This window comes from Candidatus Binatia bacterium, from assembly GCA_036504975.1.
Classification (GTDB): Bacteria; Desulfobacterota; Binatia; order UBA9968; family UBA9968; genus JAJPJQ01.
This window is the reverse complement of the sequence record DASXUF010000196.1, coordinates 1-54647: the sequence shown is the minus strand read 5'-3', so window position 1 is coordinate 54647 and position 54647 is coordinate 1. Positions and strand designations below refer to the sequence as shown.

Sequence of the window (54647 nt, the reverse complement as noted above, 5' to 3'; positions counted from 1 at the left end):
CTTGCTCGTAGATGGCAGCTTCGTTACGACGATAGAAGAACCGCACGATGTTGACGCGGTTATTCTGCTCCCGAAGGATTTCACGCAGCAGCTTGAGCACGAATATCCGCCTGCGCTAGAATTGGAAGAGATGTTGTTGACGCGTCGCCCGGAGGAAATCTTTGCTGCCGAAGATGAGACTGATTGGGAGGAGTGGGTGGCGTTTTTTAGTCTAACGCGTGAACTGGATAGCCGTCGTAAGGGACTCGTGGAGGTGCCATTATGATTACCAACACCGAGCAATACGGAAAGGCCCAGGAGGAGTTGCACCTTTTAGAGGACAGACTCCGCCTCTTACAGCAGAGCCACCCCCTGGGCGCTAAAGGATTCACCAAAGCGGGGATTCGGAAGATGATTGCGCGGCTGCACGAAGAACTTGCGCTATATGAAGGCAACCAGGAGATTCACGAATCCGATCCAGCATAACCGACGATCCTTCTCACCCGATCCCCAGCTTCTGCTTGGCTTCTTCGCTCATCCTGCTCGGTTCCCAGGGCGGGTCCCAGACGAGATCGACGGTCGCTTCCTCGACGCCGTCGATATTGTCTAAAATTTTCTGGCGCGCCTGGCCGGCGATCATGCCGCCCATGCCGCATCCCGGCGCGGTCAAGGTCATCTTGACGTTGACTTTAGTTCCTTCAATCTGAACGTCATAAATGAGGCCGAGATCGACGATGTTGACGGGAATTTCCGGGTCGTAGCACTGCTGCAAAATTTCGTAGACTTCTTCTTTCGTCGCCATAAAAATACTCCCTATCTTTCCGCCTCTCCCGCCTGGCTCTTGCACTCGGCGCACGGGCAGAGGGCTCTTAGAAATTGGTACGTATAGATGCCGGTGTCGTGTCCGTCCTGCCAGTGAAACATGATCGCGTAATTCCCGACCGCGCTGATCTCCGCGAGGACGGCGTCGGGAGAAGGATTGAATTTCAATTCGCCGCCGTGCCCCTGGCAGCCGGCGCAAGGGCAAAATCCGCGGAGATAATCCTGGCCGTATTCCCCGACGTGGCCGTCGTCCCAGGTGATGCGCACCACGCCTTTGGCTTTGATGTGGTTGATCTCGACGGGAGATTGCGCTGCCATGATGTCCTCAGGTTGTGACGATCTTCAGCGCTTGCGCCTTCCGGGCGGCCTCCGAGACCACGGAGAGCTGGCCCGCCAGCTTGGCGGCGATGTCCATGAAGATCTTGCTGACCTCGGAGTTCGGCTCCTGTATCAGAATCGGCACGCCCATGTCGCCTCCCTCGCGCAGCGTCGGCGTGATCGGGATCTCCCCCAAGAACGGGATGTTGAACCGCCCCGCCGCGCGCTCGGCCCCGCCGCGGGAAAAGATCTCGTGCTTCTTGCCGCAGCCGTCGCAGATAAAATAGCTCATGTTCTCGACGATGCCGACGATGGGAATCATGACCTTATCGAACATCGACTTGGCCCGGATCACGTCGGCGAGCGCAACCTCCTGAGGCGTCGCCACCAGCAGCGCGGCGCTGACTTTGAGCTGCTGGGAGAACGTGATCTGCACGTCGCCGGTTCCGGGGGGCATATCGACGATGAGATAATCGAGCGCGCCCCATAGGACGTCGGCCATCAATTGCTGCAGTGCCTTTCCCAGCATCGGACCGCGCCAGATCACCGCCTGATCGCGCTCGAGAAAAAATCCGATCGACATCACCGGCAGGCCGTGCGCGAGAGGGGGCTTGAGCTTGAAGCCGCCGTTGACGGGAATCTGCTCGGGATGGTCCTTAACGCCCATGATGATCGGCACGGAGGGGCCGTAGATGTCCGCGTCGAGCAGACCCACGGTGGCGCCGTGCTTCTTCAGCGCGACGGCGAGGTTTGCCGCGACGGTGGACTTTCCCACGCCGCCTTTTCCCGCCGCCACCAGAACAACGTTCTTCACCGTCGGCAACAGATCGGTCTGCCCCGCGCCCGACTTACTGCCGCGCACCTGGGCGCCGAAGGAGATTTCCAGGTCCTGGATCCCCACCGCCGCCAGCGCTTTCTTGCAATCGGCGTCGATTGTCTCTCTCAGCGGGCAGGCCGGGGTCGTGAGCTCGACGGTGAATTTGACTTTTCCGTCGGCCACGTCGAGGTTTTTCACCATGCCGAGGCTTACGATGTCGCGATGGAGCTCGGGGTCCTGGACTTTCTTAAGCGCGTCGAGCACGGTTTCTTTGCTGATTGTTTCCATCATTCTCCCTTCGTCTCGCCCAAATTTAACTTTAGACTTCGGCCGTCGGCGAAGTCAATAGACGCATTCCATGAGTGTGACGATTGCGTTTCGTCCGGCTCGGCGATCGATGACGAGATAATCCGGCGAAAAAACTTGAACACGCCATTTCGGTTTGGTATTATTGCCCAATTCCATCAGTCAAGCGCGCGTAAGGAGGAACCATGAAACACAAGTTGTGCGCTATTGCAGTGATTTTCCTTTTGGCCGGAACCCTCGGCTGCTCTGCACCCATGACAACCCGGGAAAAGGGCGCGGTCATCGGGGCCGTCGGCGGCGCCGCCGCAGGAGGCATCATTGGAAGCACCGTAGGCGCGCCGGGAACCGGAGCGGCGGTCGGCGCAGTGCTCGGCACGGCCGCGGGCGCTCTGATCGGCGACCAAATGCAGGGCCAGGAACAAAAACAGGCGGAGCAGCAACGCCAGATCGACCAGAACCGGGCCGAGACGGAACGCCTCAAAAGAGAGCAAGAGAGACAGAAACAGCAGCAACAGCAGCGCGAGTATTAGCTGTCCGGGCAAAACCCTCACCGACTAGAGACTGAATCTCGGCTCGGCGCCGGCGCGCAGGCGCTGAATGTTGTCGCGATGGCGCCACAGGATCCAGAGCGCCATAAGCAGGGTTATGCCTATCAACGGATCCGGGTAGCCCAGAAGCCAGATCGCCACCGGCGCTGTCCCAGCCGCGACTATAGAAGCCAGCGAAACGATTCGAGTCGCCAGCAGAACGAGCAAAAATACCGGCGCCAGGACTCCGATGGCCGCAGGAGCGACGGCCAGCAAGGCTCCCAAAGCCGTCGCCACGCCCTTTCCGCCACGAAATTTCAGAAAAACCGGATAGAGATGACCCAGGAAAGCGGCGAGCGCCGCCCAGCCGGCGACCGCCGCGTCGAATCCCATTTGCAGCGCAATAAAAACCGGCACGAAGCCTTTGGCCGTATCGCCCAATAAGGTTAGAAGCCCGAGCCATTTGCCCGCGACCCGGGCGACGTTCGTGGCGCCGACGTTGCCACTGCCGGAGATCCGCACATCGACGCCGGCGAGATATCCCAGCAAGAAACCCGTCGGCACGGAACCCAGGAGATAGGCGAACGCGACGATTAGAGCGGCCATCAATTGAGCCCGTATCTATGGAAGGGCCGAACGGGCGGACCGAAAAGGTTCAGCCGGAAGGAAAATGACGGGATCACGTTTTTTGGGAACGTGAAAATGTTTCGCGCTTACTTTTTCTTGTAAAAATCCGGATTCATCCGCGACGTGGTGCCGGACTTCGCCAACTCTTCTTCGAACATCTTCCGGATCGACGGGTCCTCGTCGTAATATTCGATCTGGTTGCCGCCGGCTTTGACGTCCTTATCGACTTTGGTGACGTCGCCGAACTGTTCGCCGAGGCTATATTTGATTCCGCCGAGGCGCGGCGGAAGATAGCGCGCCGGAGTGGCTCCGGTGTTGAAGTGCTGGTGCCACATCATCGGCGGTGGCGTGAAAACGCTGCCGTCCTGCCAATCATAGCGCTTAATCGGCTCGCCTTGGCGCCAGAAAAGCGAGAAACCTTTTCCCTTGATGATGATGACGTTGAAGCCCGGACCGTGGCGGTGGGCTTTCTTGTAGGTGCCGATCGGGAATTCCGAGATGTGGGCGGCCATCGAGCCGTTGGCCATCTCGAGCATGACGTTGGTCCCGCCGCCGCCGCGCTCCTTCCACTCTTCCAGTTTAAAGTTACGCGCGTCGGCGATGAAGTTGGTGTCCCAGATGCGGCCGGGATGGGCTTTCCCCTTGCCGCTGAAGTATTCCGGCTCGCCGTCGAAGCGGTCGGTGAAGTCGTAGGGCACGTTGAAGATAAAGTCCGCGTTGTGGAACAGGTTGAAAACGATCGGCATGCTGTTGACGGAGAAAAATCGCGCCGTTTCGTTTCCCTGTCCGTTGAAATGCTGGTGCCAGGCGTTCAGCGGCAAGGCGAAGAGGCTGCCCTCCTGCCACTCGAAGGTTTGCTTCGCGCCTTTGTCGTTCCAGATCGCCGTCGCGCCGCGGCCCTTGAGAACGTAAATCATCTCTTCGTAGATTTGCCGCTGCGGCTTCAGGCTTTTTCCCGCGGGAATCTCGCAGACGTAAGCGCCGGTCGCGCCTTCCGCCCCTTCCATGTTGATGAACGCGCCCTCTCCTCCAATTCTTTCCCAGTGCGCTACCGGGACCTTCCTCAAATCCTGGGCAAAAAAAGTTTTGCTGATGGGGATACCTTCTCCCTGCTGCCATTTGTCGTAATAGGGGATGTTGTCCATCACGTTTTCAACCTGAGCTGCGGCCTTCGCCATCGAGTTTACCTCCGGTTTCTTGTATCCGCTCTTATAGCATAAGCCCGCTAAAATCAACCGAACAAAACCGGCTCATATTGACAACGGGCGAGAAACTCTACTAAATGGCATCTAAAAATCCGTTTCTTGTTTCGGGTTTCGAGTCTCGGGTTTAAAATCTCGAAACTCCAAAACTTGAAACTCGAAACTATTTTTTAAGGAGGCGAAACTTGGCGACATCCGTCACCGCGCCCATGGTGGGCAAGGTTCTCAAGATCGAAAAAAAAGTCGGCGAGCGCGTCGAAGAGGACGAGGTGGTCGTCGTTCTCGAAGCGATGAAGATGGAGATCCCGGTGGTGGCGCCGGCGGCCGGTACGGTGAAGGAAATCAAGGTATCCCCCGGCCAAGCCGTTGAAGCCGAGCAAGATCTCGCCGTCATCGAATAAATTAGTTTTTATGGACACGTGGACGTTCGGTTGGACCTTGGCGCTGATCGGCATGGCCGGGACCATGCTGGTGTTGTGGATTTTAAGTCTGCTCATCCTTTTGCTTAAAAAAATCTTCCCCTATCAACCCGAAGATTCGACTGCCAAGAAAGGTTAATTGATTGCAAATGGAATCCGCGCTTCTTTCCGGCCTGCAAGGCCTCTTCCTTGGCGTCGCCAATCTCGGTCTGGGCCATGTCGTCATGGTCCTGATTGCTCTGCTGCTCCTCTATCTCGGCATCAAAAAAGGCTACGAGCCGCTCCTTCTGGTTCCCATCGGTTTCGGCGCCATCCTGGTCAACATACCGCTCGCCGACATGATGGGGAAGGAAGGATTCCTCCGCTTCTTTTACGACGCCGGAGTGCTGACCGAAGTTTTCCCTCTGCTGATCTTCGTCGGCATCGGCGCCATGACGGACTTCCAGCCGCTTCTGGAGAATCCCAAGATCATCCTGCTCGGCGCGGCCGGGCAGTTCGGGATTTTTCTCACTTTACTCCTCGCCCTTGCCCTTGGATTCGACAAGCTCGACGCCGTCGCCGTCGCGATCATCGGCGCCTGCGACGGGCCGACGGCCATTTATGTGAGTTCGAAGTTCGCGCCGCATATGCTCGGCGCGGTTTCCGTGGCGGCCTATTCTTACATGTCGTTGGTGCCGTTAATTCAGCCGCCGATCATGCGCGCGCTCACGACCGACAAGGAACGCAAGATCGTCATGGGCGTCGTCAAGCAACCGGTGTCGAAAACGACCAAGATCCTCTTCCCGATCGTCGTGACGATTTTCGCTTCGCTGCTCGCCCCCAAAGGCACGCCGTTGATCGGCACCGTTATGCTGGGAAACCTGATGAAGGAAAGCGGCGTCGTCGAGCGGCTGAAACACGCCGCGGAAAACGAGATCGCCAATATCGTTACGCTGCTTTTGGGACTGTGCATCGGCGCGACGATGGAGGCCGATAAATTCCTGCGCGCTCAGACTCTTCTGGTCCTGGCCCTCGGTTTTGTCGCCATCAGTCTGGACACCGCCGTCGGCGTGCTCTTTGGAAAGCTCATGTGCGTCCTTTCCGGCGGCAAGATCAATCCATTGATCGGCGCCGCCGGCATCTCGGCGTTCCCGATGTCGGCCCGCGTCGTGCAGGTGGAAGGGCAAAAATACAACAAGAAAAACTATCTCCTCATGCACGCCATGAGCGCCAACGCGGGCGGACAGATCGGCTCCGTGATCGCAGCGGCGGTCATGCTCTCCGTGCTCCAAGGCATGGGCATCGTAGGGGGATAGAAACTTTTTACGCTATGCCAACCAAAGAGGAACTAGAAAAGAAGCTCGCCGCTTTGGAGCAGAAGGCGCGCGACGCCGATCCCAAAGCCGCCGCCAAGCAACACGCGGAGGGGAAGCTGACCGCCCGCGAGCGCATCGACAAGCTTCTGGACCCGGAGAGCTTCGTCGAAGAATTCATGCTGGCGGAGACGCCATGCGCGGACTTCGGCATGGCGGAGAAAAAGACTCCATCCGACGGCGTCGTCATGGGTTTCGGCAAAGTGGACGGGCGGTCGGTCTACGTTTATTCCCAGGACCGAGCGATCCTCGCCGGCTCCGTCGGCAGCGCCCATGCGGAAAAAATCGCCTATGCGATCCAGACGGCTCGGAAGCTCGGCGTGCCGGTGATCGGCCTCAACGACTCGGCCGGCGCGCGCATTCAAGAAGGGCTTTCCGTCACCGCGTCGATCGGAAAAATTTTCTTCGAGAACAGCATCTCATCCGGCTCGATCCCGCAGATCTCCGCGATCATGGGCCCGTGCATCGGCGTCGGCTCCTACTCTCCGGCGCTGACCGATTTTGTCCTCATGGTCCAGAACACGAGCCAGATGTTCATCACCGGACCGGCGGTGATCAAGGAGGTTCTCGGCGAGATCGTCACGATGGAGGAGTTGGGCGGGGCGAAGATTCATTCCGAAGTTTCCGGCGTGACGGATCTCGTCGCCAAGAACGACGAAGAATGCCTCGCGCTGATCCGGCGGCTGCTCGGTTTCTTGCCGTTGAACTTTGAATCGGCCCCGCCGCGCAAGGAAACCACGGACGACCCGGCGCGCGCCCTCGACACGCTGGAAAAAATCGTCCCCGATGACATGCGGCGGGCTTACAACATCCTTCAGGTCATCAAAGCGATTGTCGATGACGGCAACTTTCTCGAGCTCAAGGGGAAGTTCGCGCGCAATCTCGTGATCGGCTTGGGCCGTCTCGACGGCCATCCGGTCGGCTTCGTCGCCAACCAGCCGATGTTTTTGGCCGGCAGCCTCGACGTGGACGCCTCGGACAAAGGCGCGCGCTTCATCCGCTTCTGCGACGCGTTCAACATTCCCGTCGTCACGCTGATGGATGTGCCGGGCTTTTTCCCCGGCAAACAGCAGGAAGAGAAAGGCATCATCCGCCACGGCGCGAAGCTGCTCTACGCCTATGCCGAGGCAACCGTGCCCAAGATCACCGTCGTGCTGCGCAAAGGCTACGGCGGCGCGAAGCAGGCGATGTGCACGCGCGAGATGGGCGCCGACCAGTTGCTCGTCTGGCCCGGAGTGGAGCTGGCGGTGATGGGCGGCGGCGGAGCGGTAAACGTCCTTTACAAGAAAGAGATCGAGCAGTCGCCCGACCCGGAAAAGACGCGGCGCGAAAAGCTGGCGGAGTACGGCGAGCGATTCAGCGGTCCATTCGAGGCGCTGGCGAAGCAGTTCGCTCACGCCGTGATGCGGCCGGCCGAAACCCGGCGGCGCCTGATCCAATCCCTAGAAATTTTACGCTCGAAGAAAGAAGAGCGGCCGAGAAAAAAACACGACGTGATGCCGGTGTAAACCGGTACGCCGGTCGGCAGTAAGCAGATAAGAAAGCGGATATCAGCCGATCAACGGGTTGCCGCTTATTGAGTTCTTTTTACTGCTTACTGATCTTCGGGAGATGCTCGGTATGGTCACGATAAACCTCGAGCCGCTGCCGGGCGCGCTTTCGACCTCGATCTTGCCGCCGAGCTGCTCGGTGAACTGCTTCACGATATAGAGGCCGAGACCTACGCCGCCGTAGGTTCGGGTCTCCGAGCCGTCCACCTGGCGGAACTTCTCGAAGATCACCGGCAACATCTCCTCGGAAATTCCGATCCCCGTATCCGTCACCGTAAACTCCACAAAGGCGTGAGGCCAAAGCGGTCCTTCTCCATCTTTGTTTTTGCCTGTTGCCTCTCGCCTGTCGCCTTCTTGAACCCGCACCGATACGGTCACCTCTCCCTTGTCGGTAAACTTGACGGCGTTGTTGATGAGGTTCTGGAGGATATGTTTGAGCTTCTCCGGGTCGCTCTCGATCACCGGCAGATCCCCGTAATCCCAATGAAAGCGGATTTCCTTGTCCGAGGGAAACTCGTACCCCGACCTGACCTCGTCGAGGAAGCTCGCGAGATCGAATTCCCGTCTCTCGGCTTTGATCGCCGGCGCTTTCATCGAAGTGACTTGCAGGATGCCGTTGATCATGGTGAGCAGCTCCCGGGTGCGCCGGACCACTTTTTCCAAGGATCTCTCCTGCTCGGGATTGATCTCGCCCTGCAATCCTTCTTTGACCATCTCGGTATAGCCCAGGATCGCGTTCAGAGGCGTCCTCAGCTCGTGCGACATGACGCTCAAAAATTCCTCTTTGACCTGATTGGCCCGCTCGAGCGCGTCGCGCGACGCCCGGATCTCTTCGTAGAGCTGGGAATTCTGAATCGCGATCGCCGCCTGATCGGCGAGCGTGGAAAGAAACTCGACCTCTTCGTCGCCGAACGAATGCTCCTGTTTGGTGTAGAACGAAAGCACTCCCAGGACCTCGTCTTTGGCGATCAGCGGGAGTCCCAGGTAAGAGACCAATCCATGCCGGCGGAAAAATTCCGGGTCGCGCACGCGCGGCTCGACTTGCAGATCGCGCACCGTCCAGGGCGCCTTGTTTTCGAAAACGACGTTGGGAATGCCGCGGCCGCGCCGTCCCGGCTCCGACTTCCATTCATTTTCTGAAAGGTTGCGGCAGGCGATCGGTTCCAGCAGGCCGGTCGCCGTATTGAACAGCCTGACGGTGGTCGCGGCGTAAGGCAGAAGGAGATCGATTTTTTGCAGCAAAACATCCAGCACCCGGTGGAGATCGAGCGTCGAGGTGGTGGCCCGTTCGATCTCTCTCAGCGCCCGGAGACGGCGGAGACTCTCTTGAATTTGCTCTTCGGCCCGTTTTCTTTCGATGGCGTAGCGTATCGAACGCGACAAAAGATTGCCGTCCACCTTCCCTTTGACCAGGTAATCCTGAGCGCCCTGGCGCAGCGCCTCCACCGCCAGCTCTTCGTTCTCGAGTCCGGTCAAGACCACGATCGGCAGATGGGGGACCTGCCCGTGCGCCCACACGACCGCATCGAGCCCCTGCGCGTCCGGCAGCGAGAGATCGAGCAAGATGATATCGAAGCGCTCCTCTTCGAGCCGCCGGAGCGCTTCCGCCAGCCGATCGACATGGGTCCAGTCGAACCGGGTCCGGGCCATCTCCGCCAGCGCTTCGCGCAAGAGGCGGGCGTCTCCCGGGTTATCCTCGACCACCAAAACTTTGATCGGCAATAGGCTCATGGACTCTTTTCGTTACGGCAGCTTCACGATCATGAGCCAAAAATCCTCGATCAATTGCACGACCTTGATGAACTGTCCGAGATCGACCGGCTTGGTGATGTAACAGTTGGCGTGCAGGTCGTAGGCGTTGAGAATGTCCCGCTCCGCCGCCGAGGTCGTGAGCACGACGACCGGAATCTTCTTGAGATCGCCGTCGCTTTTGATCTCCTCCAACACCTCCCGGCCGTCCTTCTTCGGCAGGTTCAGGTCGAGCAGGATCAGATCCGGCCTTTCGGCCTCGGCATACCGGCCTTCGCGCCGGAGAAAGGCCAGGGCCTCGACCCCATCGCCGACGACCGAGAGGTCGTTCAGTATCTTGCCTTCCTTCAGGGCTTCGCGCGTCAGCCGGACGTCTCCCGGGTTGTCTTCCACCAACAAAATCCTAGCCGATCCGTTCGTGCTCGCTGAATGCATGTGCGTTGTCCTCCTCTTCGGGACGGTTCGTTGGAATCGAAAAGTAAAAGGTCGCTCCCTCTCCCGGCCGGGACTCCACCCAGATCTCGCCGCCGTGGCGCTCGACTATTTTTTTGCACACGGCAAGGCCGATGCCGGTGCCCGGATATTCCCCTTTTGCATGCAGACGCTGAAACATGACGAAGATGCGCTCAGCGTATCGGGAATCGAAGCCGATGCCGCGATCTTTGAACGAGAAGACCCACCCGTTGTCGGTTCTCCTGCTCGAAATATGAATCCGCGGCGGCTCGGCACCGTGAAACTTGACGCCGTTGCCGATCAGGTTCTGGAACAACTGGCCCAACTGGGTCGCATCCCCGATCACGGTCGGGAGGGGATCTCGCGTGATGACCGCCCCACTTTCTTCGACGGCGGTTTTCAAGCCCGCGAGCGTATCGTCCAACACCGCTTCGCAGTCGGTCGGCTCGAACCTCTTCGCCTGGGTCCCGACGCGCGAATAGGTCAGCAGAGCGTTGATCAACGCCTGCATGCGGGTGGCGCCGTCGACGGCGAAGCCGATGAATTCGTTGGCGTCCTGATCGAGTTTGTCCTTGTAGCGCCGCGCCAGCAGTTGCACGTAGCTCGCCACCATGCGCAGCGGCTCTTGCAGATCGTGGGACGCGATATAGGCGAAGTGCTGCAGCTCGCTGTTGGACCGCGCCAGCTCGGCCGCCTGAACGGTCAGAGCGCTGTTGACTTTCTCGAGCTTCTCCTTGGCGATTTTGATTTCCCGGTTGCGCCGTTCGGTCTCTTGAAACAGGATTGAGTTCTCCAGCGCGACGCCGATCACGTGCCCGATCGCCTTTAAAAGCTCCACTTCCCGCGGCTGGAACGGAATCGGACGAACCGTCGCGACGTTCATGATGCCCACCGCTCGGCCCCGCACCTTGAGCGGCACCCACACGAAAGCGCGGCTTCCCTCGCGCCGGGTCTGATCTCTGAGCGAGGCGCTCTCCGGATCGTTGATGACCAGCGGTTCGCCCGACTCGAAGACCCGGTCGCTTTTACCTCCCGGGGTGCGGCGATGCGTCAAGTCTTCGACGAACTGCTGCGAAATTCCCCGATGGGCGGCGAGCGTAAGATTTCCCGTGACGGGATCCATCAGTCGTATGTAGGCTTGCTCTCTCCCCGTAACCTCCAGAACCTTGTCCAGGGCGATCCCAAGCGTCTCGTCCAGGCGCCGGGACTGGCTCGTCGCCGCGGCGATCGTATTCAGCGCCGCCTGTTCTTCCGCCCGACGCGCCGTCTCCTCGAAGAGCCGGGATTTTTGCACGGCGATGCCGATTTGATTGCCGATGGTATCCAGGAGGCGAAGCTCGTCGGGCAGGAACCTGCGGCTCGCGCGGCTGCCGACCTCGATGATGCCGAGCGTTTCTTCCGCCGTCGTGATCGGCACGATGATCGCCGAACGAACGCCTTCGTTCTTGAATGTTCTGAGGCCTTCTACCGTCGAAATATCCTCCAGCACCAAGCTGGTCCCGGAGGCCGCCACGCCGCGGATAAATCCGGCGCTGTCTCCGCCGTTCATGTGGGTGTTCTTGCCGATTTGTTCAGGGTCGCGGTAGCCGCGATACGCGCCGGTTTGCATCCGGACGCCGGGTTCGAACAGGCGGATATTTCCCAGGTCGAGGGAAACGAGAGAGAGGGCCCGCTCGAGGATGTTCCCTAGAACCGCTTTCAGATCCCTGGAGGCGAAAATCATCTGGCCTATTTCATGGAGAATCGCCAGTTCCTTGTAGTGCGATTGCAGGGCCTCTTCCGAGCGCTTGCGCTGGGTCACGTCGGTGAAGGCCACGACCGCGCCGGTCAACTTCCCGCGCTCGAAGATCGGGTTGCTCACGTAATCCACGACCAGGCTCGCGCCGTCGTTGCGGCGGAAGATTTCATCCGACGACACGCAGGAAGTACCCTCGCTTGCGGCCGCGACGATCGGCGACGCGCCGCCGGGAAACGGGCTGCCGTCGGCCTTCAGATGGTCCACGACCTGGCGCATCGGCCGGCCGATGATGTCGTCGCGCTTCGCGCCGAGCATTCTCGCGGCCGCGTGATTGGCGAAGGTTATTTTCCCGTCGACGTCGAGTCCGAAAATGCCGTCGCCCGCGACCTCGAGAATGAGCTTGATCCGCGCGGAGGAAGTCTGGCTGAAGCGCCGCGCGACGATGCCGCCGATGAAATCCCCGGCTCCTCCCGAGGAAAGGAGGGATCCTAAACGGCCGGTTAATTTGGCAAGCGAGAACATTTCAATTGCGGACGCATGATCGACGCGCGGCGCATCCACAGATACACGCCGTCTTCAACCCACGGGCTTCGGCCGGCTCGCCGTCCATACCCAATCCCCATCGCAGGGCAGCTTGACGACCGTGAGCCAGAATTCCTCGATCGATTTGACCACGTTCATGAACTCTCCGAGATCGACCGGTTTGCTGATGTAGCAGTTGGCGTAGAGATTGTAACTCTTGATGATGTCCTGCTCGGCCTGAGAGGTCGTCAGGACCACCACCGGCGTGCGTCTCAGATCTTCGTCGGCCTTGACGTCCGCCAGCACTTCGAGGCCGCTCTTTTTCGGCAAGTTCAGGTCGAGAAGAATCATGTCCGGCCGCGCCGAGCCGGCGAACTTTCCTTCGCGCCGGAGAAAGGCTAAGGCTTCCATGCCATCGCCGACCACGCTCAGCCGGTTCAGCAGGTTGCCCTCCTTCAGCGCCTCCTTCGTCAGCCGAACATCGCCCGGATTGTCTTCGACGAGCAGGATCTCGACGGGTCTTCCATTTGCGGCGGTCACCATCTTTCGTCTGCCTCCTTAAATAATAGGATCTGGTTTTTACGCTGGAATCGTAAAATAAAAAGTCGCCCCTTGGCCCGGTTCCGCTTCCGCCCAGATGCGTCCGCCGTGGCGTTCCACGATTTTTTTGCAAACCGCGAGACCGATGCCCGTGCCGGGATGATCGCCCTTCGCGTGCAGGCGCTGGAAGATGACAAAGATGCGCTCGGCAAATTGCGGCTCGAAGCCGATGCCGTTGTCGTGGACCGAGAAAACCCATTCTTTGCCGCTGCGCTTGGCGGAGACGTGAATGAGCGGCGGCTCGTGATTGCGAAATTTGACGGCGTTGCTCATGAGATTCTGAAACAGTTGCACCAATTGATTGCCGTCGGCCGCCACCGCCGGCAACGGATCGCTGGTGACCTTCGCTCCGCTCTCCTCGATCGCAACCTTGAGGTTGACGAGCGCGCGGTCCAAAACGGCGGAGCAATCCGTGGACTCGAAATCCGTTTCCTTCTTTCCTAACCTTGAATAGTTCAACAGGTCCTGGATCTGGCTCTGCATGCGGGTGACGCCATCGACCGCGTACGCGATAAACTCGTCGGCGTCGCCGTCGAGCCTGCCCCGATACCGCCTGGCCAGGAGTTGGGTATAGCTCGCGACCATGCGCAGCGGCTCTTGCAGGTCATGTGAGGCGACATAGGCGAATTGCTCCAGCTCGGCGTTGGAACGCGCCAGCTCCACGGCCTGTTTTTTAAGCGTGTTGTTCGCGTCCTCCAGCTCTCGCTTGGCCGAAGCGGTCTCCTCGTAAAGCTGCGCGTTATGAATGGCGATGGCCGCCTGGCCGCTGACAGTCGAGAGAAAATCTATTTCTTCATCGCTGAAACGGTGCTCTACTTTGGTAAAAAACGTGATCACCCCCAACGTGTCGTTCTTTGCCGTCAAGGGGACCCTTAGAAACGAGACCAATCCCTGCCTGCGCAAAAACTCGGAGGCCAGGGATCGCGGGTCCGTCTGGGCGTTTAGGACCATGAGCGGGGAGTTGCTCTCCGGCAGCATTCGAATGAGACTGCCGCCGTTCTTCGTCTCCGCCTTCCATTGCTCCTCATCCAGGTTCCAGCAGGCGACCGGTTCCAATTTTCCGGTTTGTTTGTTGAAGAGCCGTACGGTTGTCGCCGCGATGACCGGAAGCAGGTCGTCGGTTTTTTCCAGCAACAAGTTCAATACCGCTCTGAGATCCAAAGTGGACGTGCTGGCGAGATTGATCTCGTGGAGCGCAGCCAGACGCGCTTGCGCGGACGCGCGCTCGCTCACCCGCTGCTCCAGCTCCGCCGATTTCTTGCGCATCGTTCCGACGACGAGCGCCAGACCGCCCACTCCCAAAAGACCCATCGTGCTCAACAGCACGAACGTCTCGGTCAAGCCCGAGCGGGTCTGCGCGACGGCGCTATCCAGCGTCTGGATGATTTCCTGAACCCCCCTGACGTTTTCCACTTTCCAGTCGGTCTTCGGGCTTTCGGCGTGGCTGTTATGGCACGCGACGCAGCCGGCCTTCATTTGGACCGCGGTCGCGTATCTGAGCGACGGCCGGCCCTGAAAATCCTCGAAACGGAAAAAAGTCTTGTCGGGATGTTGCCTCAAGTAGGCGAGCGCTTCCTTCTCGAAGGCGTCTCTCGGCCCGCCCTCTTTCCTGAACGGGAACGGATAGTCGCTGTATAGCCGAATCTCCATGCCGGAGTTTTTCTCGGCGATATGCTTGCCGAACTCGATGGTGAACGTCGCAGGGATCGGTATGGCGGCTTTCTTAGCCGCGTAGTCGTGGGTCACCTCGATGCCGTAGGGTCTGACCCGATCAACGACCTCGGAGCCGTAGAACGTGCGCAGATCGGTAATCGACTGAGAATAGATCGCGGTGCCCTGCAGCGCGCCCGACTGAACGAGATTGGAGGACAGCCGGGAAAGATGCCAAAGTATGGCCGCCACTCCGACGCAGAAGATAAACGCCAGCAGCGGCACCGTGCGTTGATAAACGACGTAGGCGCCGGCCTTGCGCGCTTTCGTTAGAGCGCGAAGGATCGCGCCGCCGACTTCGAAGGATGCTCTTGTCGCCATCTGTCACACCCCCAAGGTATCTTGCTGGGAGCAAACCTCGTACCATAGAGAAGGAAGTTTTCTAACTTGCTGTTTTCCGTGCTGATATGATGTAAGAGACAAGATGCTCGACGGCGCGCTGGATAGGCGTTTGAAAAACTTGCCAGCGGACCGGCAAAATTTGCCGCGGCGATGAATCGTTCCCCGTCGTATGGTTCCGCCGAGCGCCGATTGACGGCCATTCATTACCATGGTAATTAACATCTATGGCACTCGCACAATCAAAAGTTACAGCCCAGGGTCAAATTTCCGTTCCTGCCGAGGTGCGACGAAAACTCGGCGTTGGTCCTGGCTCGGTTTTGGAGTGGGATGAGGAAGGCGACGCGGTCGTCGTTCGCAAAGCCGGACGGTACTCCTCGGAGGATATTCACCGAGCGGTCTTTCCCAAACGCTCCCCCGGCCCGAAGAAGTTGGAAGATTTCGATAAAGGGGTGCTGCGCTACATGAAAGCCAAGCATGCGCGCCGTTGACACGAATGTTTTGGTTCGTCTTGTCACGCGCGACGACGGGAAGCAGGTCGCCGCTGCGGAATCTTTCATTAGCAAAGGCGCGTGGGTATCGACGCTGGTCCTCATTGAGGCAACGTGGGTTCTTGCCGCCGTATACGAGCTCGCCCACCCGGAAATAGCGACCGCCGTCGAGATGCTCCTGCGTCACAGAGATCTTACGATCCAGGACTCCGGTACTGTCACCGCCGCGCTGGAGCACTACCGTCGCCGTCCAGCGCTGGGGTTCTCCGACTGTTTGATCCTCGAAGTAGCTCGGAAAGCCGGCCACGTTCCTTTGGGTACCTTTGACCGAGCTCTTGGAAAGCTCAAGGGAGCTGAAAGATTGTAGGCAGACCACACGGCGCGTTGAAGCTCTACAAAGGCACCGCCAATTCCCCGCGATCCGCGCCCCGAATTCAAAACGGCCACATTCCATGACGGCATCGTGCACGTATCCGCGCTCGCGCTGGAGCGCGCCAAGCTGAAGAGGTAGCGAGCGGGGTGGAGGGCTGGGTGTGAGTGGGAGCGGGGCCAGGTGTTGCAATTACACACTGTCGCAGCGCGAGATAGGAGCTTAGTAATGTCAGCGAGTTATATCGGATCCTGATTGCAAGTTAATCGATCGGCGAGAACAAGGAGTCATTGTCCCGGCACACGGGCAAATTTTGGTATCGGATTGCAAAAACAAAGATTGTAATGATTGTTATGTCAGACCCGATACCTATCGCAAAGAGGCGGGGAGATGGTCCAACAGAGCCACAGACATCATTACGTCCCAGAATGGTACCAGCGGAGATTTCTCGCACCAGGGCAAACATCTTTCAAGGTTTTGGATCTACAGCCGCCGAAGTTCACTAGAGGGGACGGCAGTAGTGCGTCTGGACGACAGATTTCAACAAAAGGGCCGAAATCCATCTTCTTCGAAAACGACCTTTACACCACGCGTTGGCTTGGAGCACCAAATGACGAAATTGAGCGAATGCTATTTGGCGCAATCGACCGCGACGGTAAGACGGCTATTGATGCCTATATCGCCGAAGATTGGGAGACCGTACATTCTACCTATGGATACATGTATGGGTTTATGGATGCTTTGAGATTGCGAACACCCAAAGGACTACACTTTGTAAAGTTCTTGACGCGTGCGAATAGTCAGGAAGAGTTGATGTATAGAATGCAGCGTATTCGTACTATGCATTGCGTGATGTGGACAGAAAGCGTTCTGGAGATCGTCTCGGCCGAAAACTCTTTCGTGAAATTCATTCTTTCGGATCATCCGGTGACCTTGTTTAACAGTCACGTCTTTCCTTCAGACCCCAGGATGGTCTGGACCCCTTGCTAGATTGGATTGGTACGCAAACCTTATTCCCGTTTGATCAACACAGACTTTTTATTCTTACTCACGTGGAATGGGCACAGAGTCCCGGGTCCATAAAAGCTAGGAAGCCTCGTACTAACCCACGGTATTTTGATTCTTCACGGGTTAACTATACCTTGTGTATCCGTGGACGAAAGCTAGCGGAACATGAGGTCCGAGAAGTGAATTACATTATCAAGTCACGCGCCCATCGTTATATTGCTGGCCGTAATGAAGAAGATCTATTCCCAGAACGCTATCTGAAAACCACAGCCTGGAACAAACTTGGCCGGTTTCTCTTGCCATCAAAACACGAGATAGGAGAGTTTGCCGCTAAGACGTACGTACGGATGAAAGATGGAAGCTACTATTTTCAAGATGAATTTGGGCGTCAGCCCAAAACACCTGAGGAATACGCGCAGAAAGTCGAAGAGGTAAAGGAATTAGAGGAAACATTCCGTATTGCGCTTGAAAAAGACCGGGCTAAGAAAAAAGATTCCGGTGAATAGGTCCCCTTTCTCTGACCCCCGGCTTTTCGCTGGCCAAGCTAGCCCCAGACGCTGACTTAAACTGTAGCCCTACGCGCGCCCAAAGCAAGAAGATTCTTATTGACGAATTTGTTGCCTTGGTGAAAGAATCCGGCTCTCGCGGGTAGGGGGCGAATGTGGATTAGCTAGCGCTCAAAAAAGGGGGTTTTATAAATGATTGAAACTATTCTGATCTCTGTCTTGTTATCAGCGGTAGTTGCCTTCCTTGTTTCTCGGCAATCGTCCAAGCAGACGCCGGAAGCCAATGCGCAGAAAGTGATCACGACCGAAAATCTAATAATCACCGACGGAGATGCAAGACCCCGGATGTTATTCCGTGGCGGTCCGGATGGGCCTAAGGCGATTTTAAACGATAAGAACGGAAAAGTTCGGCTGGGATTTGGAGTACATGAGACTATGGGGCCAGGTATTACACTTTACGATACGGAGGCAAATCCACAGGCGTCATTCCAAGTTGCTAAGGATGGCGCTGGCGTAACGCTTGCCGATAAGAACGGAAAAGTCCGGCTGGTATTTGTAGTAAATGACAGCACAGGACCAACTATTCTGATGTATGATGCGAAGGGAACTCTACAGGCGCAAATGAGCCAACAAGAAGCAGGTTATAAGTTCATCTTGCACGATGCGGAAGGGAAACCACGAGGAGTATTCGGCTCTAATGCAGAGGGGACCTCACTACAGTTCGCTGGACCCGACGGTAAGCTGAGAACGCTAATAGGCATGGATCAAGGAACCTCTGGTTTGAAAGTCTTCAATGAGAAGGGGGACCTACGAGCAGAGCTAGGGTATGATGTTAATTAATTGGGCCCAATTTCAAGCGATGACGCTTGGTTACCACAGTAGGCATTTTGCTCCGTTCTAGATGATTTAGTCGGTTTCCCTCTTGGTTGCAACACGTTCCGCTCAGTCCTAACGTGTGATGCCACCGAAGGCAAGCTTATTTATCACATGGTTCACTAGTCTCTCAAGACACATTTCTCGGCTAAGACAAAGCCCGTTGGCAACTTTCAGGGTCAGCCTCTCCGGCATCGGACTCTCACCGTCGCACGTTGCGTACTTGCGCAATTGCGCAACTTAGCAACATACACTGTTTCAGAAATTCCCTGAACGTGGTAAACGGGGCGGCGTGGAAGAAAAGAGCTACAGGCAATCGCGTCTGTGCCGCGTGTTTGGAAATCCCGTTGCCTTCGCGATCGTTGAGTTGCTGCTCGAGAACCGTGAGATGAGCCCGAGCCAGCGCGCGCGGGCGCTCAGCCGAAGCTTGTCGCGCATCAGCCATACGTTGGGCGCCTTACGCCTTGCCGAGGTTGTGCGATACGACAGCGACTCCAAAATGCGGGCCCTATACCGCTTGAAGCATCCGCGAGAAATCCGCCAAGTTCTCCGAGCGCTCTTCGCCTTTGTCGACTCCGCGTCGTCTTCCAGGTGATGTTGCGTACTTGCGCAACTTAGCAACAAACACCCTGGACGGGTCGGCTAATTTTTTTGCGGCGGGCCCTCGGGGAACTTAGGCAAGTCCGGATGCATGATGTCCCACATCTGAGCGCTGGAAATGAACATATCGAATCTCGGCTTGTGCCATGAAGGATCGTCGAGACTTGCGACCGGCTTCTATCCTTAGAGCCCGCCAGCGATCACTCATGCGTCAGAGAATCTAGCCTCGCAGTTTCGCCGGTTGTATACAAAGACGGAGGGTCGAATTATATTGGATCGTTGTGGGTGAATTGCTTTTATGGAGCACGCGAAACGGGCAAAGCATATTTCATTATGAAGAATAGGAGCCGTTCCGATGCCGACGATCGATGCCGATACGCATGTCGATGAGTCCGAAGACACCTGGAAGAAGTTGGAAGGCACGCCGTACGTAAAGTACACACCGGTAACCATTGAGATGCCGCCGGATGAAGCCAGACGGGCCGGCTATACCCCGACAAACAGCCGCTGCTGGGTGGTGGAAGGCAGGCTACAGAACCGCGCCATCCGCGACGACGTCAACCATCCGCCGCGCGTCCTGCGGGAGCTCGAGGACGTGCCGGGCCGTCTCGCGCACATGGACAAGATGGGCGTCGACGTGCAGGTTATCTTCCCGACCTTTTTCATCCGCTATAACACCCGTAACGCGGAGGCCGAATGGGCGTTGACCACCACCTACAATCGCTGGATTGCCGGGAAATGCGCGCAAACAAACGGGCGGCTCAGATGGGCGGCCGTGCTGCCGCTGCTTCGGCCCGACAAGGCGGTCGAAGAATTGTGTTGGGCGAAAGAGCACGGCGCCTCCGGCGTCTTCAAACGGGGATTCGATCTTGACAGGAAGGTAATCGACCCGCATTTCTTTCCGGTCTACGAGGAGGCGAGCGCGCTCGACCTGCCTCTGTGCATCCACACGGGCCATCCGCTTCCGGGTACCGAGTGGGACAGGGGCTTCCCGATCATCTACTCCTTCACCGCGCTGGTAAGCTCCGGCCTTGCAAAAAAATTCCCCAAACTCAGGTTCGGGCTCATCGAGTCGGGAGCTTCCTGGATTCCCTATGCGGTCTCGCAGTTGGGGGCGGTGAAACGCCAATCGCTGCGCGGTCGACAGAGCCGGTTGCCGCGCCTGTATGAACTGGAACCGGAATTGTTCCGCGCCAACCGGCTGTTCGTCACGATCGACCCGATCGACGATATCGAGTCGCTGCTGAAATTCGGTACCGAAGATAACCTGATGATCGGCACCGATTACAGCCACACCGACATCTCGGCCAACTTGAGCGCGCTGGACGAAGTCCGCGGCTGGGTGGACGAGGGCAGGATCACCAATGCTCAAGCCGACAAGATTCTTGGGACCAACTCCCGTGCGTTTTACAGCTTGTAGCTTAAGGAGGTCTGGCTATGAAACGGATTCTCGCTTCCGTCCTGCCGGTTCTTTTCGGCTTGGGCCTTTTTGCTTCCACGTCTGCGGCGCAAGCGCTGAAGGTCGGGATGACCTCGAAGACGCTGTTCTATCTTCCTTTCTACGCGGCGCAGAAGAGAGGGTTATACGCGGCGGAAGGCCTGAAGGTTGACTTGGTTTTGATCGGCCGGAGCGATGTTCAGCTCGCGGCGCTGCTCGCGGGGGAGATCGATTTCGGCAGCTTGAATGCCGACGCGACCATCGTCATCAATGAGAAAGGTGGAAATCTCAAGGTGATCGCCGGAGTGGACAACGCGGCTCCTTACGTTCTCGTTGGCGGCAAGGCGTACAAGAAGATCGAGGACCTCAAGGGCGCCAGGCTCGGGGTGTCGAGCCTGCGAGGCGGCGCGACTTCGATTTTGTTGGATTATCTCAAGAGCAAAGGGCTTGAGTACCCGCGCGACTTTGCCATGACCGTTATCTCGGGGGGCACCGCCGCGCGGTTGACGGCGCTGGAAACCGGGGCGCTCGCGGGCGCAGTGCTCGGTATTCCGTATTCGGATATCGCGATCGATCAGGGATTCAATCGGCTGGGCGATACGGTGGAAGCGATTCCCGTGTATCAATTCAACGGCCTCACGGTAAATCCTTTATGGGCGGAGAAGAACCGCGCCGCCGTGGTCAAATTTCTCAAGGCCCATATCCGGGCGCTCCGTTGGATTCACGAGCAGCCCGGGCAAGCGACGGAATTGTTCATCAGCGAAATGGGTGTCAAGCAACCTTATGCTCGAAGAGGAATAGACTACTTCACCAAAAACAAGGTCTTCCCGATCGACGGCGGCGTGATCCTCGAAGGATTGAAGGTGAACATCGAAGTTCAGGCCAGAGACGGTGTACTGAAAGAACCTTTACCGTCGCCGGAAAAATACGTCGACCAGAGCTACATCAAGCAAGCTCAGAAGGAATTAGGTCTTTAGCGGATTACTGCCACGAACATACGGCCGCGATCATGCAGCTTATATCGGGAAGGAATGCGCCCGGCATGCTTAGGTCGAGTCGGCGGATCGTTCTTGCCGCAATCTTTTACGGGTGCGCTCGACGGTCTCCGCAGAGAGACGCGGCGTATCCTTTGCCGGGACCGCAACAAGGAGCCGCCCTTTGCGTTCGAGCTTGACGGGCAACGGAGCGGGAGTAATGGCGATCGTGCCGTTCTCCCAACGAATATCGAGCGGCCCTCCCGGCTTCGCGGCGAATATCCTTCGGGATCACCAATCTGCCGGCGGGATCGATGGTCGTCTTCAGGGCACATAAAATACAATTGAATCTACCGTCGGACAATGGGTCTACTTTGCATCGTGAAAAATGATTCCCAAAGTGTATCTGCTGCCCGAGCGCACCGTGCTAACGCCGTGGCGCAGGTGGGCTCGGTAATAGCCGCGGGCGCCGCGGATCGGGCGATGGTCGACGGAGAAGATCACCGCATCGCCCTGGTTTGGAGCCAGCACTTCGATTCGCGATTGCCGGCGCGGCTGCTGCTCTGCCAGCACGAATTCACCGCCTGTATAATCCTTCTCTCGCTGGCTCAAAAAGAAAGTGACTTGAAAAGGAAAGAAAAGCTCGCCGTATAGATCTCGGTGCAGGCAATTAAAATCGCCCGGCCCGTACTTCAGCATTAACGGCGTCGGCCGTTTTTGTCCGGCGCGGTGGCATTGCCGGGTGAAGTCCGTTAATTCTTTCGGGTACTGCGGCTGCTTGCTCCCGAGCCGGTCGAGCCATTGATTGGCCAGCGGCGCCAGATGCGGATACATCGACGATCTCAACTGCTGCACGATCGGAGGCAGCGGGTATTTATAATATTTGTACTCGCCCCGGCCGAAAGCGTAACGGGACATGTCGATGCGCGAGCGAAATTGTTCGTCGTCGTCGTAACTCGCGGCGAGGGTTTCGCACTCGTCTTGCGAGAGCATGCCCTTGAGCAGCGCGAACCCGCGTTGATCAAGCTGAGCCACGGCCTGCTTCCAGTCAACGTCTAGCTTGAGACTTGTGCCGGAGGCCTCAGCCGCGCCTTCGTCTCCTTTGCATGTGAGTTGCTTCATGGGGGTAGTCAGATTCTCGTCGAACAATACCGACAAGACACATTACAAACGATAGTCCGCTCGCGACGGTTCGAGCCAAGTGGAGGCGGTCCCATCGGATTAAGAGCTCTACGGCGCGATCGGCAGACGGATCGATCGTCTTGAGCTGTTGGTTGACAGGGTCGATCACAAGGAAGGTGAACGGGATGACGCTGGCCAGCAGAACGGCACCGAACAGCCAGGCACGACCCGCGCCCAAGAGGTACGCACCCAGCGCTGCAATCGTTCCCATGATTGCGAGGCTCGCTTGCATGACCGAAGCCCGCGCGTACATCGGCGGAAAGAAACGCGCAGCGAACTCGCCTCCCGTCTCCAAAGCTGCCGGATGCTGCACCAGCGAGATGTAGAGAGCCGCTCCAAAGAAAACACCGCAGCACAAAGTTGCGAGAATTTGAGCTACCTCTCGAGCCATGCGAGTTCTCCTTCATCCTTAACTCTTCAGCCGATATCCCGTTTTGAAAATCCATCCTACTACTGCGAGACAGATCAAGAAAAATCCCAGCGTCATCCCCAGGCTTACGGCTACGCTCACGTCCGCCGTCTCATGGAAGCTCCAGCGGAAGCCGCTGATCAGATAGACGACCGGGTTGAACAAGGTGACGGTGCGCCACGGCGGCGGCAGCATGTCGATCGAATAGAAGGCGCCGCCGAGAAACGTGAGCGGCGTCACGATCAGCAGGGGAATGAACTGGAGCTGCTCGAAGCTCTTTGCCCAGACGCCGATAATGAAGCCGAACAGGCTGAAAGTCGCCGCCGTCAACATGAGAAAGGCGATCATCCAGACCGGGTGACGGATGTGAATCGGCACGAACAGCGACGCCGTGGCCAGGATGATCAGTCCCAGGACGATCGACTTCGTCGCCGCGGCCCCGACGTACGCGATGACGATCTCCACGTAGGAAATCGGCGCCGACAAGAGCTCGTAGATCGTGCCGGTGAACTTCGGGAAATAGATGCCGAACGAAGCGTTGGAGATGCTCTGGGTTAGGAGCGACAGCATAATCAGCCCCGGCACGATGAACGCGCCGTAAGCCACGCCGTCCACCTGGGCCATGCGCGAACCGATCGCGGCGCCGAAGACCACGAAATACAGCGAGGTGGTGATCACCGGTGTGACCACGCTTTGCAATAGCGTTCGCATGGCCCGCGCCATCTCGAACCTGTAGATGGCCCAGACGCCGGATGTGTTGAATACCGATGGCTTCGTTGCCGAGCTCATTTGCGTTCGCTCACCAAACTCACAAAGATGTCCTCCAGCGAGCTCTGCTGAGTATTCAGGTCCTTGAAGCCGATGCCGAGATCGCTCAAGCGCTTGAGCAGCGCCGGAACCCCCGTGCTCTCCTCGTTGCCGTCGAAGGTGTATTCCAGCTCGTGGCCGGCGGCTTTCAGCGCCAGGCGCCAGTCGCTCAGCTCCAACGGAATTGAAATCAACGGTTCCAGCAGATGGAGAGTCAACTGTTTCTTTCCGAGTTTTTTCATCAACTCGATTTTCTCTTCGACCACGATCAGCTCGCCCTTGTGGATCACGCCGATGCGGTCGGCCATCTCCTCGGCCTCGTCGATGTAGTGAGTGGTAAGGATGATGGTGACGCCGCCGTCGCGGAGCCGCCGCACCAGCGCCCACATGTCGCGGCGCAGCTCGACGTCCACGCCCGCCGTCGGCTCGTCGAGGAACAGAATCTCGGGCTCGTGCGCCAGCGCCTTAGCGATCAGCACGCGCCGCTTCATGCCGCCCGATAGCGTCATGATCTTGGCGTTGCGTTTCTCCCACAACGAGAGGTCGCGCAGGACTTTTTCGATGTGCGCCGGATTCGGCGGGTAGCCGAAAAGCCCGCGGCTGAAGCTCACCGTGGCCCACACGGTCTCGAACATGTCGGTGTGCAATTCCTGCGGCACCAGGCCGATCTTCGACCGGGCAGTGCGATACTCGCGGACGATGTCGTGGCCGGCGACGCTCACTGTTCCTCCCGACGCCGTGACGATGCCGCAGACGATGTTGATCAAGGTCGTCTTGCCGGCGCCGTTGGGACCCAGCAGGGCGAAAATCTCGCCCTTGCGAATTTCGAGGTCGACGCCTTTCAACGCCTGAAGTCCCGAAGCGTAGATCTTGGTCAGGTGCGATATGGAAATGATCGGCGGCGGCATCCGAGCGTCTCAGCGTGATCGCAGCGATGGTCCCATACAAAATGGTTCTTCCGGGTTTACGGTGAAGGACTATCCACCACAAAGACGCAGAGTTCGCATGGTTCGACCCTTCGGCTTCGCTCAGGGCAGGCTCCCTCGACCGCGCCTTTAGTCCCGAGCTTGTCGAGGGATCACCACGAGCGGAATTCTTCATAGCCGCGCATCCTGAGCTTAGTCGAAGGACGCGACCTCAGCGCCTCAGCCTTGAAAGTTGTGGCTGATCAGCCTGATGCTGATCCGCGGTGCAACATCCGATACCTTCATTACCACGAACTGGAACAGCGTTGGCCTGCTTACCCACACAAAAGCCTGAAGACCTTACAAAATAATGGTCGGATATTAAAGTCTGTGGGAGTCTCCGGGGAAAATCAAACGCCGGCATGGCCCCGTTGACACTTTTGCGGCTGGGAGGCAGACTTGATCGGATGACCCATTCGATTGGGCTCAGGGTCATGGTGAGGGAACTCGAACCATGATCGTGAGCGTCGGGGTGGACATGATCGAGGTCGCGCGCATCCAACGCGCCCTGGAGGACAGCGCGATCGGCAAGCGGTTTCGCGACCGGGTCTACACCGAAAGCGAGATCGCCTATTGCGAGACCAAAAAAGGCCGCGGCAAATATCAGAGCTACGCCGGCCGCTTCGCCGCCAAAGAGGCGGCGATGAAAGCGCTCGGCGCAGGATGGGGCTCAAGGGTGAGCTGGTTGAATATCGAAGTCGTGCGCGGGCCGCGAGGTAAGCCCGAGATCGCGCTGCACAACCATACGTCCGCGTTCGCGGAAAAAATCGGCATCCGCCGTTTATTGGTCTCGATCACACACACGAACGATCATGCGCTCGCCTATGTTCTGGCGCAAGATGATTGACAGGCCGGCCACAAAGGCCCATCGGCATAGCCGGCCCCGGGAGCATCTCTCCGGTCCGATGCGATACAGTTTGGTTACGCTGTCTCGAAGAGCGGATAGTATTTTAGGGGTACGCTTGATGCTTCACGTCCCACGCATCGGACCTTCGAGACACTCCCAAGGCCGGCGTTATAATAGTTGCGCTCGAATCGCGACAATCTTGACGCTCGCCGGTGGCGAGCTATGCGACGTACTGAAAAAAGTACGCCTGCGCTCGGGATTCTTCGCGCGCCTTCTAGCTGGAACCTTTCTGACCGGCCTGGAGTGGTCTTTCAACAACCAGTAGGACGCACGAGGTTATTTTTTTTGGCGGGGAGGACGAAGATCGTCGCCAAAGCCCAGATGCCGAAGAAGAGACCGGCCGCGGTCCAAATTTTTTTGCTCCGGCCGCTTTGGCCGGCGATCAGGCCGCAGAGAATGGCGTCGAGAACGTGTACGAGAGCCGTCGTGCGAAACAGTGTCGTCGCATCGAGGTCCGGTCGAATGAAATAAACGCCGGAGAGATAACCCAAAATCGCGTGAAAGTTCATCGGCTCTTGACGCTCCCTTCGCGGGCTTACTATACTCAGCCTCCGCAGAAATAGGAAGCATGGCCATGGCCGTAAGAACCATACGATGGAATAACAACCATGTCGTCATGCTCGACCAGCGGCTCCTTCCCAACAAAGAGATCTACCGCACCTACCGCGACTACGAGGGCGTTGCCCAGGCGATCCGCGACATGGTGGTGCGCGGCGCGCCGGCCATCGGTGTGGCGGCGGCGATGGGCGTGGCGCTGGGGGCGCTGTGGGTGAAGGGGAGAAATTTCGACCGCGAGATCGAGCGCATCTTCCGCACGATGGAAAAAACCCGGCCGACGGCGGTCAATCTTTTCTGGGCGCTCGAGCGGATGCGCCGCATCTATACCGAAACACGAAGCCAGGGAGTCGAAGTCGTCAAACAACTCTTGAAAAACGAGGCGGTTAAAATTTACCAGGAGGATATCGCCGCCAACCGGCAGCTCGGAAAATTCGGCGCCAAGCTGCTCGGCAACTCCTTGCATATTATGACGCACTGCAACGCGGGGGCGCTGGCCACGGCGGGATACGGCACGGCGCTCGGCGTCGTGCGCGCGATGAAAGAGGCCGGGAAAAACGTCGAAGTCCTGGCCAACGAGACCCGGCCGTTTCTTCAAGGCGCGCGGCTCACGGCCTGGGAGCTCAAGAAAGATAAAATTCCCGTGACGCTTCTCGGCGACAGCATGGTGGGTTACGCGATGCAGAAAGGCAAAGTCGACGCGGTCGTCGTCGGCGCGGATCGGATCGCGGCCAACGGCGACGTGGCCAACAAGATCGGGACCTACGGCATCGCCGTCATGGCGCGGCGCCACAACATTCCATTTTACGTGGCCGCGCCGACTTCCACGATCGACGGCAAATGTCCTTCGGGCGCGGAGGTGCCGATCGAGCAGAGGGATCCGCGCGAAATCTCCCACATCTTCGGCCGCGCCATCACCCCGCGCGGAGTCCGCATTCTCAACCCCGGGTTCGACGTCACGCACCATGACCTGGTCACGGCGATCATCACGGAGAAGGGCGTGATCACGCCGCCCTTCGCGCAGAACATCCGTCCCTATGTCCGACACTCGTAACACGCGGGAGCTCGAGGAGTTTTTTCACAACTCGGGCAAGCCGCGCCCCAAGTGGCGCGTCGGCACGGAGTACGAGAAGATCGGCATCCGGCGCGACAGCGCCAGGGCAATTTCCTATTCCGGCCCCGGCGGCGTCGAGGCGATTCTCAAGGCGCTGATCGAGGAATACAACTGGCAGCCGATCGAAGAGGACGGGCACGTCATCGCGCTCGAACGGGGCAACGCGCAAATCACTCTGGAGCCGGGCGGGCAGATCGAGCTCAGTGGCGAGCCCTGCGAGACCATCCACTGCACCGAGGCCGAGTTCACGCAGCACCGGCGCGAGCTGCTGGAGGTGTCCAAGCGGATGAACGTCGTCTTTCTCGGCCTCGGCATCCAGCCGGTAAGCACGGTGGAAGAGATCGAGTGGGTGCCGAAGAAGCGCTACCGCATCATGGGACCGTACATGCCGAAGGTCGGCACCTTGGGGCAGCGGATGATGAAGCAGACCGCGACGGTCCAGGCCAACATCGACTACAGCGACGAAAAAGAGGCGATGGCGAAATTTAAAACTGCAATGGCGCTGGCGCCGCTCATCACGGCGATGTTCGCCAACTCGCCGATCTCCGAGGGGCGGCTGAACGGCTATAAAAGTTTTCGCGGCCACATCTGGACGGACACGGACAAAGCGCGCTGCGGCTTGCTGCGCTTCGCTTTCGACCCGGGCGTCTCTTTCGCGCACTACGTCGAGTACGCGCTCGACGTGCCGATGTATTTGATCATCCGCGACGGCAAGTATGTCGACTTTGCCGGCGTTCCGTTCCGCCGCTTCTGGACCTACGGCCACGAGGGACACACCGCGACGATCGAGGACTGGGAGCTGCATTTGACCACGCTTTTTCCCGAGGTGAGGATCAAGCGCTACATGGAGGTGCGCTCCGCGGACAGCCAGCCGCCGGAGCTGATGCCGGCCTTGCCCGCGCTCATCAAGGGGACGCTCTACGATTCCGACTGCCTCCAGGCGGCGTGGGATCTCGTCAAAGATTACTCCTGGGATGAACGGATGCAGTTCTATCACGACTCGCACCGCCACGCTCTCGCGGCGCGCGTGCGCAAGTTCTCGGCCGCCGATCTCGCCAAAGAGCTGATTCAGATCGCCTGGGAAGGCCTCAAACGCCAGGCGGCGCTGAACGAGAACGGCGAAGACGAGACGATGTACTTGAAGCCGCTTCGCGATTTGGTGGTGCAAGGAAAATGCCCCGCCGATCTCCTCGTCGAAAAGTGGGAAGGCGAACTTCAGCACGATATCAAGAAGCTCATCGACTACAGCGCCTACCGGCTGCCCTGAATCTCTTCGACGATTTTTTCGTGCGGCCCGCCGATCGAATTTTCCAGCTCTTTCTCCCGCGCGCCGGAAAAGGCTTTCAGTGTCCGGCGCTTGAGCTTCTGGATTCGCCCATAGCTTTGCTCGACGCGCTCGCGTAGCGCTTCGTCGCGCTCGGCCTCGCGGCAGAGAAAATCGAAAGCCGTGACGGCGCGATTGATTTCATGGCCGAAAAGAAGCACGTCGATGCCGGCATGCACTGCGAGCCGGGCCGTCTCTTCGACGGAATAATTGTCGCCGATCGCCTTCATCTCCAGGTCGTCGCTGAAAACGACGCCGTCATATCCCAGCTCGCCGCGCAGCAGGTTGCCAATGATTCGATCAGAAAGCGTCGCCGGGAATTTTTCATCGAGCGCCGGATAGAGGACGTGGGCGGTCATCAGCGTTTCCACCTGGTTGCGGCAGGCGCAAACGAAGGGAGGAAGCTCGACCGATCTCAGCTCGTCGAGACTTTTTTTCACCACCGGAAGCTCGACGTGCGAATCCTCCGCCGTGTCGCCGTGGCCGGGAAAATGCTTGACGCAGGGGATAACGCCGCCTTCTCTCAAGCCGCGAATGACTTCCCGGCCGAGCCGCGTGACTACTTCGGGATCGGAGCTAAGCGAGCGGTCGCCGATGATCGGATTGTTTGGGTTCGAGCGGACGTCGAGAACCGGAGCGAAGTCGAGATTGATGCCCACGGCCGACAGCTCGCGCGCCATCGCTAAGCCGGTGCGATAGGCAAGGTCGGTATTGCCAGCGCGGCCGAGGTCGGCCGCGGCCGGAAAATGGGTGAACGGCGGCGGCAGCCTGTGGACGCGCCCGCCTTCCTGATCGATGGAGATCAACGGCGGGACCGCCCCGCTTGTTTGCCAGAGAGAGCGGCAGAGAGAAAGAATCTGCTTCGGGGTTTTCAAGTTGTGGCTGAAAAAAATGAAGCCGCCGAAAGGATAATCTTGGAACAGCTTCCGTTCCCCCGCGCCGATCTCGTTCGCCGTGAAACCGACCATGAACATCTGGCCGATTTTTTTTCTCAGCTCTGACACGCGGTGGACTATAACATAAAGGACCGATGCAAAGAAAAACTGGACAAATTTTCGGCCTTTGTGTAAATTCTTGAGCCTGGATGGCGAACAAAAAGTACATCGTGGTCGAGGGGCCGATCGGTGTGGGGAAGACGAGCCTGGCGAAAATGCTCGCCGCCGAGTTCCAGGCGCGCACCGTCTTCGAGACGGTCGAAGATAATCCGTTTCTCGCCAAGTTTTATCAAGACCGCGAAACCTTTGCCTTTCAAAACCAGCTATTCTTTCTTCTCAGCCGCTATCAGCAGCAGCGAAAGCTGATCCAGCAGGAGCTTTTCAGTCAGGCGACGGTCTCCGACTACCTCTTCGCCAAGGACAAGATATTCGCGAGTCTCACGCTCAGCGCCGAAGAGCTCGGCTTATATCACCAGATTTATCAGCTCCTTGACCCGCGTCTGTCCAAGCCCGACCTCGTGGTTTACCTGCAGGCGCGGCCCGACGTCCTTTACAAAAGGCTCAAAAAGAGAGATAAGAGCTATGAAAGAGGCGTTTCCCTGGAATACCTTACAGAGGTGGCTCAAGCTTACAACCAGTTCTTCTTCCATTACGACGAGAGCCCGCTTCTGGTGGTGAACACATCCGAGATCGATTTCGTTCAGAGCAGTCAAGATCTGGCTGACTTGATCCGCGAAATCAACAGCATGGGTTCCGGGACGCAACATTATATACCGCTTGGATCCAGGTAATCTGGACTGAGACGGACGCCATAAGAAGGTGGCAGTAGGCAGAAGGCAGTAAGCAACGACTTACTGCGGGCTGCGAGCATCTTAATGGCCTTCCGGATCTAGTCCGGGAGGCTTTTTTATTTTAGGCCTGACCGTCGATAAGGGGCGCTTGCTGCGTTGTCGCTTCGGGTTCGCATCCATCTTCTCCCCTCTCCCTAGCCCTCTCCCGGCGAGGGAGAGGGAAGGGTGAGGGAAGTACGCTCCGGTGCGATCCCTAGCTCCGCCTTGCCATCGCCGCCTTCTCGACGGTCAGGAATTTCGAAGGACTTAGCAGGTCGGGTGTGGGAGGGATTGTTAACATGGCTGACAAAGTCACCGTGCCTGAAATCGTCAAGATGAAACAAGCGGGGCGAAAGATCGCCGTGCTGACCGCCTACGATTACTCGTTCGCGCGGGTTTTGGACGAGGCCGGGATCGATATCCTGCTCGTCGGCGACTCCGTCGGCTCGGTGATCCAGGGGCGCGACAGCACACTGCCCGTCACTTTGGAAGAGATGATTTATCATACGCGGGCCGTGGCGCGCGGGCGCAAGAGCGCTCTGCTCGTCGGCGACATGCCGTTTCTCTCGTATCAGGTCAGCATCGAGGAGGCGAAGCGCAACGCGGGAAGATTTTTAAGCGAGGGCGGCGCCGAGGCGGTAAAGATCGAAGGCGGCGAGCCGATGCTTAAAACGATCGCAGCGATCGTCGAGATGGGAATACCGGTCATGGGCCACGTCGGCTTGACGCCGCAGTCGATTCACAGCTTCGGCGGCTACAAAGTCCAGGGCAAAAAGAAAGAAGCGAGAGAGCGGATCGTTCGCGACGCGCTCGCCGTGGAAGAGGGCGGGGCTTTCTCAGTCGTCCTGGAAGGCATTCCTCTGGAGCTGGCGAAGGAGATCACCCAGCGGCTCTCGATTCCGACAATCGGCATCGGCGCGGGCATGCACTGCGACGGCCAGGTCCTCGTGGTTCACGACATGCTCGGCCTCTTCGACATGTACACGCCCAAGTTCGTCAAGCAGTACGCCGATCTTAAGGGCATCATGGGAGACGCCGTGAAGCGTTTCATCGCCGAGGTGAGAGACGGGAGTTTCCCGGACGACGAGCATTCGTTCCATTAAAAAGGCGGTAGGCGATAGGTTGTAGGCGGTAGTCAGAAAAGGAATCATGCGCGTCATCGAAAGCATCCAAGAGATGAGAGAGTGGAGCGAGGCAGAGCGGCGCGCCGGGCGGCGCATCGTCCTGGTGCCGACGATGGGTGCGCTCCATGAAGGCCATCTGAGCCTCGTTCGCGAGGGAAAAAAAAGCGGCGAGCGATTGATCGTGTCGCTCTTCGTCAATGCGGCTCAATTCGGCCCGGGCGAAGATTTTGCCGCCTATCCGCGCGACTTCGAGCGCGACCGGGAAATGCTTGAGAAAGAGAAGGCGGACGTTTTGTTTCACCCGACGGTGGAGGAGATATACCCGGAAGGCTACCAAACTTTTGTCGAGGTCGAGAAGCTTGCCCCGCTGCTTTGCGGGGAGTTTCGCCCGGGACATTTTCGCGGCGTCGCGACGGTTATCGCCAAGCTCTTCAACATCGCGCGGCCGCATGCGGCGATCTTCGGCGCCAAAGATTACCAGCAGACCCAGCTTATCCGCCGAATGGTCGAAGATTTAAACTACGACGTGGAAATCGTGGGCTGCCCGATCGTGCGCGATGAAGACGGCCTCGCGCTCAGCTCGCGCAACCGTTATCTGAGCCCGGCTGAGAGAGCGGCGGCGCTGAGTCTCTCCCGCTCGCTCCGGCGCGCGGAGTCGATGGTCGAGGAAGGCGAAAGAGAAAGCAGGCGTGTTATCGCCGCCGTGCGCGCCGAGATCGAGAAAGAGCCGCTGGCGCGGATCGAGTATGCCAGAGTGTGCGATCCTGAAACTCTGGAGGAAGTGGCGAAAATCCAAGGCAGCGGGGCCGTTCTGGCGTTGGCCGTCCGGGTCGGCGGAACCAGATTAATTGACAACACACTGCTTAAGACATAGAGGAGGAGTGCATCGTGCAAACTTGTATGCTCAAAGGGAAGATCCACGGTGCAACCGTCACCGACGCCGACCTCCAATACGAGGGCAGCATCACCATCGATGCGGCCTTGATGGAGACGGCGCACATTCTAACGCACGAGCAAGTGCAGGTCTGGAGCCTTACCAGCGGCGCGCGTCTTACGACCTACGCGATACCCGGCGCCGCCGGCTCCGGCGACATCTGCATCAACGGTGCGGCGGCGCACCGGATTAAAAAGGGCGAGGTCGTCATCGTCGCCGGCTTCGCGTGGATGGACGAGAAAGAGGCGGTGAAGCACCGGCCCCACGTCGTCTTCGTCGACGGGCGCAACCGCATCCGCGAGAAGCGGGGCGAATTGAGATCGGTTTCGGCCGGCTAGCCGAAGTCGAGATCAAGAGGACGGCTCGGATGACTCTCAAGGAAAGGCTCAGGCGCTACTTTTTTGCCGGGCTTTTGGTGCTTCTCCCGCTGGTCATCACCGTCTGGCTGCTCGGCTGGATCATCGGCCTGATGGACAGCCTGCTCGATATTCTCCCCGCGTCGCTCCATCCTTCCACCTATCTACCATTCGCCGTTCCGGGCCTAGGCGCGCTGATCACGTTGTTGCTGATCCTATTCCTCGGCTTTTTGGCCACCGGCGTGTTCACGCGCAGAGTGCTCCGCGTGTGGGACGGCCTCCTCATTCGCATTCCGGTCTTCCGCGGCGTCTACACTTCCGTGCAGAAGCTGGTCGAAACTATTTTCAGTCCGGAACAGGATGGGAGAAGGGTGGTCCTGTTCGAGTATCCGCGCAAAGGGATTTTCACCGTCGGTTTCGCCACGGGCTACGCGGCTGGAGAGCTTGCAAAACATTCGGAAGATCGGCTCGTCAACATCTTCGTCCCCACCACGCCCAATCCAACGGCGGGATTTTATCTGCTCGTTCCGGAGCGGGACATCGTGACGCTCGAGATGACGCCCGAGGAGGCGTTCAAGCTCATCGTCTCGGGCGGAATGATCAGTCCGGAAGAGAAAGTTTTGCTCGTCGGCCCGAAGTGAGCGCTATCTTTCTTGCGAGTCGAATGGCCTGCCATGAGCGAGCAAAGCGAGTCGAATGGTGGAGGCGGGGGGAATCGAACCCCCGTCCGAAAGCGTTACACCAAAGAGAACTACATGCTTAGCCGCTGATTTAATCTCGTCCCTAAAGCGCCCAGCGACAGGCTTTTCAGGAACCAGCCGGTTTGAATCTCGGCCTCATCCCCTCCGGCAGGAGAATCAGCCCATCCCACTAAATGACGCCTTATCCGACCCCGTGGGAGAAGGCCGGTAAGACGCTAACTGCGATTAGGCAGCTAGGGCGTACTCGAAATTATCTGCAGTTAAGTGCAGTCTGTTTGTTTAACGGGACAACAGAACCCCGGCATGCCTCCTTGACTTGGCACCCCCGTCGAACCCATTTCGCCCCCATTTGGCGCCGATAAGCGTCGCCTAACTTCGTTCTCGCTCCTCGCCTTCCTCGACGTAGAAAAAGAGTACGTCTCGGCCTGTCCTGAGCCAAGCCGAAGGATCGGCTCGGAACTCGGGCCTCGTTATGCTCGCTGCTCGGCTCAATTAGTTTCGTGATTTCAAAGATCTTTCGACTTCGCGCTGGGCGGCTTTCTTGCGCAGAGTTTCGCGCTTGTCGTAAAGCTTCTTCCCCTTCGCCAGACCCAGCTCGACTTTCGCTCTGCCGTTCTTAAAGTATAGCCGGAGCGGCACCAGGGTCAACCCTTTCTCGCGCACCCTGCCCGAGAGCCTGAGGATCTCCCGCTTGTGCAGCAAGAGCTTGCGCGTGCGCGTCGGCTCGTGATTGAAGTGGCTGGCGGCGTCGTAGGGGCTGATGTGCGCGTTCAAGAGAACGCACTCGCCGCGCATTATCCGGGCATAGCTGTCCGACAGGTTGGCCTTGCCGTCGCGCAGCGACTTGACCTCGCTGCCCTGCAAAACAAGGCCGGCCTCGTAGGTCTCCTCTATGAAGTAGTCGTGCCGGGCCCGGCGATTGACGCAAATGTCCTTCTCCTCTTTGGGCGAGGCCATAAGGAATGCATTGTACCAATTTAAACCCGGAGTATGAAACGCCGCTTGACTGAGTCATATCGGTGCTGTCCCATGAATCTTGTCCGCCGCCGCCAACGATGATAGGGCTCCGACAGCGGACATCGCTATGGCTCTTTACGATCTGGTCATTCACGGTGGCCGGTTAATCGACGGGACGGGGAATCCCTGGTTTCTTGGCGACGTCGCGGTAAAGAATGGTAAAATTGCCGCCGTTGGAAGAGTCGGGCCGAATTCCGGCCGCCGCGCCATTTCCGCCTCTCATCGCGTGGTCACGCCCGGCTTCATCGATATGCACACGCATAGCGATCAGCCGCTGGTCGCCGATGGTAATGCCGAGAGCAAGGTGCGCCAGGGGGTCACGCTCGATGTCATCGGTGAAAGCCAGACCGTCGCTCCGCTTCAGGGCGCGGTGCTGGAGGAGTATCGCGCGGAGCACCGGCGCCGCAACAAAATCGAAACGGATTGGGAGAGCTTCACCGGATATTTCCGAAAATTGATGAAGAGCGGCGTCGCGATCAACGTTGCCTCGGGGGTTTCGCCGCAGCAAATCAAGAGAATCGTCGTCGGGTTCAACGAGCGCGCCGCAACGGTGAGAGAACAGGAGCGGATGAACCGGATGGTGGCGCAGGCGATGGAGGAGGGCGCGCTGGGACTGACAGCGGCGTGGCACGCCAGGGGACCGGAAAATCCGGACGAAGTCACGGCGATGGCGAAGGTGGTGAAACGCTACGGCGGGTATTACGGCGTTCACCTCGGCAGCGAAGGCTTCGATATCATGGAAGAGCTGGAGAAGGCGCTTCGCGTCGCGCGCGAAGCGGAAATCCCCCTCCACATTTATCACCTTAAGATCCGCGCCAAGAGCAACTGGGGCAGAGTGCGCGAAGTGATCGCGCAGATCGAGGAGGCGCGTCGCGAAGGGCTCGACGTCACCGCCAATCAGTATCCCTACACCGCGATGCAGCATCCCTGGCGCAGGCTTTTTCCGCGCTGGGTGCAGAACGCTTCGGTGGCCGAGGTGATCCCGCAATTCAACCATCCCGGTTTTCGCGCGCGCGTGCGCGGCGACCCGGAGTTCGATCAATACGTCAACGAGCATGGCGGGTGGGAAGGCATCGTCGCCGCCCGCTTCGATACTCCCGCGCTCAAACGTTTCGAGGGCAAGAGCGTCGCGGAAATCGCCGCGATCCGCGGCGAGGATCCTCTGAGCGCCTGTTTCGATCTCATCTACAAGGAAGGAAATTTCATCTATGGCGTGCACCACACGATGTCCGAAGAGGACGTGAAAACGGTCATGCGCGTCCCCTGGGTGTCGATCGGCTCCGATGGCAGCGCGCTCAATCTCGACTATCCGGGCAAACCGCACCCGCGGAGTTTCGGCACCAACCCGCGGGTGCTGGGAAAATATACCCGCGAAGAAAAGACGCTGGCGCTGGAAGACGCTATCCGAAAAATGACCTCCTTGCCGGCGCAGGTGCTTGGGCTGAAGGACCGCGGCCTGATCCGGGAAGGCTATTGGGCCGACCTCGTCGTGGTCGATCCCGACGCCGTGGCGGACACCGCGACCTATGATAACCCCAAACAGTATCCGAAGGGCATCGACTACGTCCTGGTCAACGGCGCGATCGTGATCGATGAAGGAAACCACACCGGAGCACGGCCTGGAAAAGTGATCTACGGGCCGGGAAAAACAAGGCGACCGACTTAATTGACAGCGTTAGTGGGATTGCATACCGTCTTTTGAGAGCCTCGGCATGAACAAACAAGACATCATCGACAAGCACGGGAAATATCTTTTTTCCTGCGTGGCGAACTACTACGAGGAGCCGCTCGTCGTCGATCACGCGAAGGGCACGTACGTCTACGACACCGAAGGAAAGGAATATCTCGATTTCTTCGGCGGCATCGTCACGATCAGCGTCGGCCACTGCAACGAAAAAGTCACCGACGCGATGCAAAAGCAATCCGCCAAGCTCCAGCACATCTCGACGCTCTATCCGAACGAGCCGCACGTGCGCCTGGCGGAGAAGCTTGCGCAAATCACTCCGGGAAAGCTGCAAAAATCTTTTTTCACCAACAGCGGCACCGAAGCCAACGAGACCGCGGTCCTGCTGGCGGAGCTGCACACGAAATGCCAGGACGTGATCGCGCTGCGCCACGGCTACAGCGGCCGCTCCCATCTGGCGATGAGCTTGACGGGCCACGCCGCCTGGCGCTTGACGCCGACCTCGACTCCCGGCGTCCACCACATTCCCAACGCGTATTGCTACCGCTGTCCGTTCGGGCTCACCTATCCGAGCTGTGATCTCAAGTGCGCGAAGGACCTCGAAGAGGCGATCCGGTCGGTTACGTCCAGCCGCCTCGCCGCGTTCATCGCCGAGCCGATTCAGGGAATCGGCGGTTTCATCACTCCGCCGAAAGAATATTTCTCGGAGATCGTTGCGATCGTGCACAAGTACGGCGGGCTCTTTATCTGCGACGAAGTTCAAACCGCCTGGGGCCGCACCGGCGGCAAGATGTTCGGCATCGAGCACTGGGGCGTCGAGCCGGACATCATGACCTTCGCCAAAGGCATGGCGAACGGCGCGCCGATCGGCGCGACGATCGCGGCGCCGGAGGTCGCCGACAGCATGAAGGGGATGAGCATCTCCACCTTCGGCGGGAATCCGGTCACAAGCGCGGCGGCGCTGGCGACGATCGAAGTCATCGAGGAAGAAAATCTGGTGGAGAACGCGCGCCTCATGGGGCAGCGCTTGCGCTATGGACTGTCGGGTCTGCAGAAAAAATATCCCGTCATCGGCGACGTACGCGGCATGGGATTGATGCAGGGGCTCGAGCTGGTGGGCGAGAACAAGCAGCCACAGCCTGAAGCCGGCAAAAGACTTTTTGAAGCGACTAAGACGAACGGGCTTCTCATCGGCAAGGGAGGTCTCGCGGGCAACGTCATTCGCATCACTCCGCCGCTCAACGTCACCGCGGATCAAATCGATCAGGCGCTCAAAAGACTCGATCGCTCGTTTGCTCAGATGGGTCTATAGCGCTCGACAAACCTCGGACAATTTTGCAACGACCTGGACAATAAGGCGCGGCCGTTAAGGGCCTGAAGCCTAGTACATAATATGTGATCGCCGCACCGCGTCACATCCAGCCATAAAATATGGAAAAAACCGGGTTTCAAGGCTTTTGGCCTCAGGCAACATATGCGTCAACCAGGGTCTTTACGGGTAGTGCAGAGAAGAATCGCCGGAGGCATGCTTATTGCGTTACGTCTCCCTTAAAAAGGAGGACGTAAGATGCGCTCTTGGATCGTATTGCACAGACCGTCACATTCGCTGATTACAATCATCGCGAAATCCCGGGACAGAGTGCTCGCGATTTGCCGGACGATGGGATGGCACTCCGGCGATTTGATGATACGGATCAAGTAAGGATAGTTTTTTTTAACGAAGCGACAGCTACGCGATCCTTAACATCGGCGCTCTCCGTTCCAACCACAAGTTACTCTCTCACTCACGACCTTTTCGCTAATCCGTGTCGAATCGGACGAGGCCCGCTCGTCCATGCTCTTCATCATCTTGTTGCCCTGCGGCCGTTTTGCTAGTGTCTCATAGGCCGTGCCGCTTTATCGCCCACAACGATCGCAAGGAGGATTGCCATGGAATTCATCAGCCTGAACCGCAAAATGATCGAAGCGAAGGAGGAGAACAAGCGCAAGCTCAATCTCTTCGGGACGGAAAATTTTCGCTCGTGGATTCTTTACTTCACGCCCGGAGACGGCACGGACATGCACTACCATGCTTCGCCGGAGACGTTTCTCGTGCTCGAAGGCAAAGCATCCGTCAAAGGCATCAAGGGCGAAGAAAAAGTCATCGGGAAGAACGAGGTCGTCTTCTTTGCCGCGAAAGATTACTACCAGATCACCAACGTGGGCGACACGCCGCTGGTTCTTTTCGGCAACCGCTCCGAGGCGTTCGGCGGGCCGCACGTGACCTATAGTGAAGACCGGGCGTGAGAAGCGGAGGACGCGATGAAAGTCGTCAGGCTTTACAGCGGCAACGATCAGCTTTCGCACTTCGAAGAAAAAGATCTGTCGTTCAGCGGCGATAAACTCCAGACGACCGAGCTTCGGGCCGCCAACGGCGTCGTTTTTCGCCGCGCGCCCGCGGGCCACGTCATCGACTGGCACCCGGCGCCGCGCCGCCAGTACGTGGTGACGCTCTCTGGCTCGTGGGAGATCGAGTGCAGCGACGGCTCCAAGCGCATTTTTAAGCCGGGCGATGTCATGCTCGCGGAAGACCTGACCGGCAAGGGACATGTCTCGCGCGTCGTCGGCAACGAGCCGCATGTTTTCATGACCGTCCCGCTGGCGGTATAACTACAGTGCTGAGGTCTGAGGACTGAGTATCTTTATGTCCCCGGATGAATTCATCGCCGAGCTTTGGGGCTATGCCGAAGAAGTGCCGATGGGCGAGCACCCGTGGTTTCAGGGAATTTTACAGCACCGCTGGACGCGCGAGCAGATTATCTTAGGCGAAGTTCAGCATTATCTCCGCGTGCGCACCAATCCGATCTTCTTCGGCTATATCGCCGTGAACGCCGTGGCTGCGAAAGACTACGGCCTCATGGACACCGTGCTGGAAAATTTCATGGAAGAGCTTGCCGGCCCGCGCACGCACGTCGACATCATGCTCCAGTTTCTCGAAGAAGGCGGCATCTCGCGCGACGAGGCGGACCGCGCCGAAGCCGCGCCGGGAACCATGGCGGCGATCGAGATGATCATCGGCTGCTGCCAGCGCCGCTCGGCGCTCGAGGGCGTCGCCATGCTGAGCTTCGTCGAAAGCCAACTCGGCGGACCCGACAAAGTTTCCGCCAACGTCTATCGGGAGCTGACGGGGCATTACGGTTTCTCGCCTCGCGCCGCCGAGACCTACCGGCTGCACGCCGAGCAGGATACGGGCCACGGCTTGCGCCAGATCGAGGCGATCGGCCGCTTTGCCACGGACGCCGAGACGCAGGAACAAGTCCGGTGCGCCGTCAAGCTCGGCCTCACGGCGTTTTCCCTGGAGTGGGACGGGCACGTGCAGGCGATGACGGGCAGGCGGGAATTCTGGAGCGGAACCCAGCGGCTTCGCCTCCGTCAACCCGAGGTCCGCCTCCCCGAGGACCGCCGCTAGTCCGCCACGGCAATTTTGAATTTTGAGTTTTGAATGTTGAATTCAAAATTCATCATTCATAATTCAACATTATTTCTAGAGCGGCCAGTCGTCCGGCAGGTCGCGGCGCAGTTTCTGATACTCGGCGCTCTTGCCGTATTTCGCGCGCATACTCTTGATCGTCTCCAGCAGATCCTGAAGATCGACGTGAAGGGAGTTCGAGACCATGCCCGTGGTCTCCTCGAAGCCGAGGCCTCAGTTGTTGTGTCAGCCGCGGAGTTTCTGAAGAATCAATTTTTCTCGTTCAGTCATTGCGCAAGCTCACCATCAGCCGGCAGTCTCACGCAGTGAAAAGCCGACCGGTTGACTCGTGATCAGTTCCGTTGCCGCTGCCGGGGTTCCTTCGCCGTTCACCGAGACACGGAGGCGCGCAAGGATCAGCCAAGGATTTCCCGCCCAGAGCGCTCGCACGATCAAAAATGCATTTTCAATGACCGATCCCGCCGGTTCCTCGCATCGCACCACCAACTCGATCTCGCCGCGTTCTTTAACTTCTAAATCGAGCGCAGGCGACAGCTCTTTTTCCTCGCAGCGAAACTTCCCATGCGGGCAGCGCGCCGCGAGAATCTTGAGCGGCCCGTCGCCGACGTTCTCGATGCGCCATGTTATTCGCCATAGGTCCGGCGCGGCGCCGTGCTCTACCACTTCTTGTGCGACTCTTACCGCGGGCTCCATGAATTTAGAATAGACCGTGCCACACGGCGAAGCCCAAGTAAATGCCGCTTCCGATCAGCAGGGCGCCGGATATGTGGTGAAAATACGGTTCGACTCGGGGTGGCAGCAGTCTTTTTCCGTGCGCGACTAGATAGATAAGGATCAGCGTGAAGCTTGTAGTCCCAACCCAAAAACCGACGGGAAACAACGATGCGCCGGCGATGCCGCCGTCGGCAAAGCCCTGCAAGATGAACGAGCCGCCGACGGTCGACCAGTAGAGGTATGGATAAGGACTCGTGACGTGAGTGACGAGCCCTTTTAGGAAAGGACTCAATTCCCGTTTGCTGTCGGCCGGTGCCGCGCCTGGCGCGCGGATGGTGTTCACATGTTTGATCCCCGCGCGAATCGATTCCACTCCCAGCCACAATAAAAAAGCCGCGCCGCCGAGACCGAGAACAACGGCGCCGCTGCCGGTGAAGAGAGAAGTCTGCAGGAAGAGTCCCAGCGGCATCATAACGAATACGTCGAGCGCGAGCGGCGCCGTCATGGTGACGAGCCCGGCTCCGGCGCCGTGGCGGAGAGTTTGAGTCGCGATCAAAACGCCGGTCGGGCCCGGGATGGAGGCGACCGAAAAGCCGATCATGAAGGCGAACGGAAAAGTCACGGAGTGAAGCTAAAGCCTTTGCCGCCGGAGGTCAATCTCCTGTTTTACTTTCCGACCGCTTATTGCTATCAGTAAGTTGGTTCTTACCCGAAAGTATATAGCAGGAAGTCTTCCACGTGAGTTATTTCAAAGACGTGAGAGAGCACCTCGAGGCGCTGGAGAACGCGGGCCTGTTGGTGAAGATCGACGAAGCGATCAACAAGGACACCGAGTTGATGCCGCTGGTGCGCTGGCAATTCCGCGGCCTTCCCGAAGAAGAGCGGCGCGCGTTTCTCTTTACTCACGTCACCGATGTTAAGGGAAGAAAATACGATATCCCCGTCGCGGTCGGCTGCCTCGCGGCGTCGCGACAGATCTACGGCTTCGGTCTGCAATGCCAGCCCGAGGAAATCGTCGATCGCTGGACCAAGGCAGAAGCTTCGCCCATCGCGCCCAAAATCGTCGATAAAGCGCCCGTGCACGAAGAAGTCCACACGGGCGCGACCTTGCTCGAAAAAGGCGGCCTGGGCGAATTTCCCATCCCGATCTCCACCCCCGGCTTCGATTGCGCGCCTTACACGACCGCGTCGCACTGGTTTACCAAAGACATCGAAACCGGAAACATCAACGTCGGCAACTATCGCGGGCAGATCAAAAGCCCGACGCGCACCGGCGTCTTTCTAAACTCCAGCAACCACGGCGGCTACCATTGGCGAAAATGCAAGCAAAAGGGGATTCCGCTTCCGGCGGCGCTCGTGATCGGCGCGCCGCCGCCGGTCGCCTACACCGCGCCGGCGCGCGTGCCGCTCAGCGTGAGCGAGCTGGACATCGCCGGCGGCCTCGCCGGCGGCCCGATCGAAGTCGTGCGCTGCAAGACGGTCGATCTCCTCGTCCCGGCGCGCGCGGAGATCGTCATCGAAGGAGAGATCTCGACCGAATACCTCGAGCCCGAGGCGGCGTTCGGCGAATCGACCGGCTACATCGGCGAAAAGATGCTGAACCCGTACTTCGAGGTGAAGTGCATCACGCACCGGAAAGATCCGATCTTCGCCTGCATCGTGAGCCAGCTCCCGCCGAGCGAATCGAGCGTCATGCGGCAAGTATCGGCGGAAGGAAACTATCTCCGCTTTCTCCGCGACCAGTGCAATATTCCCGGAATTGTCGAAGTCGTCTTTCACTCGATCGCCGTGCGCCAGATCTGCGTCATCCGGATGAAGAAAATGAACCCCGCTCACGTCTGGCAGGCGCTCCACAGCATGGTCGGTTATCATCCCGCGACCGGCAAGATCGTGATCGCGGTGGACGAGGACATCAATCCGCGGAACCTCGACTCGCTCTTCTGGGCTTTGGGTTTTCGCATGCAGCCCCATCGCGACACGCTGATCATTCGCAATCGCACGCCGTCGATGGATCCTTCGGCGGCGCCGCCGGGCGCGCTGGAAATGGGCATGCACGAAATGAGCGGCTGCTCGGCGATCCTCATCGACGCGACGCGCAAGTGGGACTATCCGCCGGTGTCGCTGCCGAAGAAAGAATTCATGGAGCGGGCGAAGCAGCTATGGGAGCGCCTGGAGCTGCCGAAGCTCCGGCCGCAGGATCCGTGGTTCGGGTACAATCTCGGCGCATGGTCCGAGGAGGACGAAGAAGAAGCCGAGCTGGCGCTCAAGGGGGAGCATTACCAGACCGGCGAGAAAGCGGCGAAGAGGAGAACGCCGGTAAAATAGTCAACTCGGAGGAGAACGGAAATGATCGACGGCAAACCGATGTCACAACAAGAGGCGAAGAAAATAGTCGATAGCCTCTATGAAAAGATGCACGCGCGCTGGAAGGAAAAGGTGACTCGGAGCCCGTTCATGCTGAAGCTCCAGGAGGGAAGCCTCCCCATGGAAGCGCTCCAGCTCTACTACCGCAACTGGGCGAGCTTCGTCCTCACGATCAACACGCTGGGCCTCGCGGTCTATTACAAGCAGGTCGATTTTTTAAAAAAGGATTTGAAGCTGATGCGCATGTTCGCCTCGAAGCTCGTGGACGAGTTCGGCAAGCCGGAGCCGCCCGGCCACATCCTTATCCTGGTGGAAACGGGAAAGGCGCTCGGCCTGACCGAGAGAGAAGTTCTGGATACGCGACAGTTGCCGGCGGCGCGCGCGCTCGGCGACTTCCACAAAGTCGTCGTGTGGGACGGCGCGCTCTGCGATTATTGGGCTTCGGTCGTCTGGGAAGAGGCGATGGGTTACTTCGCCCAGGATTGGCGCGATGCGCTGATGAAAAAATATAATTTGGACTTGAAGCAGGTCGTTTACTACACCACCCATTACGAGGCCGACTTGAAAGAGCACGAGGGCACCGCCTCGCACGCGTCGATCGTCCGCGGCGTGCTGGAATACATGCTGGAGAAGGGCTACGTGGACGAGCGCATCGGCTACGGCCTGGAGTATTGCGCCGTGACGCCGTGCGATTTGAACGGCGTCATGCTGCAGGGAGTGCTCGACGAGCTGGGAATTAAATGAGAAATGAGGAGCCGAGGCGGGACCCGCCCCTCAGTGGGAGCCGATGGGCCTCTACCGTTCTGTCCCGATTTGCTTAATCAAGCGGTCGTTATCTCAGCGAATCTTCAGTGTCGGACGTCTCCTCCTTCGGAGCAGGTTCCGCCTCGGCTCCGGGGAGAGGAGACAGCAGGCGTGCTTGTACTTTCCGTTTGATTGACAACTCGCCGGGCAGTGTTTATTTTTAGGACAGCAGCTTCTGAGGATTAGACATGCCGATCTACGAATACCATTGCGACAAGTGCGGCACATTCGAGGCGACGCAAAAAATCACCGATAAGCCCTTGGCCCGCTGCCCCACCTGCAAGGGCAAGGTTAAAAAGTTGATCTCCAACACTTCCTTTCAACTCAAAGGCACCGGCTGGTACATCACCGACTACGCCCGCAAGGACAACAAGTCCCCCTCCGACAAAGCCGCCAATGGCGACAAGGCCGCTACGGCCGAGACCAAGAGCGACGGCAAAGCCGGCGCCGGATCAGACGGCGGGAAAAAAGATTCGACGGAGAAAGCCGCCGCCAAACCCGCGGCGTCCGAGTCTTCCAGTTCTTGAATCACCGAGCCGGCCTTTCATAAAGTTTTCACGCCTTCTACTTTTCATCACGCTGGAACTCAAGTTGATCGATCCGGCGTGAAGTGGTAGGAGGTCGTCATGGCGCTGTTGCTCACGCGCGATGAGGTCCGGCCGCTGCTCGATCTCGGCAAGGCGATCGAGCTCACCGAAGCCGCCTTCAGAGAGCAGGCCGAAGGAAAAGTGGCGGCGCACGCGCCGTATCACGTCCGCACGAGCGGCGCGCGGGGGCTGCGCGTCGTCTCGGGCGCGCTCATCAAATCGGGCCGCGTCGGCGTGAGGCTCGGACCCAACGTCCAACTCAGCGGCGGCGACCGAATGTACGCGCTCCTCTTCGATATAGAGAGCGGCGAACTTCTTTCCTTCATGGGCTATCCGTTCGGAACGCTCAGGACCGCGGCCACGATCGGTCTGGCGGCGCGCCATATGGCGCGAGCGGACGCCCGCACGGTCGGGCTCTTCGGCGTCGGCCGAAACGCGCTCGGACTTCTCAAGGGCATCACCGCCGTGCGCAGAATAACCAGAGTCGTCGTCTCGAGCCGCGACGCGGAGCGGAGGAAAAGTTTTTGCGAGCGAGCGGAGAAGGAGCTTGCCATAGAAATCGTGCCGAGCGGGGAGGCCGAGGCGGCCGTCAAGAAGATGGACGTGGTTCTCACCGCGACGAGCTCTGCGGAGCCGATCTTTCCCGCCGCGTGGGTCGAGCCGGGCGCGCACGTGAGCACGATGGGAAAACCGGGCGAGATCGGCAAAGATGTTTATCTCAAAGCGGATCGGATCGTCGTCGGCTGCCGCGAGCACGAGCAAAACTATTACGACAGCGCCGGCGCGCTGCCGCTGGTCGAGCTTATCGCCGAAGGCAAATTTTCCTGGGAAAAGATTCCCGAGATGGGTGATTTGGTTACCGGCCGCGCCGCCGGGAGAACGAGCGCCAGGGAAATCAACGTCTTCAAAGAATCCCAGGGAGGATTTGGCGACGTCGCTTTCGCAAAGTGGCTCTACGAAGAAGCCGTGCGGCGAAAGCTCGGGCGCGAGATGGAATTGTAAATCCCTCACCCTTGCCTTCTCCCAGAGGGAGAGGGAATCGGGAAGCTTCACTTTTAGCCCCCTCTCCCGTCTTGCGGGAGAGGGAAGGGGTGAGGGTACTCTAATCGAAAGCGAAAGGAGAGTGAACTATGGCACAAGCGAGTAATGGCGCACCCCAGTTGTCGGTTAAAGAACGCGACCGGAGATATACGGCGCTCGGGCGGCAGCTGCGCGAGAAGAAAGTCGATTGCGCGATCGTCCGCGGCAGCAATCTGTTTTACTTGAGCAACGGCGTCAAGGGCGAGCTGTTCGGCATTCTTCCCGCCGACGACAAGCCGCTGGCGGTGATCGTCAACCGCCGCCATTTGATCGACATCTCGCCGCGCGTGCTGCTCGACGCGCAGGACTGGGTGACCGACTTGAAGCCCGGCTTCGACGCTTCCTCGGTGATCGACAAGCTGAAGGAGATGGCTCTGGAGAACGGGACGATCGGTCTCGCCGGCGGCATCGACTATAAGTTGTACAACCGGCTGAAATCGATGCTCTCGGGCGCGAAGATCGAGGATGTGTCGGAGATCTTCACCGAGGTGCGCACGATCAAGAGCGACGAAGAGAACGCGATGATCGACCGGGCCAACCGGATCTTCGACGCCGGGATCAAAAGAATTCACGAAGTCGCCAGGCCCGGCATGACCGGAAAGCAGGTCGCTCAGGAAGGCATTCGCGGAATGTGGGAAGCCGGCGGCGACTTGGAATCGACCCTGTCGTTCACCTTTGGCGCCGTGCCGGCGCAGAATCCCATTCTCGCCGACCTCTGCATGAACAAAAAAATCGCAAAGGGCGATATCGGGACGCTCACGGCGCACGCGGAGTACTGCGGCTACGCCGGCCACAGCGATCAGGAGATTTCCTTCGGCGAGCCCAAGCCGGCGCACCGGGAGATGTTCCAGGCCGTGATCGCGATCAGAGAGGCGGTGCTCAAGCGGGTGAAGGACGGAGCGACGCAGCGCGATCTCATCGACGCCTACCAGAAGGCGTGCAAAGAAACCGGCTTCAAGTCCTCTCCCCACTCGCAAATTCACCAGTACGGCATCGACGTGCCAGAATTTCCCGGGCAGTCTTTCAGAATCGCCGATCCCAATCCCGAGGCCGGCGGCCTGGGCGGCGCGGGAAATTACGTTCTCAAAACCGGCATGATCTACAGCATCTCGCCTACGGTCGTCGGCAAAGAGGGCAAGGACAGCTTGCTCGGTGGCACTTCGCTGGTCGTTACCGATACCGGCTATCGGGATCACGGCGAGCGCAAAGTCGAGATGCTCGTCGCCGGATAGCAGAGCGGCCGGTCCCCAACGCCGCCTGGGACTCTCTTTCCGAGCCGATGCGATACTTTAGTGTTAGGCGGCACGAGAGTTCTGGGAGAAGTTCTGCAGTACGCTTGATGCCCCTCGTCTCACGCATCGGCTCTTCAAGAAACTCCAGGCGGCGTTAAGATAGTTGCATCCAGTGGATGAAATTGAAAAATTGATCGTGCCGCGCTTCTCGCTGGCCGAGCGCGACCGGCGCTGGCGGCTCGTGCGGCGGCTCATGGCCGAAGAGGGGCTGGACGCGATCGTCACCGCCGTCAACACCGGCCACTGGGACCACTTTCAAGCCAACACGCGCTATTTGACGGGCATCGGCGGCAACTGCGGCGAGGCCGCGGCGGTCTTTCCCCTGGAGGGCGAAGTCACCGCGATCGCGATGGCCATCCCTCCCATCCACTACTGGCTCGGCTTCCAGGACTGGGTCACGGACGTGCGCAACTGCAATCGCTATTTCGGCAGGGGCGTGGTCGAGCGCTTGCGCGAGCTCAACGTCGAGCAAGGCCGCATCGGCGTCGCGGGACTTTACAACGTCAGCCGCGCTCCCGAAGGCGTCATGCCTTACGGCACGATGCGCGCGATCGAGAAAGCGTTTCCGCGCGCGACCTTCGTCGATGCGACGGATTTGCTGGAGCGGGCGAAATACGTCAAGAGCCGCGAGGAGATCGACGCTCTGGCGAAGGCGGTCGAGCTGGTCGAAAAAGCGATCGACGCCATGGCGCAAACCGCGCGTCCCGGCGTGCGCGAGTGCGAGGTCTATGCGGCGATGATCCACGCGATGGTCAAAGAAGGCGGCGAGCTGCCGACGATGCTGCAATGGTCCGCGGGTCCCGAGCCGCACGGCAACAACATCATGCCGACTCTGCGTCCGCTCCAGAACGGCGACATCGTGATGAACGAGATCGAAGCGCGCTGGCTCGGCTACGTCGGCCAGGGCGTGCAGCCGATGTTCATCGGCCGCGTCGAGCCGGTATGGCACGACATCTTTCGCACCTGTCAAGAAATTTTGCAGGCCACCTATGAGATTTTTAAGCCGGGTCTCACGATCGGCGAGTTGAATCGGTTCGTCGTCGATTGGGGGAAAAAGCACACCTCCTCCTTCACGCTCCGGCCGCTGTTTCACGGGCGCGGTCTGGGCGACGACGCGCCGGTTTCCGCGCGTTCGACGACCGACGCGCACGCCCGCTGGAAGCTTGAAGAAAACGTCGTCTTTATTCTGAAGCCGACGGTGGCGACGCCGGACGGCAATAAGCGTTTGTACTGGGGCGACTGCGTGGTTTGCACGCCCGAAGGCGCGCGGCGGCTGGGCAAGCGGTCGATCGATGTGATCGAGGTTCAGTAGCACGGACAGTTTTCATCGGAGGCCATGCTGATTTCTCCAGGTGCCATAGACATGAAAGCGTCGAAGACGTTAGTCGGCTTGCTCTGCAGTTTTGTCCTTACATGCCTTCTCGTGACGGTTTGCTTCGCCCAGAAGTACCGGTCGGATCCAAATTCCGCCCGCGACGCGATCGCGAAGGGAGAAGCGAAAGAGTTTTTGAGCGCGATGGAGGCACAAGGCCAAGAGGCGGAAAAAAACGGAAAGTGGGCTCTGGCGGCAAGCGCCTACAACGAGGCTGCATGGGCCGCCCAGAACAGCGGCCAATTGCAGAAGGCCCTCTCTTACGCCGGCAAAGCGCTGGAGTTCGCAGAAAAAACAGGGGATCAAGAACCGCGGGTCCGAGCCATTTTTCTCCTGGCCCAAGTGCACGGCAACCTGAGGCAATACGAAAAAGCTAGGGAATGGACAGAGAAGGGAATCGAGACCGCGAAGAAGTTGTCGCCTGGGCCGTTCAAAGAAGGTTACGATGGGCATTTTAATAGGATGTTAGGAGCGGATTTTCTGCGTCGTGGAGATCTGCAAAAGGCGATTGAGCACCTCTCCTATTCCGTTCGAGTCCAGGACTCCCGACTGAGTTATCTTACGACTGTAAAAAGGTTAAAATCTGGTGTCTTACACACTGCGGTTCACTTGGTGGTCATTAGTCTCGCTCAGCTTGCGGAGGCGTATCAACGGACCGGCAATATGGAAGCAGCGATCAAGACTTATGAAAAGGGAATCGATCTTATCGAACGATTCAGCGCGAGGACGCAAGCAGAAAGCAGTCTCTATCTGGGGTTAGGCCAAGTTTATCTCGCTCGAAAAGACTTTCCTCGTGCGCTGGAAAATCTCAAGAAGGCGCTGGCCCTGGCCGAAAGCCAACAAAGGCCGATTGCGATCAGCTCCGCGAGCCTTCGGATCGGCGATGTCTTTAATCAAAGCGGAAAGCCCGCTGAGGCCATTCCCTACTATCGGAGAGCTATCCAACAAGTCGAATCGACCCGCACCCTGCTCCAGTCGGAAGAACACAGACAATCCTTTTTCGAAGGGGAATTGGGCGCCTATGTCAAAATGATGAAGGCTCTTCTCTCCGCAGGAAAGGCAGAGGACGCCTTTAATTACGGCGAGCGCGCACGCTCCCGGACCTTCCTGGATATTTTAGGCAGTAAAGTTCAGTTGTCGAGAGTGCAGGGCGGCCTGCTGGAAGAGGAGAGAGCTTTGCAGGAGCGGATCGCTGCGCTTAAGGCCAAGTCGGCGGCGGGCGAGGAGGAAGGAGTCGGGACGGAGAGAGAGAGTTCAAGGAGAGAGCTGGCGGAAGCCGAGAAATCCTACGAGGCTTTTCTTTCCAAGGTTCGAAAACAAGATAAGGAACAGGCCTCGCTCATGAGCGTCGAGCCTCTCACTCTAAAAGAAGTCCAGGAGCATTTAGAGCCGGGCGTGAGCATGCTGGAGTATTTTGTGACGGAGCAGGAAGCTCTGCTTTGGATCGTGGAGAAAGATAAGGCGCAGTTTGTAAGAGTTCCTATCGAGAGGAGGACGTTAATTGCCAAGGTGACCTCTTTGAGGGAGAGCATCTATAACGTCGCCGATGAGGAGAAATTCAAGGCTTCTTCGCAGGAGCTTTATGATCTTCTGCTAAAGCCGGCGCTTTCCCACGTACGGGGCAAGGAGCTTTTGATCGTTCCGCACGACGTGCTGCATTACGTGCCCTTTCAGGCGCTGCTCTCGCCAGAGGGCAAATATTTGATTCAGGACTACCCGGTTTACTATCTATCGAGTGCCAGTTTGATGCAGTTTACCCGCGCGAAGAGGAGAGGGAGCGGAGAGAGTGCTTTGGTGATGGGAAATCCAAGTCTAGGAGATGAGGCGTACAATCTTCGGTTTGCCGAGCGGGAGGCCAAAGAAGTAGCAACGCTTTATCCTCAGAGCGCCGTGTATGTCCTCGCAGACGCGAGCAAAATTCGGGCTGTCACCATGAGTCCCAAGTACGATATGCTGCACTTTGCCGTACATGCCGAGCTTAACGAGGACGACCCTTTGAGTTCGGCTCTTCTGCTGGCAGGAGACGGACACGACGACGGACGGCTTAGCGTGGGAGAGATATTCTCTTTGGGCCTTAAGGCGGCCATGGTAGTTCTTTCGGCGTGTGACACCGGTCTGGGCAAGCTGAGCAATGGGGACGAGATGATCGGGCTCACACGGGCGTTTATCTATGCAGGAAGTCCGTCGGTCGTCACGACGCTATGGAAGGTCAATGACAGGGCGGGATACGAGCTGATACGCGAATTTTATCGCCACTTGAAAACGACCAACAAGTCGGAGGCGCTAAGGCGGGCGCAGCTCAAAACGATGGAACAATTTCCCGAGCCGTTTTACTGGGCCGCCTATGGGCTGACGGGAGAGCGGTGAGCGCGAGGACCGACGGCTTGTTTGTGCCCTTCTCGCGTCGTTGCGGGGCGGCAACGTTCCGCTTGCTCAAACGGCCGCTCTCCTGCTAAAAAGCCTGAGGTACCCAAGGGAGGGTTTCTCTATGGAACCAAAAACCAGCACGGCCGGAACCGTGCAGCATTTGGATCATTTCGTGCTGCCGGTGATGCAGCCGGAGCGCGCGGAAAAATTCTACGTCGAGGTGTTGGGCGGAAGGGTCCTGCGCAAGATGAACGACGCCAGCGTGAACCGCACCTTCATCAAGGTCGGACAAAACCATATCGGTCTTTTCTCCCAGAACAAAGCGGCTCTTCCCAAGCCGGAAACGTTGGATTCCTTTCCGCGTTATAGTTTCGAGGTTTCGGCGGGCGACTTCCAGAAAATAACGTTAAAGCTTCACGTCGCCGACGGTCTCGCGAGAAAAATTGAGAAAAGGGGCATCGCGACGGGCTGCGGCGCGCACGAGGGCATTGCCTGCGCCGATTCCGAGGGTAATCTTTTAGAGCTGTTCCGCGGCGAAGACGCTCCGACCCGGCTGCACCATCTCCATTTCGACACGCTCGATCTGAAGGAGAGCATCCGGTTTTACACCGAGATTCTGAAACTCACTCTGCTCGAGCGCGATAAAGGGCTGGCCGTCATCGGCGTGCCGAGCCGTCAGAGCATCGTGCTCCACGAAGTGGCCGCGCTCTCGCCCGTCACCACGACGACCTATCGCGGCAGGCATTTTGCTTTTCACGTCCGGGACGACGATTTTCACGCCATCGTCGAGCGGCTCCATCGGGCCGGGATCGACGAGCGGGACGACCACGGCGAGAGGGAAGGTCGCCGGCCCGGGCAGCTCGGGACTTATTTCAAGGAGCCGAGCGGCTTCCGCTTGCAGATCACCAACGAGGACTCGGCGACGTTTGCCGCGCACGCGGCTTAAAGAAGGCGATCAGGCAACAGGCGATAGCGCCTGAAGAAGAGGACAACATTTGCCAACCCGACACCGGCGGAGAATTTATGTCAATGAGGATAAGTTGAAGCACCTAACAGTTTCATTGCTGGGATTCTTGATATGGATGGACATGTCGCTGCAAACCCCGATGAATAAGATCGACAAGCTAGAGATATGTCAGCAGAGCTTGGAAGTTCTCGATAAGAAGAAACTGGAGCAAGCGATGCTGACTGTAATCTTGCAAAACATTAAAAGCCTGACGCCCGAACAAAAAAACCTTGCCAGGATAGAAGTCAAATTGACTTGTCGACCGGAAGACGAAGTTCGATGAGTGGAGAAATGGTGCCATGAGAAAATATTTTGCATTGTATTTGATCTTCGCGTTGCTGATTGCAATTACAGCCATAGCCGAGGCCCAGGTGCAGCAGGCGGCGAAAGTCTGGAAGATAGGGGTCCTCGTCTCGAGCACGAAAGCAATCAATGCGCCCCGGGAGCAAGGGCTCCGGCAGGGATTGCGCGATCTAGGCTACGAGGAGGGGAAAAACATCGTCTTGGAGTACCGCTACGCCGAAGGAAAAATGGATCGGTTGCCCGAGCTCGCAGCAGAGCTGGTGCGCATGAAGGTGGACGTGATCGTCGCCGGCGGCACCCGGGTGACGGTTGCCGCCCGGGAGGCGACGAGAACCATTCCGATCGTGGTGGAAGGCGTCGGCAGTCTCAGGGAGGCCGGGCTCATCAGCACTCATTCGAACCCCGGCGGGAACGTGACGGGGGTGTCGAGAATTTCGCCGGACTTTTTCGGCAAACGGCTGTCGCTTCTCAAGGAATCCGTGCCCAAGGCATTTCGCGTCGCCGCGCTGTTCACTTCGGATAATCCGAGCTACGAAGCCAGAGTGAAAGAAATGGATCTCGGGGTGCGCGCATTGGGAATGAAGCTTCAACCGCTGGCGGTGAAAACCGCCAGCGGTTTCGACGGCGCGTTCAAAGCCGCAGCCAAGGAGCAGGCGGAGGCTCTGCTCGTGATGCCGGACGCGCTCTTTCATAGCCATCCGGAGCGGATCGTCGAATTGGCGACCAAGGGGAAGTTGCCGACGATGTACGACAGGGTCGATTTTGTCGAGGCCGGCGGACTGATGAGCTACGGCGTGAGCTTGCCCGATTTATCCCGCCAGGCGGCCTGGTATGTGGTCCAGATTCTGCAAGGCGCCAAGCCGAGCGATCTCTCCCTGGTCGAGCCGATACAGTCGAAGTTCACGATCAACTTGAAAGCGGCCCAACAGATCGGCCTCACGCTTCCTTCGCCGGTAGTGATGAAGGCGGACAAGGTCATCAAATGAAAACCATTGCCGCGACGATGAGATAAGCCGAATGGAAAACAAGATACTGCTGGGGTTTGTGATCTTGGCTTTGGCGATCGTATTTCACGCGTTCGCCGGCCGTTTCGATGTGATTTCGATCGTTGAGGGCGATGTCGGGGCTGTTTACCGCATAGATCGGCTGACCGGCAAGCTGTGGGTTTGCGCCAACGACCAGTGCCTTCGAGTTCACGACATCGACCAAAAGCCATCCGGGCAGAGAGCCTGAATCGCTGACCTATATCTCCAGAATTAGAGCCGAAACTCGTGCGTTACGAGATTCAGGTGTTTTCCGGCCCGGAATTGGGGGATTCACCCGATGGCTTTGCCATGCCCTCCTCGATTAAACCAAGCACAAGCTAATGAGAGGAGGGTGGAGGCATGGCGCGCACAGAACAAACTACTTTGGGAGATCTTATCGTCGCGCTCACTGACGAGACCGGTCGCTTCATTCGCGACGAGAACGAGATCTATGAGGTGGTCTCTTTTATCGTCAGCGATCTTTACAAATCCAGGCTGGTCCAAAAACAGACCGAGTGCCGCAACGCTTCCCGGGATCAGGACGCTCTTTTAGACGGTTGAACGTTCTCGCCGCGCTCGCGTTCGCAATATTGCCGCCCGCGCTCGTAGCCGTCATGGAAAGATTCTTGACTGTAGTCGTCGGGGTAGTTCTTCCACAGGTAGCCTAGGACGCTTTCATAAGTTCGGCCGCGGATATCGGGATGGAGAGCCGCTTCGAATCCGCGTCGGTAGGTCTCGGCCGATTTGAAGTCCTTGCCGTTCGCGACGTAGCGCTCCTCTTCGGTGCTCCTGAGTCCGATCCACCAGCGCTCGCGCGCCGCGTCGATGCTTTCCGCGCCGCGCCGCGAAAATATCTCGCGCGCCACTTGCGCTTCGGAGTCGTTGTCGGCGAGAACCACGACGAGCGACCGGCCGTGCCGGAGGGCGTCCTCGTAAACGAACCACTCGTCTTTCGGCAGACCTTCGGCCAGCGCGTTTTCCAAGGCGCCGCCCGCGGCCGCTCCGCCGAGCGCGCCCACGGCGCCCACGAAAGCCGCGGCGGCGACGCCGATCCCCACGACCGGCCCCACGCCGGGCACCCATGCGGTTGCAGCCGCCGTGCCGAGTGCCGTTCCCAGCCCCGCGCCCACGACGGCTCCCACGGCCTTGCCGATGCCAGGCTGCTCTCCCTCGGTGGTCGGCACTTCGCTTCGAATCTCGTCAACCGGAGCTCCGGGCGCAAGGATATTGATACGATCGTTGGCAAAGCCGAATTTTTTAAGATCTTCGACGGCGCGCTGGGCGTCGCCGAGCGTACGAAAAATTCCCACAACGGGTTGCATGTAATTTTTTTAACAGACGGGGAATGGCGTTCCAATGGGGCGAATCCCGCAGGCGAGTAACGCACGGCGCGCGTAGGCCCCGGAAATCCCTATCTCGACATCGGCTTGTCCGGTATACTTTAGACGCGCGAAAAATAATCGCGAGAGGAGATCGACATGCCGTCGTTGGACTTCAAGAGAATTCTCTGCCCGGTGGATCTCTCAAGTTTTTCTTTGGAGGCGCTCAAGCTGGCCATTAAGATGACCGAGGCCAGCGGCGCCGCTCTGTATCTGCTGCATGTCATCGATAATCCCTTTGACGAATTATATATGACCTCGCTCACTGAAGCCGAACCCGCGCTCCTGGGGCTGTATCGGAGCGAGCCGTTGAAGCGCGCGAAAATTTTGCGCGCCACGGAAAGACATTCGGAGGTCCTGCTCAAACAGTTCGCTCACCCGTGGATCAGCTCACTGCCCAAAGTGAGATACCGGATCGAGAGCGGCGATCCTTTTGAAGCGATCCTCGACACCGCGGAAGCGACGCGAGCCGACCTTATCGTCCTCGCCACGCATGGCAGGACCGGCATCAAAAGACTGATCATCGGAAACGTGGCCGAAAAGGTCGTCCGCCACGCTCCCTGTCCCGTGCTGATCCTAAAGCCGCGGGCCGCGCGCCGGCGGCAAGGCTTGGGGAAAAATTAGCGGCGTAAATAATCTACCCGGCGTGAAAGTTTTCCGACCGTCGTTTTGCCGCGTACCAATTGCGCTTGCCGTCGATAACGCCGGCCGTCGATGACATCAGGGCGTCAAAGTCGGCGCCCACGTGGGC

62 protein-coding genes and 1 other RNA gene (1 of these 63 running past the window's edge) are annotated in these 54647 nt (G+C 58.5%); 40 read left to right on the top strand and 23 right to left on the bottom strand.

Annotated elements, in window-relative coordinates; all coding sequences use genetic code 11:
* Positions 1-265, top strand: partial view of a hypothetical protein gene (locus VGL70_24375; GenBank protein HEY3306670.1) — the 3' portion only. The gene continues 230 nt to the left of window position 1, outside the view; the window shows 265 of its 495 coding nt (coding positions 231-495); its start codon lies beyond the left edge, outside the window; the stop codon is at positions 263-265.
* Positions 262-465 carry a hypothetical protein gene (locus VGL70_24370; GenBank protein ID HEY3306669.1) on the top strand — a complete coding sequence of 68 codons (204 nt, stop codon included), beginning with the start codon at positions 262-264 and terminating at the stop codon, positions 463-465. Before VGL70_24375 ends, VGL70_24370 begins: the two co-directional genes overlap by 4 nt.
* A gap of 13 nt (positions 466-478) precedes the next feature.
* On the opposite strand, the gene VGL70_24365 is transcribed toward VGL70_24370, so the two are convergent.
* Genes VGL70_24365 through VGL70_24355 form a run of 3 tightly spaced genes read right to left on the bottom strand, consistent with a single transcriptional unit; the run spans position 479 to position 2227 of the window.
* Positions 479-781 (bottom strand): iron-sulfur cluster assembly protein, encoded by a 303-nt coding sequence (locus VGL70_24365; protein ID HEY3306668.1) that lies wholly within the window; start codon positions 779-781, stop codon positions 479-481.
* A gap of 11 nt (positions 782-792) precedes the next feature.
* Entirely contained in the window at positions 793-1119 is a 327-nt protein-coding gene (locus VGL70_24360) for a DUF971 domain-containing protein (GenBank protein HEY3306667.1), read from the bottom strand.
* A 7-nt stretch (positions 1120-1126) separates the two neighbouring features.
* Positions 1127-2227, bottom strand: a complete 1101-nt coding sequence (locus tag VGL70_24355; GenBank protein ID HEY3306666.1) for an Mrp/NBP35 family ATP-binding protein — start codon at positions 2225-2227, stop codon at positions 1127-1129.
* A gap of 200 nt (positions 2228-2427) precedes the next feature.
* Here VGL70_24355 and VGL70_24350 point away from each other — a divergent pair, with 200 nt between their 5' ends.
* Positions 2428-2772 (top strand): glycine zipper domain-containing protein, encoded by a 345-nt coding sequence (locus tag VGL70_24350; GenBank protein ID HEY3306665.1) that lies wholly within the window; start codon positions 2428-2430, stop codon positions 2770-2772.
* A gap of 24 nt (positions 2773-2796) precedes the next feature.
* Here VGL70_24350 and plsY read toward each other — a convergent pair whose 3' ends face one another.
* Together plsY and VGL70_24340 are read right to left on the bottom strand one after the other, a co-directional pair.
* On the bottom strand, positions 2797-3375 hold the full coding sequence (gene plsY / locus VGL70_24345) for a glycerol-3-phosphate 1-O-acyltransferase PlsY (protein HEY3306664.1): 579 nt from the start codon (positions 3373-3375) through the stop codon (positions 2797-2799).
* A 107-nt stretch (positions 3376-3482) separates the two neighbouring features.
* Entirely contained in the window at positions 3483-4574 is a 1092-nt protein-coding gene (locus VGL70_24340) for a cupin domain-containing protein (GenBank protein ID HEY3306663.1), read from the bottom strand.
* A 209-nt stretch (positions 4575-4783) separates the two neighbouring features.
* Here VGL70_24340 and VGL70_24335 point away from each other — a divergent pair, with 209 nt between their 5' ends.
* The 4 genes from VGL70_24335 to VGL70_24320 are packed head-to-tail and all read left to right on the top strand — an operon-like array spanning position 4784 to position 7877.
* A complete protein-coding gene (locus tag VGL70_24335; GenBank protein ID HEY3306662.1) occupies positions 4784-4999 on the top strand; it encodes a biotin/lipoyl-containing protein in 216 nt (71 codons plus the stop codon).
* Positions 5000-5009: 10 nt separating this feature from the next.
* The gene (locus VGL70_24330; protein ID HEY3306661.1) at positions 5010-5156 is read left to right on the top strand and encodes an OadG-related small transporter subunit; all 147 of its coding nucleotides are present in this window, start codon (positions 5010-5012) and stop codon (positions 5154-5156) included.
* A 10-nt stretch (positions 5157-5166) separates the two neighbouring features.
* On the top strand, positions 5167-6312 hold the full coding sequence (locus VGL70_24325; GenBank protein ID HEY3306660.1) for a sodium ion-translocating decarboxylase subunit beta: 1146 nt from the start codon (positions 5167-5169) through the stop codon (positions 6310-6312).
* Between the two features lie 14 nt (positions 6313-6326).
* A complete protein-coding gene (locus VGL70_24320; protein HEY3306659.1) occupies positions 6327-7877 on the top strand; it encodes an acyl-CoA carboxylase subunit beta in 1551 nt (516 codons plus the stop codon).
* 42 nt (positions 7878-7919) lie between these two features.
* Here the strand turns inward: VGL70_24320 and VGL70_24315 are convergent, their stop codons facing one another.
* The 5 genes from VGL70_24315 to VGL70_24295 are packed head-to-tail and all read right to left on the bottom strand — an operon-like array spanning position 7920 to position 15012.
* Complete coding sequence (locus VGL70_24315) at positions 7920-9650, bottom strand: ATP-binding protein (GenBank protein HEY3306658.1); 1731 nt, start codon at positions 9648-9650, stop codon at positions 7920-7922.
* Positions 9651-9662: 12 nt separating this feature from the next.
* Complete coding sequence (locus VGL70_24310) at positions 9663-10103, bottom strand: response regulator (protein ID HEY3306657.1); 441 nt, start codon at positions 10101-10103, stop codon at positions 9663-9665.
* Complete coding sequence (locus tag VGL70_24305; protein ID HEY3306656.1) at positions 10072-12420, bottom strand: GAF domain-containing protein; 2349 nt, start codon at positions 12418-12420, stop codon at positions 10072-10074. Before VGL70_24305 ends, VGL70_24310 begins: the two co-directional genes overlap by 32 nt.
* Positions 12421-12435: 15 nt before the next feature.
* Positions 12436-12924: a response regulator gene (locus tag VGL70_24300; GenBank protein HEY3306655.1), complete on the bottom strand. Its 489-nt coding sequence runs from the start codon at positions 12922-12924 to the stop codon at positions 12436-12438.
* 36 nt (positions 12925-12960) lie between these two features.
* Complete coding sequence (locus VGL70_24295) at positions 12961-15012, bottom strand: ATP-binding protein (protein ID HEY3306654.1); 2052 nt, start codon at positions 15010-15012, stop codon at positions 12961-12963.
* Positions 15013-15257: 245 nt separating this feature from the next.
* On the opposite strand from VGL70_24295, the gene VGL70_24290 reads away from it, so the two are divergent.
* The 8 genes from VGL70_24290 to VGL70_24255 all read left to right on the top strand — a co-directional run bounded on the left by VGL70_24290 (position 15258) and on the right by VGL70_24255 (position 21293).
* Positions 15258-15521, top strand: coding sequence for an AbrB/MazE/SpoVT family DNA-binding domain-containing protein (locus VGL70_24290; GenBank protein ID HEY3306653.1), 264 nt, complete (start codon positions 15258-15260; stop codon positions 15519-15521).
* Positions 15508-15888, top strand: coding sequence for a type II toxin-antitoxin system VapC family toxin (locus VGL70_24285; protein HEY3306652.1), 381 nt, complete (start codon positions 15508-15510; stop codon positions 15886-15888). The genes VGL70_24290 and VGL70_24285 overlap by 14 nt, the downstream gene beginning before the upstream one ends.
* 393 nt (positions 15889-16281) lie before the next feature.
* Positions 16282-16881: a DUF4238 domain-containing protein gene (locus VGL70_24280; GenBank protein ID HEY3306651.1), complete on the top strand. Its 600-nt coding sequence runs from the start codon at positions 16282-16284 to the stop codon at positions 16879-16881.
* 197 nt (positions 16882-17078) lie between these two features.
* Positions 17079-17405, top strand: a complete 327-nt coding sequence (locus VGL70_24275; protein ID HEY3306650.1) for a hypothetical protein — start codon at positions 17079-17081, stop codon at positions 17403-17405.
* Between the two features lie 192 nt (positions 17406-17597).
* On the top strand, positions 17598-18245 hold the full coding sequence (locus tag VGL70_24270; protein ID HEY3306649.1) for a hypothetical protein: 648 nt from the start codon (positions 17598-17600) through the stop codon (positions 18243-18245).
* Between the two features lie 325 nt (positions 18246-18570).
* Positions 18571-18873: a winged helix-turn-helix domain-containing protein gene (locus tag VGL70_24265; GenBank protein HEY3306648.1), complete on the top strand. Its 303-nt coding sequence runs from the start codon at positions 18571-18573 to the stop codon at positions 18871-18873.
* 360 nt (positions 18874-19233) lie between these two features.
* A complete protein-coding gene (locus VGL70_24260) occupies positions 19234-20298 on the top strand; it encodes an amidohydrolase family protein (protein ID HEY3306647.1) in 1065 nt (354 codons plus the stop codon).
* A 17-nt stretch (positions 20299-20315) separates the two neighbouring features.
* Positions 20316-21293 carry an ABC transporter substrate-binding protein gene (locus VGL70_24255; GenBank protein HEY3306646.1) on the top strand — a complete coding sequence of 326 codons (978 nt, stop codon included), beginning with the start codon at positions 20316-20318 and terminating at the stop codon, positions 21291-21293.
* Positions 21294-21659: 366 nt separating this feature from the next.
* Here VGL70_24255 and VGL70_24250 read toward each other — a convergent pair whose 3' ends face one another.
* From VGL70_24250 to VGL70_24235, 4 genes are read right to left on the bottom strand one after another with little or no spacing between them, the layout of a single operon-like run.
* Complete coding sequence (locus VGL70_24250) at positions 21660-22412, bottom strand: 2OG-Fe(II) oxygenase (GenBank protein HEY3306645.1); 753 nt, start codon at positions 22410-22412, stop codon at positions 21660-21662.
* Positions 22372-22863, bottom strand: a complete 492-nt coding sequence (locus VGL70_24245) for a DUF1772 domain-containing protein (GenBank protein HEY3306644.1) — start codon at positions 22861-22863, stop codon at positions 22372-22374. Before VGL70_24245 ends, VGL70_24250 begins: the two co-directional genes overlap by 41 nt.
* 18 nt (positions 22864-22881) lie before the next feature.
* Positions 22882-23670 carry an ABC transporter permease gene (locus VGL70_24240; protein ID HEY3306643.1) on the bottom strand — a complete coding sequence of 263 codons (789 nt, stop codon included), beginning with the start codon at positions 23668-23670 and terminating at the stop codon, positions 22882-22884.
* Complete coding sequence (locus VGL70_24235; GenBank protein ID HEY3306642.1) at positions 23667-24596, bottom strand: ABC transporter ATP-binding protein; 930 nt, start codon at positions 24594-24596, stop codon at positions 23667-23669. Before VGL70_24235 ends, VGL70_24240 begins: the two co-directional genes overlap by 4 nt.
* Before the next feature lie 511 nt (positions 24597-25107).
* Between VGL70_24235 and acpS the strand changes: the two genes are divergently transcribed.
* Positions 25108-25500, top strand: coding sequence for a holo-ACP synthase (acpS, locus tag VGL70_24230; protein ID HEY3306641.1), 393 nt, complete (start codon positions 25108-25110; stop codon positions 25498-25500).
* 311 nt (positions 25501-25811) lie between these two features.
* On the opposite strand, the gene VGL70_24225 is transcribed toward acpS, so the two are convergent.
* Positions 25812-26069 carry a hypothetical protein gene (locus VGL70_24225; protein ID HEY3306640.1) on the bottom strand — a complete coding sequence of 86 codons (258 nt, stop codon included), beginning with the start codon at positions 26067-26069 and terminating at the stop codon, positions 25812-25814.
* Between the two features lie 65 nt (positions 26070-26134).
* Here VGL70_24225 and mtnA point away from each other — a divergent pair, with 65 nt between their 5' ends.
* Together mtnA and VGL70_24215 are read left to right on the top strand one after the other, a co-directional pair.
* On the top strand, positions 26135-27169 hold the full coding sequence (gene mtnA / locus VGL70_24220; protein HEY3306639.1) for an S-methyl-5-thioribose-1-phosphate isomerase: 1035 nt from the start codon (positions 26135-26137) through the stop codon (positions 27167-27169).
* A complete protein-coding gene (locus tag VGL70_24215) occupies positions 27153-28496 on the top strand; it encodes a glutamate--cysteine ligase (GenBank protein HEY3306638.1) in 1344 nt (447 codons plus the stop codon). Before mtnA ends, VGL70_24215 begins: the two co-directional genes overlap by 17 nt.
* Here VGL70_24215 and nagZ read toward each other — a convergent pair.
* Positions 28481-29557: a beta-N-acetylhexosaminidase gene (nagZ, locus tag VGL70_24210; protein HEY3306637.1), complete on the bottom strand. Its 1077-nt coding sequence runs from the start codon at positions 29555-29557 to the stop codon at positions 28481-28483. The two genes, VGL70_24215 and nagZ, sit on opposite strands and share 16 nt — an antisense overlap.
* Positions 29558-29637: 80 nt before the next feature.
* Here nagZ and VGL70_24205 point away from each other — a divergent pair, with 80 nt between their 5' ends.
* From VGL70_24205 to VGL70_24185, 5 genes are all read left to right on the top strand, one after another.
* Positions 29638-30279: a deoxynucleoside kinase gene (locus tag VGL70_24205; GenBank protein HEY3306636.1), complete on the top strand. Its 642-nt coding sequence runs from the start codon at positions 29638-29640 to the stop codon at positions 30277-30279.
* Positions 30280-30617: 338 nt separating this feature from the next.
* Positions 30618-31421, top strand: a complete 804-nt coding sequence (gene panB / locus VGL70_24200) for a 3-methyl-2-oxobutanoate hydroxymethyltransferase (protein HEY3306635.1) — start codon at positions 30618-30620, stop codon at positions 31419-31421.
* A gap of 46 nt (positions 31422-31467) precedes the next feature.
* Positions 31468-32316, top strand: coding sequence for a pantoate--beta-alanine ligase (gene panC / locus VGL70_24195; GenBank protein HEY3306634.1), 849 nt, complete (start codon positions 31468-31470; stop codon positions 32314-32316).
* Between the two features lie 14 nt (positions 32317-32330).
* Positions 32331-32714: an aspartate 1-decarboxylase gene (gene panD, locus VGL70_24190; protein HEY3306633.1), complete on the top strand. Its 384-nt coding sequence runs from the start codon at positions 32331-32333 to the stop codon at positions 32712-32714.
* 29 nt (positions 32715-32743) lie between these two features.
* Complete coding sequence (locus VGL70_24185; protein ID HEY3306632.1) at positions 32744-33373, top strand: DUF502 domain-containing protein; 630 nt, start codon at positions 32744-32746, stop codon at positions 33371-33373.
* Between the two features lie 56 nt (positions 33374-33429).
* On the opposite strand, the gene ssrA is transcribed toward VGL70_24185, so the two are convergent.
* Both ssrA and smpB read right to left on the bottom strand, forming a co-directional pair.
* Positions 33430-33780: a transfer-messenger RNA gene (gene ssrA / locus VGL70_24180) on the bottom strand.
* A 145-nt stretch (positions 33781-33925) separates the two neighbouring features.
* Positions 33926-34390: an SsrA-binding protein SmpB gene (gene smpB, locus VGL70_24175; GenBank protein ID HEY3306631.1), complete on the bottom strand. Its 465-nt coding sequence runs from the start codon at positions 34388-34390 to the stop codon at positions 33926-33928.
* A 127-nt stretch (positions 34391-34517) separates the two neighbouring features.
* On the opposite strand from smpB, the gene VGL70_24170 reads away from it, so the two are divergent.
* The 5 genes from VGL70_24170 (at position 34518) to VGL70_24150 (ending at position 39582) form a co-directional block, all read left to right on the top strand.
* Positions 34518-36116, top strand: coding sequence for a D-aminoacylase (locus VGL70_24170; protein HEY3306630.1), 1599 nt, complete (start codon positions 34518-34520; stop codon positions 36114-36116).
* Between the two features lie 46 nt (positions 36117-36162).
* Positions 36163-37446, top strand: a complete 1284-nt coding sequence (locus VGL70_24165) for an aspartate aminotransferase family protein (GenBank protein ID HEY3306629.1) — start codon at positions 36163-36165, stop codon at positions 37444-37446.
* A 617-nt stretch (positions 37447-38063) separates the two neighbouring features.
* Complete coding sequence (locus VGL70_24160; GenBank protein ID HEY3306628.1) at positions 38064-38420, top strand: cupin domain-containing protein; 357 nt, start codon at positions 38064-38066, stop codon at positions 38418-38420.
* 15 nt (positions 38421-38435) lie between these two features.
* Positions 38436-38783 (top strand): hypothetical protein, encoded by a 348-nt coding sequence (locus tag VGL70_24155; GenBank protein HEY3306627.1) that lies wholly within the window; start codon positions 38436-38438, stop codon positions 38781-38783.
* Positions 38784-38817: 34 nt separating this feature from the next.
* Positions 38818-39582 (top strand): iron-containing redox enzyme family protein, encoded by a 765-nt coding sequence (locus tag VGL70_24150; protein HEY3306626.1) that lies wholly within the window; start codon positions 38818-38820, stop codon positions 39580-39582.
* Between the two features lie 75 nt (positions 39583-39657).
* Here the strand turns inward: VGL70_24150 and VGL70_24145 are convergent, their stop codons facing one another.
* The 3 genes from VGL70_24145 to VGL70_24135 form a co-directional block, all read right to left on the bottom strand.
* A complete protein-coding gene (locus tag VGL70_24145) occupies positions 39658-39789 on the bottom strand; it encodes a hypothetical protein (GenBank protein ID HEY3306625.1) in 132 nt (43 codons plus the stop codon).
* A gap of 99 nt (positions 39790-39888) precedes the next feature.
* Positions 39889-40296 (bottom strand): hypothetical protein, encoded by a 408-nt coding sequence (locus tag VGL70_24140; protein ID HEY3306624.1) that lies wholly within the window; start codon positions 40294-40296, stop codon positions 39889-39891.
* A 4-nt stretch (positions 40297-40300) separates the two neighbouring features.
* On the bottom strand, positions 40301-40939 hold the full coding sequence (locus VGL70_24135; protein HEY3306623.1) for a LysE family translocator: 639 nt from the start codon (positions 40937-40939) through the stop codon (positions 40301-40303).
* 116 nt (positions 40940-41055) lie between these two features.
* On the opposite strand from VGL70_24135, the gene VGL70_24130 reads away from it, so the two are divergent.
* The 10 genes from VGL70_24130 (at position 41056) to VGL70_24085 (ending at position 52478) form a co-directional block, all read left to right on the top strand.
* On the top strand, positions 41056-42642 hold the full coding sequence (locus VGL70_24130) for a UbiD family decarboxylase (protein HEY3306622.1): 1587 nt from the start codon (positions 41056-41058) through the stop codon (positions 42640-42642).
* A gap of 21 nt (positions 42643-42663) precedes the next feature.
* Positions 42664-43425, top strand: a complete 762-nt coding sequence (locus tag VGL70_24125) for an iron-containing redox enzyme family protein (GenBank protein ID HEY3306621.1) — start codon at positions 42664-42666, stop codon at positions 43423-43425.
* A 248-nt stretch (positions 43426-43673) separates the two neighbouring features.
* Positions 43674-44012, top strand: a complete 339-nt coding sequence (locus VGL70_24120) for a zinc ribbon domain-containing protein (GenBank protein HEY3306620.1) — start codon at positions 43674-43676, stop codon at positions 44010-44012.
* Positions 44013-44111: 99 nt separating this feature from the next.
* Positions 44112-45074 (top strand): ornithine cyclodeaminase family protein, encoded by a 963-nt coding sequence (locus VGL70_24115; GenBank protein HEY3306619.1) that lies wholly within the window; start codon positions 44112-44114, stop codon positions 45072-45074.
* Positions 45075-45202: 128 nt separating this feature from the next.
* On the top strand, positions 45203-46384 hold the full coding sequence (locus VGL70_24110) for a M24 family metallopeptidase (protein HEY3306618.1): 1182 nt from the start codon (positions 45203-45205) through the stop codon (positions 46382-46384).
* Between the two features lie 172 nt (positions 46385-46556).
* Positions 46557-47756: a M24 family metallopeptidase gene (locus tag VGL70_24105; GenBank protein HEY3306617.1), complete on the top strand. Its 1200-nt coding sequence runs from the start codon at positions 46557-46559 to the stop codon at positions 47754-47756.
* A gap of 51 nt (positions 47757-47807) precedes the next feature.
* Entirely contained in the window at positions 47808-50183 is a 2376-nt protein-coding gene (locus VGL70_24100; protein HEY3306616.1) for a CHAT domain-containing protein, read from the top strand.
* Positions 50184-50304: 121 nt separating this feature from the next.
* On the top strand, positions 50305-51129 hold the full coding sequence (locus VGL70_24095; protein ID HEY3306615.1) for a VOC family protein: 825 nt from the start codon (positions 50305-50307) through the stop codon (positions 51127-51129).
* Positions 51130-51223: 94 nt separating this feature from the next.
* Positions 51224-51472 carry a hypothetical protein gene (locus tag VGL70_24090; GenBank protein ID HEY3306614.1) on the top strand — a complete coding sequence of 83 codons (249 nt, stop codon included), beginning with the start codon at positions 51224-51226 and terminating at the stop codon, positions 51470-51472.
* A gap of 16 nt (positions 51473-51488) precedes the next feature.
* On the top strand, positions 51489-52478 hold the full coding sequence (locus tag VGL70_24085) for an ABC transporter substrate-binding protein (protein ID HEY3306613.1): 990 nt from the start codon (positions 51489-51491) through the stop codon (positions 52476-52478).
* On the opposite strand, the gene VGL70_24080 is transcribed toward VGL70_24085, so the two are convergent.
* The gene (locus VGL70_24080; protein HEY3306612.1) at positions 52471-52701 is read right to left on the bottom strand and encodes a hypothetical protein; all 231 of its coding nucleotides are present in this window, start codon (positions 52699-52701) and stop codon (positions 52471-52473) included. The two genes, VGL70_24085 and VGL70_24080, sit on opposite strands and share 8 nt — an antisense overlap.
* Before the next feature lie 176 nt (positions 52702-52877).
* On the opposite strand from VGL70_24080, the gene VGL70_24075 reads away from it, so the two are divergent.
* Positions 52878-53078, top strand: a complete 201-nt coding sequence (locus VGL70_24075) for a hypothetical protein (protein HEY3306611.1) — start codon at positions 52878-52880, stop codon at positions 53076-53078.
* On the opposite strand, the gene VGL70_24070 is transcribed toward VGL70_24075, so the two are convergent.
* Complete coding sequence (locus VGL70_24070; GenBank protein HEY3306610.1) at positions 53054-53839, bottom strand: hypothetical protein; 786 nt, start codon at positions 53837-53839, stop codon at positions 53054-53056. The genes VGL70_24075 and VGL70_24070 overlap by 25 nt on opposite strands.
* A gap of 156 nt (positions 53840-53995) precedes the next feature.
* Between VGL70_24070 and VGL70_24065 the strand changes: the two genes are divergently transcribed.
* Positions 53996-54520: a universal stress protein gene (locus VGL70_24065; protein ID HEY3306609.1), complete on the top strand. Its 525-nt coding sequence runs from the start codon at positions 53996-53998 to the stop codon at positions 54518-54520.
* Positions 54521-54647 lie beyond the last annotated feature (127 nt).

Coding starts and splice junctions, on each gene's coding strand:
- VGL70_24370 (HEY3306669.1), top strand. CDS start 262: ATGATTACCAACACCGAGCAATACGGAAAGGCCCAGGAGGAGTTGCAC.
- VGL70_24365 (HEY3306668.1), bottom strand. CDS start 781: ATGGCGACGAAAGAAGAAGTCTACGAAATTTTGCAGCAGTGCTACGAC.
- VGL70_24360 (HEY3306667.1), bottom strand. CDS start 1,119: ATGGCAGCGCAATCTCCCGTCGAGATCAACCACATCAAAGCCAAAGGC.
- VGL70_24355 (HEY3306666.1), bottom strand. CDS start 2,227: ATGATGGAAACAATCAGCAAAGAAACCGTGCTCGACGCGCTTAAGAAA.
- VGL70_24350 (HEY3306665.1), top strand. CDS start 2,428: ATGAAACACAAGTTGTGCGCTATTGCAGTGATTTTCCTTTTGGCCGGA.
- plsY (HEY3306664.1), bottom strand. CDS start 3,375: ATGGCCGCTCTAATCGTCGCGTTCGCCTATCTCCTGGGTTCCGTGCCG.
- VGL70_24340 (HEY3306663.1), bottom strand. CDS start 4,574: ATGGCGAAGGCCGCAGCTCAGGTTGAAAACGTGATGGACAACATCCCC.
- VGL70_24330 (HEY3306661.1), top strand. CDS start 5,010: ATGGACACGTGGACGTTCGGTTGGACCTTGGCGCTGATCGGCATGGCC.
- VGL70_24325 (HEY3306660.1), top strand. CDS start 5,167: ATGGAATCCGCGCTTCTTTCCGGCCTGCAAGGCCTCTTCCTTGGCGTC.
- VGL70_24320 (HEY3306659.1), top strand. CDS start 6,327: ATGCCAACCAAAGAGGAACTAGAAAAGAAGCTCGCCGCTTTGGAGCAG.
- VGL70_24315 (HEY3306658.1), bottom strand. CDS start 9,650: ATGAGCCTATTGCCGATCAAAGTTTTGGTGGTCGAGGATAACCCGGGA.
- VGL70_24310 (HEY3306657.1), bottom strand. CDS start 10,103: ATGCATTCAGCGAGCACGAACGGATCGGCTAGGATTTTGTTGGTGGAA.
- VGL70_24300 (HEY3306655.1), bottom strand. CDS start 12,924: ATGGTGACCGCCGCAAATGGAAGACCCGTCGAGATCCTGCTCGTCGAA.
- VGL70_24295 (HEY3306654.1), bottom strand. CDS start 15,012: ATGGCGACAAGAGCATCCTTCGAAGTCGGCGGCGCGATCCTTCGCGCT.
- VGL70_24290 (HEY3306653.1), top strand. CDS start 15,258: ATGGCACTCGCACAATCAAAAGTTACAGCCCAGGGTCAAATTTCCGTT.
- VGL70_24285 (HEY3306652.1), top strand. CDS start 15,508: ATGCGCGCCGTTGACACGAATGTTTTGGTTCGTCTTGTCACGCGCGAC.
- VGL70_24280 (HEY3306651.1), top strand. CDS start 16,282: ATGGTCCAACAGAGCCACAGACATCATTACGTCCCAGAATGGTACCAG.
- VGL70_24270 (HEY3306649.1), top strand. CDS start 17,598: ATGATTGAAACTATTCTGATCTCTGTCTTGTTATCAGCGGTAGTTGCC.
- VGL70_24260 (HEY3306647.1), top strand. CDS start 19,234: ATGCCGACGATCGATGCCGATACGCATGTCGATGAGTCCGAAGACACC.
- VGL70_24255 (HEY3306646.1), top strand. CDS start 20,316: ATGAAACGGATTCTCGCTTCCGTCCTGCCGGTTCTTTTCGGCTTGGGC.
- VGL70_24250 (HEY3306645.1), bottom strand. CDS start 22,412: ATGAAGCAACTCACATGCAAAGGAGACGAAGGCGCGGCTGAGGCCTCC.
- VGL70_24245 (HEY3306644.1), bottom strand. CDS start 22,863: ATGGCTCGAGAGGTAGCTCAAATTCTCGCAACTTTGTGCTGCGGTGTT.
- VGL70_24240 (HEY3306643.1), bottom strand. CDS start 23,670: ATGAGCTCGGCAACGAAGCCATCGGTATTCAACACATCCGGCGTCTGG.
- VGL70_24235 (HEY3306642.1), bottom strand. CDS start 24,596: ATGCCGCCGCCGATCATTTCCATATCGCACCTGACCAAGATCTACGCT.
- acpS (HEY3306641.1), top strand. CDS start 25,108: ATGATCGTGAGCGTCGGGGTGGACATGATCGAGGTCGCGCGCATCCAA.
- VGL70_24225 (HEY3306640.1), bottom strand. CDS start 26,069: ATGAACTTTCACGCGATTTTGGGTTATCTCTCCGGCGTTTATTTCATT.
- mtnA (HEY3306639.1), top strand. CDS start 26,135: ATGGCCGTAAGAACCATACGATGGAATAACAACCATGTCGTCATGCTC.
- VGL70_24215 (HEY3306638.1), top strand. CDS start 27,153: ATGTCCGACACTCGTAACACGCGGGAGCTCGAGGAGTTTTTTCACAAC.
- VGL70_24205 (HEY3306636.1), top strand. CDS start 29,638: ATGGCGAACAAAAAGTACATCGTGGTCGAGGGGCCGATCGGTGTGGGG.
- panB (HEY3306635.1), top strand. CDS start 30,618: ATGGCTGACAAAGTCACCGTGCCTGAAATCGTCAAGATGAAACAAGCG.
- panC (HEY3306634.1), top strand. CDS start 31,468: ATGCGCGTCATCGAAAGCATCCAAGAGATGAGAGAGTGGAGCGAGGCA.
- VGL70_24185 (HEY3306632.1), top strand. CDS start 32,744: ATGACTCTCAAGGAAAGGCTCAGGCGCTACTTTTTTGCCGGGCTTTTG.
- smpB (HEY3306631.1), bottom strand. CDS start 34,390: ATGGCCTCGCCCAAAGAGGAGAAGGACATTTGCGTCAATCGCCGGGCC.
- VGL70_24170 (HEY3306630.1), top strand. CDS start 34,518: ATGGCTCTTTACGATCTGGTCATTCACGGTGGCCGGTTAATCGACGGG.
- VGL70_24165 (HEY3306629.1), top strand. CDS start 36,163: ATGAACAAACAAGACATCATCGACAAGCACGGGAAATATCTTTTTTCC.
- VGL70_24160 (HEY3306628.1), top strand. CDS start 38,064: ATGGAATTCATCAGCCTGAACCGCAAAATGATCGAAGCGAAGGAGGAG.
- VGL70_24155 (HEY3306627.1), top strand. CDS start 38,436: ATGAAAGTCGTCAGGCTTTACAGCGGCAACGATCAGCTTTCGCACTTC.
- VGL70_24150 (HEY3306626.1), top strand. CDS start 38,818: ATGTCCCCGGATGAATTCATCGCCGAGCTTTGGGGCTATGCCGAAGAA.
- VGL70_24145 (HEY3306625.1), bottom strand. CDS start 39,789: ATGGTCTCGAACTCCCTTCACGTCGATCTTCAGGATCTGCTGGAGACG.
- VGL70_24140 (HEY3306624.1), bottom strand. CDS start 40,296: ATGGAGCCCGCGGTAAGAGTCGCACAAGAAGTGGTAGAGCACGGCGCC.
- VGL70_24125 (HEY3306621.1), top strand. CDS start 42,664: ATGATCGACGGCAAACCGATGTCACAACAAGAGGCGAAGAAAATAGTC.
- VGL70_24120 (HEY3306620.1), top strand. CDS start 43,674: ATGCCGATCTACGAATACCATTGCGACAAGTGCGGCACATTCGAGGCG.
- VGL70_24115 (HEY3306619.1), top strand. CDS start 44,112: ATGGCGCTGTTGCTCACGCGCGATGAGGTCCGGCCGCTGCTCGATCTC.
- VGL70_24110 (HEY3306618.1), top strand. CDS start 45,203: ATGGCACAAGCGAGTAATGGCGCACCCCAGTTGTCGGTTAAAGAACGC.
- VGL70_24100 (HEY3306616.1), top strand. CDS start 47,808: ATGAAAGCGTCGAAGACGTTAGTCGGCTTGCTCTGCAGTTTTGTCCTT.
- VGL70_24095 (HEY3306615.1), top strand. CDS start 50,305: ATGGAACCAAAAACCAGCACGGCCGGAACCGTGCAGCATTTGGATCAT.
- VGL70_24085 (HEY3306613.1), top strand. CDS start 51,489: ATGAGAAAATATTTTGCATTGTATTTGATCTTCGCGTTGCTGATTGCA.
- VGL70_24075 (HEY3306611.1), top strand. CDS start 52,878: ATGGCGCGCACAGAACAAACTACTTTGGGAGATCTTATCGTCGCGCTC.
- VGL70_24070 (HEY3306610.1), bottom strand. CDS start 53,839: ATGCAACCCGTTGTGGGAATTTTTCGTACGCTCGGCGACGCCCAGCGC.
- VGL70_24065 (HEY3306609.1), top strand. CDS start 53,996: ATGCCGTCGTTGGACTTCAAGAGAATTCTCTGCCCGGTGGATCTCTCA.